The sequence below is a fragment of the Micromonospora sp. NPDC003944 genome (assembly GCF_053605225.1).
The window spans coordinates 1-55,045 of record NZ_JBSGIV010000043.1 but is presented as its reverse complement, the minus strand read 5'-3'; the positions used below and the strand labels follow the sequence as shown (position 1 = coordinate 55,045).

Annotated in this window: 58 protein-coding genes and 2 riboswitches (1 of these 60 cut by a window edge); of the genes, 26 read left to right on the top strand and 32 right to left on the bottom strand. The window is 71.6% G+C overall.

Features of this window, described 5'->3' with window-relative positions; translation table 11 throughout:
- The 6 genes from ACWER9_RS21250 to ACWER9_RS21225 all read right to left on the bottom strand — a co-directional run.
- Positions 1–182, bottom strand: the 5' portion of a protein-coding gene (locus ACWER9_RS21250) for a serine/threonine-protein kinase (RefSeq protein ID WP_452303471.1). The gene continues 1,252 nt to the left of window position 1, outside the view; 182 of the gene's 1,434 nt are visible here — the first part of the coding sequence; it begins with the start codon at positions 180–182; its stop codon lies off the left edge, out of view.
- A gap of 110 nt (positions 183–292) precedes the next feature.
- The gene (locus ACWER9_RS21245) at positions 293–496 is read right to left on the bottom strand and encodes a hypothetical protein (RefSeq protein WP_452303470.1); all 204 of its coding nucleotides are present in this window, start codon (positions 494–496) and stop codon (positions 293–295) included.
- Between the two features lie 2 nt (positions 497–498).
- The gene (locus ACWER9_RS21240; RefSeq protein WP_452303469.1) at positions 499–1,542 is read right to left on the bottom strand and encodes a LacI family DNA-binding transcriptional regulator; all 1,044 of its coding nucleotides are present in this window, start codon (positions 1,540–1,542) and stop codon (positions 499–501) included.
- A gap of 124 nt (positions 1,543–1,666) precedes the next feature.
- On the bottom strand, positions 1,667–2,509 hold the full coding sequence (locus ACWER9_RS21235; protein WP_452303468.1) for an SAM-dependent methyltransferase: 843 nt from the start codon (positions 2,507–2,509) through the stop codon (positions 1,667–1,669).
- 89 nt (positions 2,510–2,598) lie between these two features.
- Positions 2,599–3,480 carry a helix-turn-helix domain-containing protein gene (locus ACWER9_RS21230; RefSeq protein ID WP_452303481.1) on the bottom strand — a complete coding sequence of 294 codons (882 nt, stop codon included), beginning with the start codon at positions 3,478–3,480 and terminating at the stop codon, positions 2,599–2,601.
- A gap of 148 nt (positions 3,481–3,628) precedes the next feature.
- Entirely contained in the window at positions 3,629–3,865 is a 237-nt protein-coding gene (locus ACWER9_RS21225; RefSeq protein ID WP_354973666.1) for a DUF397 domain-containing protein, read from the bottom strand.
- 267 nt (positions 3,866–4,132) lie between these two features.
- Here ACWER9_RS21225 and ACWER9_RS21220 point away from each other — a divergent pair, with 267 nt between their 5' ends.
- Entirely contained in the window at positions 4,133–4,783 is a 651-nt protein-coding gene (locus ACWER9_RS21220) for a GGDEF domain-containing protein (RefSeq protein WP_452303467.1), read from the top strand.
- Here the strand turns inward: ACWER9_RS21220 and ACWER9_RS21215 are convergent.
- Positions 4,739–5,845, bottom strand: a complete 1,107-nt coding sequence (locus ACWER9_RS21215; protein WP_452303466.1) for a phosphotransferase enzyme family protein — start codon at positions 5,843–5,845, stop codon at positions 4,739–4,741. The genes ACWER9_RS21220 and ACWER9_RS21215 overlap by 45 nt on opposite strands.
- A gap of 166 nt (positions 5,846–6,011) precedes the next feature.
- Here ACWER9_RS21215 and ACWER9_RS21210 point away from each other — a divergent pair, with 166 nt between their 5' ends.
- Positions 6,012–6,656, top strand: a complete 645-nt coding sequence (locus ACWER9_RS21210) for a flavodoxin family protein (protein ID WP_452303465.1) — start codon at positions 6,012–6,014, stop codon at positions 6,654–6,656.
- Positions 6,657–6,713: 57 nt separating this feature from the next.
- Here the strand turns inward: ACWER9_RS21210 and ACWER9_RS21205 are convergent, their stop codons facing one another.
- Positions 6,714–7,205: a type II toxin-antitoxin system PemK/MazF family toxin gene (locus ACWER9_RS21205; RefSeq protein ID WP_030336385.1), complete on the bottom strand. Its 492-nt coding sequence runs from the start codon at positions 7,203–7,205 to the stop codon at positions 6,714–6,716.
- Between the two features lie 50 nt (positions 7,206–7,255).
- Here ACWER9_RS21205 and ACWER9_RS21200 point away from each other — a divergent pair, with 50 nt between their 5' ends.
- Entirely contained in the window at positions 7,256–7,771 is a 516-nt protein-coding gene (locus tag ACWER9_RS21200; protein WP_452303464.1) for an NUDIX hydrolase, read from the top strand.
- Between the two features lie 26 nt (positions 7,772–7,797).
- Entirely contained in the window at positions 7,798–9,024 is a 1,227-nt protein-coding gene (locus tag ACWER9_RS21195) for a hypothetical protein (RefSeq protein ID WP_452303463.1), read from the top strand.
- A gap of 1 nt (position 9,025) precedes the next feature.
- Here ACWER9_RS21195 and ACWER9_RS21190 read toward each other — a convergent pair whose 3' ends face one another.
- From ACWER9_RS21190 to ACWER9_RS21170, 5 genes are all read right to left on the bottom strand, one after another.
- On the bottom strand, positions 9,026–10,186 hold the full coding sequence (locus ACWER9_RS21190; RefSeq protein ID WP_452303462.1) for an FUSC family protein: 1,161 nt from the start codon (positions 10,184–10,186) through the stop codon (positions 9,026–9,028).
- Between the two features lie 250 nt (positions 10,187–10,436).
- The gene (locus ACWER9_RS21185) at positions 10,437–10,952 is read right to left on the bottom strand and encodes a DUF2267 domain-containing protein (RefSeq protein ID WP_452303461.1); all 516 of its coding nucleotides are present in this window, start codon (positions 10,950–10,952) and stop codon (positions 10,437–10,439) included.
- 194 nt (positions 10,953–11,146) lie between these two features.
- On the bottom strand, positions 11,147–12,502 hold the full coding sequence (locus ACWER9_RS21180) for an MGH1-like glycoside hydrolase domain-containing protein (RefSeq protein ID WP_452303460.1): 1,356 nt from the start codon (positions 12,500–12,502) through the stop codon (positions 11,147–11,149).
- The gene (locus ACWER9_RS21175) at positions 12,499–13,320 is read right to left on the bottom strand and encodes a TIM barrel protein (protein ID WP_452303459.1); all 822 of its coding nucleotides are present in this window, start codon (positions 13,318–13,320) and stop codon (positions 12,499–12,501) included. The genes ACWER9_RS21180 and ACWER9_RS21175 overlap by 4 nt, the downstream gene beginning before the upstream one ends.
- Complete coding sequence (locus ACWER9_RS21170) at positions 13,317–14,366, bottom strand: zinc-dependent alcohol dehydrogenase (RefSeq protein WP_452303458.1); 1,050 nt, start codon at positions 14,364–14,366, stop codon at positions 13,317–13,319. The genes ACWER9_RS21175 and ACWER9_RS21170 overlap by 4 nt, the downstream gene beginning before the upstream one ends.
- Before the next feature lie 115 nt (positions 14,367–14,481).
- Here ACWER9_RS21170 and ACWER9_RS21165 point away from each other — a divergent pair, with 115 nt between their 5' ends.
- Genes ACWER9_RS21165 through ACWER9_RS21150 form a run of 4 tightly spaced genes read left to right on the top strand, consistent with a single transcriptional unit; the run spans position 14,482 to position 18,355 of the window.
- The gene (locus ACWER9_RS21165) at positions 14,482–15,876 is read left to right on the top strand and encodes an ABC transporter substrate-binding protein (RefSeq protein ID WP_452303457.1); all 1,395 of its coding nucleotides are present in this window, start codon (positions 14,482–14,484) and stop codon (positions 15,874–15,876) included.
- Positions 15,873–16,829, top strand: a complete 957-nt coding sequence (locus tag ACWER9_RS21160; protein ID WP_452303456.1) for a carbohydrate ABC transporter permease — start codon at positions 15,873–15,875, stop codon at positions 16,827–16,829. The genes ACWER9_RS21165 and ACWER9_RS21160 overlap by 4 nt, the downstream gene beginning before the upstream one ends.
- Positions 16,829–17,695 (top strand): carbohydrate ABC transporter permease, encoded by an 867-nt coding sequence (locus ACWER9_RS21155; RefSeq protein ID WP_452303455.1) that lies wholly within the window; start codon positions 16,829–16,831, stop codon positions 17,693–17,695. The genes ACWER9_RS21160 and ACWER9_RS21155 overlap by 1 nt, the downstream gene beginning before the upstream one ends.
- A 54-nt stretch (positions 17,696–17,749) precedes the next feature.
- On the top strand, positions 17,750–18,355 hold the full coding sequence (locus ACWER9_RS21150; protein WP_452303454.1) for a class I SAM-dependent methyltransferase: 606 nt from the start codon (positions 17,750–17,752) through the stop codon (positions 18,353–18,355).
- A gap of 118 nt (positions 18,356–18,473) precedes the next feature.
- On the opposite strand, the gene eccB is transcribed toward ACWER9_RS21150, so the two are convergent.
- Positions 18,474–19,850, bottom strand: a complete 1,377-nt coding sequence (gene eccB, locus ACWER9_RS21145; protein ID WP_452303453.1) for a type VII secretion protein EccB — start codon at positions 19,848–19,850, stop codon at positions 18,474–18,476.
- Between the two features lie 129 nt (positions 19,851–19,979).
- On the opposite strand from eccB, the gene ACWER9_RS21140 reads away from it, so the two are divergent.
- Together ACWER9_RS21140 and ACWER9_RS21135 are read left to right on the top strand one after the other, a co-directional pair.
- A complete protein-coding gene (locus tag ACWER9_RS21140) occupies positions 19,980–20,699 on the top strand; it encodes a spermidine synthase (protein WP_452303452.1) in 720 nt (239 codons plus the stop codon).
- A 97-nt stretch (positions 20,700–20,796) separates the two neighbouring features.
- Positions 20,797–20,973, top strand: coding sequence for a hypothetical protein (locus ACWER9_RS21135; RefSeq protein WP_355010015.1), 177 nt, complete (start codon positions 20,797–20,799; stop codon positions 20,971–20,973).
- Between the two features lie 4 nt (positions 20,974–20,977).
- On the opposite strand, the gene ACWER9_RS21130 is transcribed toward ACWER9_RS21135, so the two are convergent.
- On the bottom strand, positions 20,978–22,780 hold the full coding sequence (locus ACWER9_RS21130) for an acyl-CoA dehydrogenase (protein ID WP_452303451.1): 1,803 nt from the start codon (positions 22,778–22,780) through the stop codon (positions 20,978–20,980).
- Positions 22,781–22,924: 144 nt separating this feature from the next.
- Between ACWER9_RS21130 and ACWER9_RS21125 the strand changes: the two genes are divergently transcribed.
- Genes ACWER9_RS21125 through ACWER9_RS21115 form a run of 3 tightly spaced genes read left to right on the top strand, consistent with a single transcriptional unit; the run spans position 22,925 to position 25,176 of the window.
- The gene (locus ACWER9_RS21125; RefSeq protein ID WP_452303450.1) at positions 22,925–23,347 is read left to right on the top strand and encodes an MmcQ/YjbR family DNA-binding protein; all 423 of its coding nucleotides are present in this window, start codon (positions 22,925–22,927) and stop codon (positions 23,345–23,347) included.
- A 56-nt stretch (positions 23,348–23,403) separates the two neighbouring features.
- Positions 23,404–24,441 carry an L-dopachrome tautomerase-related protein gene (locus ACWER9_RS21120; RefSeq protein WP_452303449.1) on the top strand — a complete coding sequence of 346 codons (1,038 nt, stop codon included), beginning with the start codon at positions 23,404–23,406 and terminating at the stop codon, positions 24,439–24,441.
- Positions 24,442–24,480: 39 nt separating this feature from the next.
- Positions 24,481–25,176, top strand: a complete 696-nt coding sequence (locus ACWER9_RS21115; RefSeq protein WP_452303448.1) for an alpha/beta fold hydrolase — start codon at positions 24,481–24,483, stop codon at positions 25,174–25,176.
- Between the two features lie 72 nt (positions 25,177–25,248).
- Here ACWER9_RS21115 and ACWER9_RS21110 read toward each other — a convergent pair whose 3' ends face one another.
- From ACWER9_RS21110 to ACWER9_RS21100, 3 genes are all read right to left on the bottom strand, one after another.
- Positions 25,249–26,505, bottom strand: coding sequence for an MFS transporter (locus ACWER9_RS21110; protein ID WP_452303447.1), 1,257 nt, complete (start codon positions 26,503–26,505; stop codon positions 25,249–25,251).
- A complete protein-coding gene (locus tag ACWER9_RS21105) occupies positions 26,502–27,098 on the bottom strand; it encodes an ArsR/SmtB family transcription factor (protein ID WP_452303446.1) in 597 nt (198 codons plus the stop codon). The genes ACWER9_RS21110 and ACWER9_RS21105 overlap by 4 nt, the downstream gene beginning before the upstream one ends.
- Before the next feature lie 63 nt (positions 27,099–27,161).
- On the bottom strand, positions 27,162–28,727 hold the full coding sequence (locus tag ACWER9_RS21100; protein WP_452303445.1) for an LLM class flavin-dependent oxidoreductase: 1,566 nt from the start codon (positions 28,725–28,727) through the stop codon (positions 27,162–27,164).
- Between the two features lie 114 nt (positions 28,728–28,841).
- Between ACWER9_RS21100 and ACWER9_RS21095 the strand changes: the two genes are divergently transcribed.
- Positions 28,842–29,435 carry a MarR family winged helix-turn-helix transcriptional regulator gene (locus tag ACWER9_RS21095; RefSeq protein ID WP_452303444.1) on the top strand — a complete coding sequence of 198 codons (594 nt, stop codon included), beginning with the start codon at positions 28,842–28,844 and terminating at the stop codon, positions 29,433–29,435.
- An 86-nt stretch (positions 29,436–29,521) separates the two neighbouring features.
- Here the strand turns inward: ACWER9_RS21095 and ACWER9_RS21090 are convergent, their stop codons facing one another.
- Both ACWER9_RS21090 and ACWER9_RS21085 read right to left on the bottom strand, forming a co-directional pair.
- A complete protein-coding gene (locus ACWER9_RS21090; protein ID WP_452303443.1) occupies positions 29,522–31,033 on the bottom strand; it encodes a phosphoesterase in 1,512 nt (503 codons plus the stop codon).
- 106 nt (positions 31,034–31,139) lie between these two features.
- Complete coding sequence (locus ACWER9_RS21085) at positions 31,140–31,802, bottom strand: hypothetical protein (RefSeq protein WP_452303442.1); 663 nt, start codon at positions 31,800–31,802, stop codon at positions 31,140–31,142.
- Between the two features lie 403 nt (positions 31,803–32,205).
- Between ACWER9_RS21085 and ACWER9_RS21080 the strand changes: the two genes are divergently transcribed.
- Together ACWER9_RS21080 and ACWER9_RS21075 are read left to right on the top strand one after the other, a co-directional pair.
- Complete coding sequence (locus ACWER9_RS21080) at positions 32,206–33,168, top strand: helix-turn-helix transcriptional regulator (RefSeq protein ID WP_452303441.1); 963 nt, start codon at positions 32,206–32,208, stop codon at positions 33,166–33,168.
- Positions 33,169–33,225: 57 nt separating this feature from the next.
- Positions 33,226–33,867, top strand: coding sequence for a DUF6624 domain-containing protein (locus tag ACWER9_RS21075; protein WP_452303440.1), 642 nt, complete (start codon positions 33,226–33,228; stop codon positions 33,865–33,867).
- 68 nt (positions 33,868–33,935) lie between these two features.
- Here ACWER9_RS21075 and ACWER9_RS21070 read toward each other — a convergent pair whose 3' ends face one another.
- Positions 33,936–34,331: a winged helix-turn-helix transcriptional regulator gene (locus ACWER9_RS21070; protein WP_452303480.1), complete on the bottom strand. Its 396-nt coding sequence runs from the start codon at positions 34,329–34,331 to the stop codon at positions 33,936–33,938.
- Between the two features lie 96 nt (positions 34,332–34,427).
- On the opposite strand from ACWER9_RS21070, the gene ACWER9_RS21065 reads away from it, so the two are divergent.
- The gene (locus ACWER9_RS21065) at positions 34,428–35,285 is read left to right on the top strand and encodes an SDR family oxidoreductase (protein ID WP_452303439.1); all 858 of its coding nucleotides are present in this window, start codon (positions 34,428–34,430) and stop codon (positions 35,283–35,285) included.
- A 76-nt stretch (positions 35,286–35,361) separates the two neighbouring features.
- Complete coding sequence (locus tag ACWER9_RS21060) at positions 35,362–35,832, top strand: N-acetyltransferase family protein (protein WP_452303438.1); 471 nt, start codon at positions 35,362–35,364, stop codon at positions 35,830–35,832.
- A 19-nt stretch (positions 35,833–35,851) separates the two neighbouring features.
- Here the strand turns inward: ACWER9_RS21060 and ACWER9_RS21055 are convergent, their stop codons facing one another.
- On the bottom strand, positions 35,852–36,214 hold the full coding sequence (locus ACWER9_RS21055; RefSeq protein ID WP_452303437.1) for a hypothetical protein: 363 nt from the start codon (positions 36,212–36,214) through the stop codon (positions 35,852–35,854).
- A 275-nt stretch (positions 36,215–36,489) separates the two neighbouring features.
- On the opposite strand from ACWER9_RS21055, the gene ACWER9_RS21050 reads away from it, so the two are divergent.
- Together ACWER9_RS21050 and ACWER9_RS21045 are read left to right on the top strand one after the other, a co-directional pair.
- A complete protein-coding gene (locus ACWER9_RS21050; protein WP_452303436.1) occupies positions 36,490–37,437 on the top strand; it encodes an ion transporter in 948 nt (315 codons plus the stop codon).
- Positions 37,438–37,538: 101 nt separating this feature from the next.
- The gene (locus tag ACWER9_RS21045; protein ID WP_452303435.1) at positions 37,539–37,883 is read left to right on the top strand and encodes a TraR/DksA family transcriptional regulator; all 345 of its coding nucleotides are present in this window, start codon (positions 37,539–37,541) and stop codon (positions 37,881–37,883) included.
- A gap of 99 nt (positions 37,884–37,982) precedes the next feature.
- Here the strand turns inward: ACWER9_RS21045 and ACWER9_RS21040 are convergent, their stop codons facing one another.
- The 4 genes from ACWER9_RS21040 to ACWER9_RS21025 all read right to left on the bottom strand — a co-directional run bounded on the left by ACWER9_RS21040 (position 37,983) and on the right by ACWER9_RS21025 (position 42,393).
- Positions 37,983–38,474, bottom strand: a complete 492-nt coding sequence (locus tag ACWER9_RS21040; protein ID WP_452303434.1) for an N-acetyltransferase family protein — start codon at positions 38,472–38,474, stop codon at positions 37,983–37,985.
- A 55-nt stretch (positions 38,475–38,529) separates the two neighbouring features.
- A complete protein-coding gene (locus ACWER9_RS21035) occupies positions 38,530–38,835 on the bottom strand; it encodes a hypothetical protein (protein WP_452303433.1) in 306 nt (101 codons plus the stop codon).
- A 160-nt stretch (positions 38,836–38,995) separates the two neighbouring features.
- Complete coding sequence (locus ACWER9_RS21030) at positions 38,996–39,991, bottom strand: ribonucleotide-diphosphate reductase subunit beta (RefSeq protein ID WP_452303479.1); 996 nt, start codon at positions 39,989–39,991, stop codon at positions 38,996–38,998.
- A 59-nt stretch (positions 39,992–40,050) separates the two neighbouring features.
- Positions 40,051–42,393: a ribonucleoside-diphosphate reductase subunit alpha gene (locus tag ACWER9_RS21025; RefSeq protein ID WP_452303478.1), complete on the bottom strand. Its 2,343-nt coding sequence runs from the start codon at positions 42,391–42,393 to the stop codon at positions 40,051–40,053.
- A 191-nt stretch (positions 42,394–42,584) separates the two neighbouring features.
- Positions 42,585–42,801, bottom strand: a riboswitch (cobalamin riboswitch).
- A gap of 431 nt (positions 42,802–43,232) precedes the next feature.
- Here ACWER9_RS21025 and ACWER9_RS21020 point away from each other — a divergent pair.
- Together ACWER9_RS21020 and ACWER9_RS21015 are read left to right on the top strand one after the other, a co-directional pair.
- Positions 43,233–44,627, top strand: a complete 1,395-nt coding sequence (locus ACWER9_RS21020; RefSeq protein WP_452303432.1) for an enolase C-terminal domain-like protein — start codon at positions 43,233–43,235, stop codon at positions 44,625–44,627.
- Between the two features lie 7 nt (positions 44,628–44,634).
- The gene (locus ACWER9_RS21015) at positions 44,635–45,357 is read left to right on the top strand and encodes a FadR/GntR family transcriptional regulator (protein ID WP_452303431.1); all 723 of its coding nucleotides are present in this window, start codon (positions 44,635–44,637) and stop codon (positions 45,355–45,357) included.
- 10 nt (positions 45,358–45,367) lie between these two features.
- Here the strand turns inward: ACWER9_RS21015 and ACWER9_RS21010 are convergent, their stop codons facing one another.
- The 5 genes from ACWER9_RS21010 to ACWER9_RS20990 all read right to left on the bottom strand — a co-directional run bounded on the left by ACWER9_RS21010 (position 45,368) and on the right by ACWER9_RS20990 (position 50,501).
- Complete coding sequence (locus ACWER9_RS21010; protein ID WP_452303430.1) at positions 45,368–46,387, bottom strand: aldo/keto reductase; 1,020 nt, start codon at positions 46,385–46,387, stop codon at positions 45,368–45,370.
- A complete protein-coding gene (locus ACWER9_RS21005; protein ID WP_452303429.1) occupies positions 46,384–47,202 on the bottom strand; it encodes an ATP-binding cassette domain-containing protein in 819 nt (272 codons plus the stop codon). Before ACWER9_RS21005 ends, ACWER9_RS21010 begins: the two co-directional genes overlap by 4 nt.
- On the bottom strand, positions 47,202–48,254 hold the full coding sequence (locus ACWER9_RS21000; protein ID WP_452303428.1) for a substrate-binding domain-containing protein: 1,053 nt from the start codon (positions 48,252–48,254) through the stop codon (positions 47,202–47,204). The genes ACWER9_RS21005 and ACWER9_RS21000 overlap by 1 nt, the downstream gene beginning before the upstream one ends.
- Before the next feature lie 40 nt (positions 48,255–48,294).
- Positions 48,295–49,302 carry an ABC transporter permease gene (locus ACWER9_RS20995; RefSeq protein ID WP_091406814.1) on the bottom strand — a complete coding sequence of 336 codons (1,008 nt, stop codon included), beginning with the start codon at positions 49,300–49,302 and terminating at the stop codon, positions 48,295–48,297.
- 320 nt (positions 49,303–49,622) lie between these two features.
- On the bottom strand, positions 49,623–50,501 hold the full coding sequence (locus ACWER9_RS20990) for an amidohydrolase family protein (protein WP_452303427.1): 879 nt from the start codon (positions 50,499–50,501) through the stop codon (positions 49,623–49,625).
- A 254-nt stretch (positions 50,502–50,755) separates the two neighbouring features.
- A riboswitch (cobalamin riboswitch) is annotated at positions 50,756–50,910 on the top strand.
- A 34-nt stretch (positions 50,911–50,944) separates the two neighbouring features.
- On the opposite strand from ACWER9_RS20990, the gene ACWER9_RS20985 reads away from it, so the two are divergent.
- From ACWER9_RS20985 to ACWER9_RS20975, 3 genes are read left to right on the top strand one after another with little or no spacing between them, the layout of a single operon-like run.
- The gene (locus ACWER9_RS20985) at positions 50,945–51,148 is read left to right on the top strand and encodes a CbtB domain-containing protein (RefSeq protein WP_452303426.1); all 204 of its coding nucleotides are present in this window, start codon (positions 50,945–50,947) and stop codon (positions 51,146–51,148) included.
- Positions 51,139–51,912 carry a CbtA family protein gene (locus ACWER9_RS20980; RefSeq protein ID WP_452303425.1) on the top strand — a complete coding sequence of 258 codons (774 nt, stop codon included), beginning with the start codon at positions 51,139–51,141 and terminating at the stop codon, positions 51,910–51,912. The genes ACWER9_RS20985 and ACWER9_RS20980 overlap by 10 nt, the downstream gene beginning before the upstream one ends.
- Positions 51,909–52,493, top strand: coding sequence for a histidine phosphatase family protein (locus ACWER9_RS20975; protein ID WP_452303424.1), 585 nt, complete (start codon positions 51,909–51,911; stop codon positions 52,491–52,493). Before ACWER9_RS20980 ends, ACWER9_RS20975 begins: the two co-directional genes overlap by 4 nt.
- 80 nt (positions 52,494–52,573) lie before the next feature.
- On the opposite strand, the gene ACWER9_RS20970 is transcribed toward ACWER9_RS20975, so the two are convergent.
- Positions 52,574–54,076: an MFS transporter gene (locus tag ACWER9_RS20970; protein ID WP_452303423.1), complete on the bottom strand. Its 1,503-nt coding sequence runs from the start codon at positions 54,074–54,076 to the stop codon at positions 52,574–52,576.
- Positions 54,077–54,308: 232 nt separating this feature from the next.
- Here ACWER9_RS20970 and ACWER9_RS20965 point away from each other — a divergent pair, with 232 nt between their 5' ends.
- Entirely contained in the window at positions 54,309–54,944 is a 636-nt protein-coding gene (locus tag ACWER9_RS20965; RefSeq protein ID WP_452303422.1) for a TetR/AcrR family transcriptional regulator, read from the top strand.
- The last annotated feature ends 101 nt before the right edge of the window (positions 54,945–55,045 follow it).

Here is a 55,045-nt window from a genome sequence, read left to right as displayed (position 1 = left end):
GCGCGGGCCTCGCGTTGGATGGTGGCCCGCAACTGCGGGTCGGTGGCGAACTGCCCGGCGAGCACCTTGATCGCGACCGGCCGCCCCAGCACCTCGTCGTCGCCCCGCCACACCTCGGACATGCCACCGAGACCGATCCGCTCGTGCAGTACGTAGCGGTCGTGGAGGCGGAGAGTGGGCATGAACGGCGACATGGCTTCACCAGTCTGCCTGGCAACTCGCCCCTCGACCACTCTGCGTGCCCGGACCCACACCGTTCGTCCCGTGCATGCCGGAATGGGATTGCTGCGGATCAGGAGCAGCGCGGGGTGCCGGGCAACGGTCGCGGCTGGATGCGGTCGGCGAGCCGGCGCAGAGCGAGGGCGGTGGCCTGTCGGGTCGGAGCGAGCAGGGCCCGACGGGGGTGGTCGGCCTGGACCGGGGCGTCCGGGCGGGCGGAGTTGACGTGCCGGTTCATGGCGTCGAGCGCGGTGATGTAGCCGGTGGGAAGTTCCATGGTCAACTCCTCTGGACGGGTCCGGTGGAGCCCCGGACGACGAGTGCGGTGGGCAGCAGCACGTGACCGGCTGCGGCGGTCGCGGGTGGGTCGAGCAGCAGTTCGGCGGCGATCCGGCCCTTCTCCTCGGCCGGTTGCCGAACGGTGGTGAGGCCCGCCGCGGCGGCCTCGGGGACGTCGTCGAACCCGGTCACCGAGACGGTGGGGCGATCGTGCGCCGGCCGTGCGGCGAGGGCGTCGAGCACGCCAAGTGCGAGGACGTCGGAGCCGGCCAGCACGGCGGTCGGCGGTGCGGGTTGGTCGAAGAGCTCGGCGATGGTGGCGGCTGCCGCCGGCCGGCTGTTGCCAGGGACGTTGACCACCGTCAGCTCGGCCCAGCCGACGCCGACCTCGGCGAAGGCGTCGGCGAAGCCGGTGAGCCGACCTCGGGTGGTCGGATGCGGCACCTTATCGACCCCGGCCAGGGTGAGCGGGCCGGCCGGCGCGTCGGGAAGCACGGAGTCGGCGAGCAGCGCCACCCGGCGGTGCCCGAGGCCGGCGACGTGCGCGGCGGCACTGCGCGCGGCGACCCGTTCGTCGATGCCGACGAACCGCTCGTCGGCGCCGGCGTCGTCGCGGGATGCCGTGCTGACGAAGGGCAGCCCGCGTTGGCGGATCACGTCCAACGCCCACTCCTCGTCGGCGACGCAGTAGACGCAGAACCCGTCGACCGCGGCGTTCTCCACCGCCCGCCGGGCGTCGGTCACCGCCGGCGGCAGCGGCACCAGCAACATGCTCGTGCCGTGCCGCTCGGCCGCCGACCCGACCCCGGCGAGGAACCGGACCGCGAACGGGTCGGTGAAGGCGTAAGACAGTTGTGAGGTGAACAGCACTCCGATCGACCCGACGAAGCCCCGACGCAGGGAGCGCGCGGTGGGGTTGGGACCGGGGTACCCGAGTTGCCGGGCAGCGTCCAGGATGCGCTCACGCAGGGTGGCGGAGAGCTGGTCGGGGCGGCTGTAGGCGTTGGACACGGTGCTGCGCGAGACGCCGACGGCATCGGCCACGGCTTGGAGTGTTGGCTTCACCGGCACCTCTCTGTATCGATCCAGTCTGTATCGATACAGAGGCTAGCCGGACGAGACGGCGTCGGTCAATACGTGGGTCGAGAGCTCTGCTGGGCCCGCTCGCTCAGGGCAGGCGGGCGACGCCGCCGTACATGCTCACCTCGACCGCCGAGGGCCGCGGCTGCGGCTCGCTCGCGGCTCGCCACTCGGCGAGCGAGGTGATGCCCGGCTCGACCACGTCGAGACCGGCGAAGAAGCCGGCGAACTCCTCGTGAGTGCGCAGGTGGATGGGCCCGTTCGGGCCACCGCTGCGGCCCGCCGCCCTGGCCTGCGCGGCGATCGCCGGAGGGAAGTACTCGTGGGTGGCATGCGAGGCGGCCAGGTAGCTGCCCGCCGGCAGTGCGGCGAGCAGACGCCGCACCAGCGCACCGGGGTCGTCCTCGTCGGACACGAAGTGCAGCACCGCCACCAGCATGAGGGCGACCGGCTGCGACAGGTCGAGGGTGCGCCCCAACTCCGGGTGGGCGAGGATCCGCTCCGGGCTGCGCAGGTCAGCGTCGATGTAAGCGGTGGCGCCCGCCGGCGAACTGGTCAACAGCGCGCGGGCGTGGGCCAGCACGATCGGGTCGTTGTCCACGTAGACGACCCGGGACTCCGGCGTGATGCTCTGGGCGACCTCGTGGGTGTTGTTAGCGGTCGGGATGCCGGTGCCGACGTCGAGGAACTGCCGGATGCCGGCCTCCCGGGCCAGGTGACGCACCGCCCGCTGAAGGAAGCGGCGGTTCTCCAGAGCGGCGGTGCGGATGGTCGGGAAGGCGGCCGCCATGGCGTCACCGGAGTCGCGGTCGGCCTGGAAGTTGTCCTTGCCGCCCAGCCAGTAGTTGTAACGGCGGGCCGGGTGGGCCACCGAGGTGTCGATGCGGTCGCTCGGCGAACCAGCCGCCTGGCCCGAAGTATCGGTGGTCACGACTGCCTCCGCACTGACGTCCGTCCACTGTCCACGGTCGACGACCATGCTACGGCCGTCCGGCGCGAAGTCGTTGCCCCGACGGCCTATCAGGCGGGATAGAGGTCGTCCAGCAGACGGCCGAGGATGTCCGCCGTCCGCTCCGGCGGCTCGGCCTCGACGCAGAGCCGCTCCATGGCCACGGCGTAGTAGTCCAGGTCGTCGCGCTTGTCGAGGTAGATGGCGCTGGTGAGCTGTTCGATGTAGACGATGTCGGGCAGTTCCTGGTCGCCGAAGCGGAGGATGGTGAAGGCTCCCCCGGCGGCGGCGTGACCGCCGGCGGCGAACGGGATGACCTGGAGCCGGATGTGGGGCGACTTGGTCGCCTCGATGAGCGCGGTGAGCTGGCCGCGCATGACCTCGGGGCCGCCGATGGGCCGGCGCAGTGCGGCCTCGTCCACCACGGCCCAGAGCTGCGGAGGATTCTCCCGCTGCAGCAACTGCTGACGCTGCATCCGCAGCGCGACGCGCCTGTCGATCTCGCCCGGACCGGCCGTGCCGTGCCCGAGCAGCACGACCGCGCGGGCGTACTCCCGGGTCTGCAGCAGGCCGGGCACGAACTGCACCTCGTAGCTGCGGATCAGCGCGGCGGCGGCCTCCAGGCCCAGGTACGACTGGAACCAGGACGGCAGCACGTCGCCGTAGCGGTGCCACCAGCCGGGGCTGTTCGCGTCCCGGGCGAGCTTGAGCAGCGCGTCCCGCTCGTGCTCCTCGGTGACGCCGTAGAGGGTCAACAGGTCGGCGACGTCGCGCTCCTTGAAGCCGACCCGACCCAACTCCATCCGACTGATCTTGGATTCGGAGGAGCGGATCTCCCAGCCGGCGCCCTCCCGGGACACCCCACTGGACTCCCGCAGGCGGCGCAGTTGGGCGCCGAGCAGCATGCGCAGCACGGTCGGCCCGGTTGTCGGGCCACCCTCGGCGGGAACCATCGTCACGTGCGGACCTCCGGACACCGACCCACGGCGGCCGGGCGCCCCGGCCCGGCCGACGTGTAAGCATGCCATGAACCGACAGTGAGGTGAACTCCTCCGCGCCGGTGAATAAGTCCCGTCGCCGGGACGACCCGCCCCCGGACGGTCAGTTGATCAGATGGTCGAAATCACCGTCCCGCGCACCGAGAACGAAGGCGGCGATCTCGTCCACTGTGTAGATCAGCGCCGGCCCCTCCGGGTGTCGTGAGTTGCGAACCGCGATGCCCGCTCCCCCGGGCAGTTCGGCGAGTTCGACGCAGTTGCCGCTGGGGTTGCTGCGACGGCTCTTCTGCCAGCTCAGCGGAGGCAACTGGTGGATCGGTACGCCATTGGGTGGCTGCAGCATCGACGCGTCTTTCTGTTACGAGCCCGCCGGTGGCCGTGGGAGGAGCGGTAACGGCGAGGGGGTGCGGTATCGACATTGGACGGTTCTGCACGTGCATCTGCTATTGCATCTGCACCCGACGGCGAGCATGATAACGCACATGATCGGTGCCCATCCGTTCACTTTGAGTTACCCCCGCACGGGCAACGATCAGGCAAAACTTGGCCCGACGCGGCATACCGCGTCAACCGAAGGCTGGAGGCGGTCGCGGCGATGGGAGGGTTCGTGCCGGATCCGATGAGCGTCGCCTCCGGCGTCTGCGCGGCCGGCGCGTTGCTCTCCTCCTGGCAACTACGCCGACGGGCGGTGCGCGCCGAGGCCGAGATCGACCACCTCCAGGCCGAGCTGGCCGCCGAACGGCACGCCGCGAGTCACGACCCGCTCACCGGGCTGCCCAACCGCCGCGCCTTCTACCGGCTCGCCGCCGCCCTGCTCACCGACGCCGCCGGCCAGCCGCTGATCGCCGTGGTGCTCGACCTGGACGACTTCAAGCAGATCAACGACCGGTACGGGCACGCCGCCGGCGACCAGGTGCTGATCAGCGTGGCCGAGCGGCTTGCCGGCTTCGCCGGGGACAACCTCGTCGCCCGCCTCGGCGGCGACGAGTTCGCCGGGTTGCTGTCCAGCCCCACCGTCGACAGGCGCTGGATCGAGCACTCCACCCGGCGGCTCAGCGAAACCGTCGCCGCGCCGATCCGGCTGAGCGGGTGCAGCGTCCGGGTCACCGCCTCCGTCGGGCTCGCCCCGGTGACCGGTCCGGCCCAGCTCACCGACGCGCTCAGCCGCGCCGACGCGGCCATGTACCAGGCGAAGAGCCTCGGCGGCGCCCGCTCACCCCGCCAACTGGTCGACAGCGCGTTCCTCGCGGAGCGCTGACCGGTCAGGTGACCGGCGCGCCGAACCACCGGGGCCCGCTGCGCGAGGCCGGTCGAGGTCGCGCAACGCCGCGTCGGCGAGGGTGACCAGACCAACTGGTGACACCAACCCCCGCACGATCCGCGCCGCCCGGTCCCGGTCGGCCGCCTGCGCGTCGGCGTCCAGCGCCTGCCGGGTCCAGTCGCTCAGGTCGTCGAGCGCGCGGACCGCGAGGAACCACGCCAGACGCACCGGGTCGACGTCGGCAGTGCCGTACCCGGCGAGCACGGCCTCCTCCTGCTCGGGAGTGATCGGCGCGAAGGCGAGCACCCCACCGAGGACGAACATGAGGTCGCACTCGGGCGGGGCGAGCACCGCGTCGTCCCAGTCGATCAGCCAGACCTGCCCACCGTCGCCGAGCAGCAGGTTGCCCAGGTGTGGGTCGCCGTGGCAGACGACGCCCGTGCCGGCTCCCGCGGCCGGGCCGACGGCGAGGCTCTCGACCGCGCCTGTCAACGCGCTCACCCGGTCGGCCACCCCGGACCACACCGCCGCCAGCTCCGCGAGCACGGGATTGGCGCGGTCGGCCGGGTCCGGGTCGCGCAGCCGCGCGGCCACCGCGTGGGTCGCGGCCACGATCGAGGGGTACGCGGCACCGCCCGCCGGCAGCAGTCGGCTCAGCTCGTCGGTCACCGGCACCGCGTGCACGGCGGCCAGCACCTCGCCGTACGCGCGCCAGTGCGCGGCGGTCATCGGGCCGTCGAGAGCCCGTTGGTCGGAGAGCCACGGCACCACCGACAGGCGGTGGCCGTCGTGGTCGACGGACAGCCGGCCGTCGACGGCCCGCAGCGGCGCGGCGATGCCCGGCACCCCCTGGTCGGCCAGGTACGCCGTCACGACCAGGCCGGCCGGGGTGCCACCACCGCTCAGCTTCACCGCGTACCGGTCGCCGTCGACGGTGTGCGCCAGCCACAGTCGGGCGTGCTGGTCCGCGCCGTGGGCGACGTTCTCCATCGCGGCCACCCGCAGACCGAAACCCGTCCGCAGCTGGTCGACCACCTGCCGTACGACGTCCTGCGCCATGCCGACACCATGCCAGCGCTGCGGGCACCGACCCAGCGATTTTGCCGGCCGACCCACCGGTCGCCGACCGGGCAGCGCACCGACCCGCACGGTGGGCGAGGTGTTCCGGGACGTTGGCCGGGTATGGGAAGTCAGCACCCCCCATACGACGGCGAAAGGAACCGACGTGGCGAGCATCCGCGCCCTCGTACTCAACTGCACCCTGAAGCCGTCACCAGGCCCGTCGAGCGCCGAGCAGCTCGGTCGGGAGGTGCTCGCCGAGTTGGCCGCGCAGGGCGTGGAGGGCGAGATGCTCCGGGTCGTGGATCACGGCGTGCGCTTCGGGGTGTCGACGGACGAGGGCGACGGCGACGGTTGGCCGGCGATCCGTGCCAAGCTGATGGCCGCCCAGGTGCTCATCATCGCCACGCCGATCTGGCTCGGTCAGCCCTCGAGCGTCTGCAAGATGGTCCTCGAACGCCTCGACGCCGAACTCTCCGAGACCGACGCCGAGGGCAGACTCCGCACCTACGGCAAGGTGGCAGGTGTCGCCGTGGTCGGCAACGAGGACGGCGCCCACCACACCATCGGCGAGGTGCAGCAGGCGCTCAACGAGGTCGGGTTCACGATTGCCGCCGCGGCCGCGACCTACTGGGTCGGCGAGGCGCTGCACACCGTGGACTACCGCGATGCCGGGCCCAAGCCCGACACCACCGGCCGCACCACGAAGGCGCTGGCGCTCAACAGCGCGCACCTGGCCCGGCTCCTCGCCGACCAGCCGTACCCGCCACCGGACGCGCAGGGTGCCGCTGTCGGCCCGAGCAGCGAGTAGACCGGACGAGCGGGGGCACCTCACCGTCGAGCTGCCCCAGGGGCAGCTCGGCGCGGTTCAGCGCCAGCCGTAGCCGGCGCGTAACGCCTGCCCGACCCGGTCGAACCGGGGCCGGTCCAGCACCGCACCCTCCCGGCGGATGCTGTCCTCGCGCATGGTGAGCACCCGGTCCAGCCGGACCCAGCTCGGCCGGTTGTCGCGGTCCCACTCACCCGGCCCGAGCGCGAACCAGTGCCGCTGCCCGTCCCGCTCGCTCTGGCTGGACAGCATCAGCCCGAACAGGGTCCGGCTGTGCCGACCGACCACCAGTACCGGTCGGTCCTTGCCCTGCCGGGGGTCGTCCTCGTACGGCACCCAGGTCCAGACGATCTCGCCCGGGTCGGCCTGGCCGTCCCGCTCCGGGGCGTAGGTCAACTCCCGGCGCTGCAACGCGCTCACCTGACGGCGGCGGGCCACCTGCGCGGGCGCCGGCCCGGTACGCCGGGGCGACGGGATCACCGCGCCGACCCGAGAGATACGCGCCGCGACATTCCTCAACAGACCAGCCACGGCGGGCAGCCTACCCGCCGCCGAAACGGGCGGTACGACAGACTGGCCCGATGGACGAGCTACCTCGCGACCTACCGATCCTGGAGCGACGCGCGGTGCGGGTGGTGGTCACCGACGACACCGACCGGGTGCTGCTGTTCCACACCCGCGATTCGGACCACCCCCGGCTGGGCATTTGGTGGGAGCTGCCCGGCGGCGGCATGGACCCCGGTGAGACCTATCGCGACACGGCGGTGCGGGAACTGCGCGAGGAGACCGGAATCGCGATCACCGCCGACCAGGTGGGCGCGCCGACCTGGCGGCGTCGGGCCAGCTTCCTGCACCGGCAGGTGCGGCACGTCCAAGACGAGGTTGTCGTCGCCGTACGGCTGGCACGGCCCGGCCCGGACGTGGACGAGGCGCACCGGCTCGACTACGAGCTGGAGGACTACTTCGACTTCCGCTGGTGGCCGTTGCCGGAGGTGGTGGCCAGTCGCGAACGCTTCTATCCCGGTCAGCTCCCCCGGCTGATCACCCCCTTCCTCGGCGGGACGGAGATCGACGAGCCGTTCGAGCTGTGGTCGTGAGCCGGGCCGGCGGGCAGAGTGGGGGCATGACGACCGATCTGCACGGGCCGCTCTCCGCGTACGCCGCACGGTTGCACGCCACGGCCGGCGACACGCACCACGTCGCCTCCCCGCTCGGCGCCTGGCTGCTGCTCGCGGTCTGTGCCACCACGGCGGCCGACGGGCAGGGAGCCGTCGACGAGTTGGCGCACGCCCTGGGCACCGACCTGTCGAGCGCGGCCGAGGTCGCCCGAGCGCTGTTGGAGGTTCCGCACCCGCTGATCGGCGCCGCCACCGCGCTCTGGCACCCGCCGGGGCAGGGCGACGGCGGGTCGGCGGCGTGGCGGGCCGCGCTGCCCACCACGACCGACGTCGGCGTACTGCCCGACCAGGCCGGTCTGGACGCCTGGGCGCGTGACCACACCCTCGGCCTGATCGAGACGTTTCCCCTGCGCATCGGACCGGACGTGGTGCTGGCCCTGGCCAGCGCGTTGGCCACCCGGGTGTCCTGGGCGAGCCCGTTCGACGTCGCCGACGCGCGCGCTCTCGGCGCTGACAGCCCGTGGGCCGGCAACCTGCGGCGGGCGCTGCGCAGCCCGAGCCATGGCCACCGGTGCGCCATCGTGTCCACCGCGCGGTCCGGTGACGTGATCGTGCACGCCGCACCGGCCCAGACGACCGGCGGCGCGGGACTCGTGGTCCTCTCGGTGGCCGCCGCACCGCAGGTGCCGCCGGCCGATGTGCTGGCCGTCGCGTACGACATCAGCGCCGGCGCGGCCGACGGCGTGCCACCGGCCGGCAGCCGTTCGCTGTTCGACCTGCCGCTCGGTGCGACGTCGCTGTGGACGGTGACCGAGGAGCGGGTGCGCACCCAGGCCCGCGACGGCCGCGAGGAGCGACACCACGCGGTCCTCCCCTGCTGGTCGGCGCGGAGCGACCATGACCTCGCCGACCCGGCGCTCGGCTTCGGGGCTGCCACGGCGACGGTGGCGACGGCGATGGCACTGCCCGTGGAGAGCTTCCTGGCACGGCAGTCGGCGGTGGCGCGGTTCGACAGGTACGGCTTCGAGGCGGCGGCGGTGACCGGCATGTTCGGGCGGACCAGCCTGCCGCCGGAGGGCGTGGCCCGCACCGCCGAGTTGCGCTTCGGCCACCCGTACGCGGTGGTGGCGGTCGCCACCGATCGTCGGCCCGACGGTTCCACAGGTCCCTGGCACGGACTGCCGGTCTTCTCGGCCTGGGTCGTCGAGCCCGAGGACGTGCCCGACGCGTGAGTCACCCGGCTGGTTCGCCGCCGGAGCCCAGAGATTCCTCGCCGTGCCGCTCTGCCTCCCGGACCACCTCGTTGGCGGTTGTCGGGTCGCATCCGGTGGCCCGCAGGAGGTCGCTGGCGGCGGTGCGCAGTTGGGTCACCACCGCGTCGCCGAACTCGTCGACGCCCCGAGCCCGCGCGCGGCCGGCCCGGTAGACGGCGTCACGAGCCGCCTGTTGGGTGCGCTCGGTCGGCCGGCCGGCGCGGTGTTCCCGGCGCAGCAGCTCGACCGCGTCGGCAAGTCGTCCGACACTCGCCGGCAGGTCGGCGGGGATCGGCTCGTGGTACTGCAACGCCATCGCGGACCGGCGGGCCACTCCCCGGCCGTGTTCGATGACGCGTTCCACGTGCTGGCTGGCACGAGCAAACCGCTCCACGTCCCGGCGGCGCAACCACCGGGCGGGCGCGAGGCTCACCACCTCCTCGGCACCGCTCAGTGCCTGGTGCATCCGTTCGAGGTCGGGGCCCATCGCGCGCAGCGCGTCCAACGCGCGGACGGCCCTTTGTTGGTCCCCGGTATGCAGCGCGGCGGAGACCTCCCGTAGTTGCCGGGCGAGGCACGTGTAGATCGGCGCGGCGTCCCGGTCGAGGATCCGCATCGGGTTCAGCGGTACCAGCAACGCGACCACCACGAGGCCGACGACGCCACCGACCATCGCCTCGACGATCCGGGGCCACTCAAGATCCTGCTGAGCCGGGGTGAGGGCGGCGAGGAGGACCGCTGTGCCGCCGGCCTGACCGACGGCGGCGCCGCTGCGCCCGAACAGGACGAGCGTGGCGAAGATCGCGAACGCGACGACGAACCCGGTCTGCCAGAACCCGGTGCCCAGAAAGGACAGCAGGGCGTCGGTGGTGGCGATTCCGAGGCCCACCCCGACCAGCAGTTCGACCGTGCGGTGGGCCCGTTGACCGAGCGCGGCGACGATCGTGCCCACGGCCGCCGAGGGCGCGAAGATCGGCGCGGGGTTGCCCAGCACATTGTGCCCGATCGCCCAGGCCAGCGCCGCCGCGAGACCCGCCTGCACCGAGATCACCAGTGCGACTTCCAGCTGACTCAGGCGCAGCCGCCCCGCCCGGCCACCGCGACCGCGCAGCCGGGCAGCGGCGGTCCTGACCCGTCCCACCACACGTTCACTCCGTGAGCGGGCGGCGTCAGGTCGGCGGCGGCCATCGGGATCCACCGAGCACTCGTACCATGCGGCAACCCGGCCAGTACGGACAATTCCGACACGAGCGTCGAGGCTCTGGCTGGCTGATCGACTCGGGTTCACGAAACTCGGGGTGTCGCAGACACCAGGACACCGCGACATCAAGGAACGCGAGTGGATCTAGCTGGCTGGGCCGGGCGGGCGGGGCGGGGCGGGCGGGTCGGGGTCAGAACCCGCCGTCGCCCGGCAGGCGCGCCACCATCTCCCGGAACTCCCGTACGGTCATCGCCGCCCGCAGGGTGGCGAAGACAGCGCCGGTTCCGGCTCGGGCGGTGGCCGGGTCCACCCCGGCGCGCTGTTCCACCCGGCGAAGGAACTCCACCGGACCGGCGTCGGTCGGAGGCGGGGTCGCGCCGGCACCGCCGACCTCCAGGCCCACCCCGCTGGTCAACCCGTCGGCGTCGGCACCGAAGGCCCCGGAAGGGTCCGGACCAGCAAGGGAAGCGCCGGTCGGGTCCGAAGCAGGAAGGGAAGCCCCGGCCGAGTCCGGGGCGGGGCCGGTCAGGTAGCCGCCGACCTCGTTCGGAAGGTGCGCGACAAGGTCGTCGGGCGGCCCGTCGGTCACCCGCTCGGCCAACGTCTGGAGCACGGCGCGGGCGAGCTCGGCGGCCTGTTCGGCGGGCAGGCCGGACCGTTGGGACACCGCGTCGATGAAGTACGGGAACCCGTCGCCGTCGGTCACGCTCGGGCGGTTACCCCTGGCCGGCCACGACAAACTGCCGCCAGGTCACGCGACACACGGCCGCTAGGTCAGCAGACCCTCGGCCAGCAGGTGGTCGAAGATGATCTGGTCGACCCGCGAGGTACGGTGCCGGTCGGCGTACCCGGACCAGGCTCCGGCCGCCGGGACCGGGGACGCTACCACCCGTCCCGCGCTCAGTCCGCCAGGAGGTCGAGCAGCAGCGCGGCCGTCCAACTGAAGGCCGGCGAGCCCAACCCGACGCCGGTGTCCGGGTGGAAGTACTCGTGGCAGCCGGCCCCGGCCACCAGACCGATCATCGAATGGCGCAGCCCGGCGGCCAGCTCCGGGTGCCCGTGCGTGAGCAGACCCCGCCGGACCAGCCAGCCGATGTTGAGCCAGCTCGGCCCACGCCAGTACCGCAGCGGCTCGACGTCGGGTGCGGTGCGGTCGTAGGTGGGTAGCGGTCGGTCCATCCGCCTGGCCACCCCGAACCGCGCCGACCGGGCCTCGACGACGAGCGCGTCGGCCTGTCGGGTCGGCAGGTCGGGCAGGATCAGGGGGGTCAGCCCGAGCACGGTACGCGCGCCCACCAGGCGGTCGGTGCGCAGGTCACGAGGCTGGAACGTGCCGGTGGCCGGGTCGTACAGCCGTCGTACCAATGCCTCGGTGACACGGGCCGCGCGGGCCCGGTGCGGCCCGGGGTCGGCGCCGACGAGCGCGGCGATCTCGGCGAGGGCGTGTTCGGCGGCCCCGAACGCCGCGTTGAACAGCGGGCACTCCAGCAGGAAGGGGTGACCGGCGGCCAGGTCGCGGTCGGCGTAGCCGTGGTCGCGGTAGGCGGCGACGATCGCCAGGTAGCGCGCGTAGTCCAGGTCCGTGGGGCGGTGCGCGGCGTCGGCGTGCGCGGTGTCGTGTCGACGGTACGCGGACATGACGGCTGCCTCGGCCGGGACGCCGGCCATCGGCTCGTCCCAGGCGGGGCTGTTGTCCAACCCGGACTCCCACGGGTGCACGATGCTGACCAGCCCGTCACCGGCCACGTCCCGGCGGTCGGCCAGGTAGTCCTGTTGGGCGACGAGCGCGGGATAGAGCCGGCGCAGCGCGGCCAGGCCGGTGGGGTCGGGCGTCCGTCGGTACGCCAGCAGCGCGGCGAGCGCGTGCACCGGCGGCTGGACCAGGCCGGAGGTGGCCACCGTCGGGGCGCCCGGCACGTCGGCCGAGCCCCACATCTCCGGCCCCGGAAAGTACGCCCCGACCCGCAGCGCCGGGTTGAACACGATGTGCGGCACCCGTCCGTCGGCCCACTGCGCCCGGAACAGGCTCGCCAGCTCCCGCCAGGCGCGTTCGGGGCGGACCTGGGCCAACCCGATCGCGATGAACGCGGAGTCCCAACTCCACTGGTGCGGGTAGAGCGTGCGCGAGGGCACCGTGTGGTCGTGCTCCCAGTTGGCGTCGAGCGTGTCGAGAGCGAGTCGGCGCAGCTCGGCGAGGTCGGCCGAGCCGCCCGTGCGGGTCGCGGCGGCGTTGCCGCCGACGGCCTCGGCGGTCACGCGGCGGCCCGCCGGGGCAGCGCGTGCCGCAGCACCGTGGCGGCCTGTTGCAGGGCCCGGACCGGGTCGCCGCGGAGTCTGCACTCCAGGGCGAGCCAGCCCCGGTAGTCCAGCTCGAGCAGGGTCCGCACCAGCGCCGTCCAGTCCAGATGCCCGGCGCCGGGCTGGTAGCGGTTGGAGTCGCTGACCTGCACGTGCCCGAGGTACGGCGCGGCGGCGCGCAGCGCACGGTGCACGTCGTCCTCCTCGATGTTCATGTGGAAGGTGTCGGCGACCACCCGGACCGACGGCAGCCCGAGCGTGGCGCAGAGCGCCACCGCCTCGTCGAGGCGGTTGACCATGTGGTCCTCGTACCGGTTGAGGGGTTCCAGGAAGAGGGTGACCCCCTCGGCCCGGGCGTGTTCGCCAAGCTCGCCGAGGGCGTCGAGGAGCACCTGCCGGTCGCCGTCCGGCGGGCGGGGAGGCTCGAACGGCGGCAGCCGCCGGGAGAACATTCCCCAGGCGGCCGGGGTCATCGCTCCGACGCCGCCCAGTTCGGCGATCACCGAGAGCTGGGAGCGCAGATTGCGGACGGCGTCGGCGGACCGGACGGGGTCGAAGTCGCCGATGAAGTGGTCCATCTCGACGCAGACGGTGGGCATCACCACTCCGGCGGCGCGGGCCCGGCGCAGCTCGGGCAGGCGGCGGGCGAACCCGAGGTCGCCGCGGCCACGTAGTTCGATGCCCTGGTAGCCGAGGGCGGCCGCGAGGGCGTACTTCTGGATCAGGTTGGTGCCCGGCAGGAGTTGTTCCTGGCAGGCCAGCGCGATGGTGGTCATGGGAACCTCAGCACCACTTGGAGGACGTCACCGGCGCCGCGGTCGAGCAGCGCGAGGGCGTCGGCGACCGCGCTGGCGTCGACGATGTGGCTGACCAGCGGCAGCGGGTCGACGCTGCGGTCGGCCACCAGGTCCATGAAGGTCTGCGCGACCCGGTCCCCGGTCCACCGGCCGGCCATGCTCGGCGCGGGGGTGGGCCCGGAGACCTGGGCTGCCACCAACTGGATGCGGTTGTGGTGGAACTCCTCGCCGAGGCCGAGCGCATCGGCCTGGCCCTGGTAGAAGCCGGCGGCCACGACCCGGCCGGCGTGGGTGGTGGAACGGATGGCCTCGTGCAGCGCCGGGTACGCGCCGGACAGCTCCAGGCAGACGTCGGCCCCCCGGCCTCCGGTGGCCTGGCGCAGCACGGCGGCGGCGGAGGTGGCAGTCGCGTCCACCGTGGAGTGTGCGCCGTAGCGGGTCGCGTGCTCCAGCCGGTCGGGCACCGGGTCGACGGCCACCACCCGGGCTCCGGAGAGCACCGCCAGGCGGGTGGCGAGCAGACCGATGACGCCCTGGCCGAAGACGCCCACCCAGTCGCCGAGGTGCAGGTCGCCGGCGAGCACGGCGGTCAGCGCGATGGCGCCGGGGCGGGCGAAGACCGCGGCGAGTGGGTCCAGCCCGGCGGGGAGCGCCCGGACCGCGTCGGCGGCGAGCACGGCCTCCGCGCGGTGCCCCCAGATGCCCCAGACGAGCTGGCCGGGATGCCGGTCGGTGACCTCCGGCGCGACCTCGACGACCTCGCCGACCTCGCCGACCTCTTCGTAGCCGAAGCCGATCAGCGGGTAGGGCACCGGGGCCTGTCGGGGGACGAACATCCGGGCGGTGTCGTCCCAGTCCTTGCTGAGCCGGGGATTGCTGCCCCGGTAGAGGGTCAGCTCGGTGCCGGCGGAGATGCCCGAGTAGCAGGTGCGGACTCGGACCTGGCCGGGGCCGAGCGGATCTGGCGGGCAGGGCTCGAGGCTGATGCGTCGAGGCCCGGCGAGAGAGACCACCCAGTTGCCCATGTGTCACATCCCGGTAGCACTGGGCTCAAGGATAGCAAAAAATCGCCATATGTCTTGCTATTGATCAATCGAAGGTGTTGGATCCCTGATGTACCCTTCGAGAGGAGTGCCACCGATGTCAGCACCTCCGAGGCGGATACTCGCCACCACCCTGATCCTGGCACTGACCGCGTCCAACCTGCTGGCCTGCGGCGATGACGGATCAGACAGCAACAGCAAGAAGATCACCGTCTGGAGTCTGGAGGACGTGGCCGATCGGGTCACCGCCACCAAGGCGATCATCGCCGACTTCACCGCGAAGACCGGGATCCAGGTCGACCTCGTGACCGTCAACGAGGACCAGTTCCCCTCCTTGATCGCCGCAAACGCCGCCGCCGGCGACCTGCCCGACGTGGTCGGCTCGGTCTCCCTCGCCGGCATCCGTACGCTCGCCGGCAACGAGCTGCTGCACGCCTCGGCGAACGCGGAGGTCGTCGACAAGCTGGGCAGGCAGACGTTCTCCCCCCGGGCGCTGGAGCTCACCGCCGACGACGGCAAACAGCTCTCCGTGCCCAGCGACGGGTGGGGGCAGCTGCTCGTCTACCGCAAGGACCTGTTCACCGCGGCCAACCTGCCCGCCCCCGACACGTACGAGCGGATCACCGCCGCCGCGACGAGGTTGAACACCGGCGGCGTCGCCGGCATCACCGCGGCGACCGCCCCCAGCGACGTGTTCACCCAGCAGACCTTCGAGCACCTGGCGCTGGCCAACGGCTGCCAGCTCACCGACGACTCGGGGAAGGTGACACTTGACTCGCCCCAGTGCGTCGAGGCGTTCCGCTTCTACGGTGACCTGATCCGCACCAGCTCGGTGCGCGGCGCGCAGGACGTGGACACCACCCGGGCCACCTACTTCGCCGGCAAGGCGGCCATGGTGGTGTGGTCGCCGTTCATCCTCGACGAGCTGGCCGGGCTACGCAACGACGCCAAGCCGACCTGCCCCCAGTGCCAGGCCGACCCGGCTTTTCTGGCGAAGAACAGCGGGTTCGTCACCGCGATCAAGGGCCCGAACGGCACCGAACCGGCCCAGTACGGCGAGATCAGCTCCTGGGCGGTGCTCGACGGCGCGGCGGCCGACCCGGCGAAGTCCTTCGTGGAGTACATGCTCGGCGACGGCTACCCGCGCTGGTTCGGCATGTCCCCCGAGGGCCGCTTCCCGGTCCGCAAGGGCACCCCGGCCGAGCCGGAGGCGTACCTGACCGCCTGGAACACCAGCCAGGCAGGGGTGGACGCGAAGAAGCCCCTCGCCGACGTGTACGGCGACGAGGTGCTGGCCACGCTGCGCCGCAGCCCGGACACGTTCGGGCGGTGGGGCCTCAGTCAGGGGCAGGGCAAGCTGGTCGGCGCCATGCTCGGCGAGTTGCCGGTGCCCAAGGTGCTCGGAGACCTCGTCTCCGGCAAGTCCGACGCGGCGGCCACCGCCGAACGCGCGACAAAGGACGTCGACGCCATCAAGGCGGGCGTCAATTGACCACCACCGCGCCGGGCCCCGGCCGCTCCCCCACCCGGGAGCGGCCGGCGTCACCCCGACGCCGACCACTGACCCTGCGCCGCCGCGAGTCCCGGGCCGGGCTCGCGCTCGTCGCGCCGACCCTGCTCGTCACCATCGCGGTCATCGGCATCCCGATCGTGTGGACCATGGTGCTCGCCTTCCAGCGGGTCCGGCTCGCCACGCTGCGCAAGACCGGCCTGTTCGGCGAGTTCACCATGGACAACATCGACCGGGTGCTGCACACGCCCGGCTTCGCCGAGACGCTCTGGGTCACGCTCGTCTACAGCATCGGCGGCACCGTCGGGTCGATCCTGCTCGGTCTCGTCGCCGCCCTCGTCGTCCGCCGGCCGTTCCGGGGCCGCACCCTGGTCCGGGCGTCCATGCTGCTGCCGTACGTGGCGCCGGTGGTCGCGGTGACGTTCGTCTGGCAGGTGATGCTCGACCCGCAGCTCGGCATCGTCAACGCCTGGGGTCAACGCCTGCTCGGGTGGGACGCTCCGGTGCCGTTCCTCAGCCAGGAGTCGACAGCGCTGGCCACGGTGATCGTCTTCGAGGCCTGGCGGTACTTCCCGTTCGCGTTCCTGTTCCTGCTGGCCCGGCTCCAGGCGGTGCCCGGTGAGTTGGAGGAGGCCGCCCGCGTCGACGGCGCCACCCCCACCCAGCGGTTCCGGCACATCCTGCTGCCGCAGCTGCTGCCGGTGATCGCCCTGCTGGGCGTGCTGCGCTTCATCATGACGTTCAACAAGTTCGACGACGTCTACCTGCTCACCGGGGGTGCCGCCGGCACCGAGGTGGTAAGCGTGCGGGTGTACGAGTTCCTCACCGCCCGTACCGACATCGGGGCGGCGGCCGCGCAGGCGGTCGTGCTGGCCGTGGTGCTCATCGTGTTCGTGCTGATCTATCTGCGCTTCTTCGGACGGAGGGTGGGCTGATGGACCGGGACGTGGTCGAGACGGTGAGCCTGCGTTGGCTGCGCCGCCTGGTGATCGCCGTGTTCCTGGCGGTGACCGTCTTCCCCTTCTACTACATGCTGGTGCTCTCGGTGCGCCCGATCGAGCGGCTGCTGCTCGACCCCGGCGCGCTCGTGGTCGGCTTCGGTGAGCTGACCGTGGCCACGTACGCCGAGGTGCTCAAGGCCACCGACGACGGCGGCCAGGGTTTCCTCACCTTCATCCGCAACAGCGGGCTGGTCGCCGTCGCGGCGACCGTGCTCACCCTGCTGGTCGCCATCCCCGGCGCGTACGCGGTGGCCCGGTTGCGGTTCTTCGGCCGCCGGCAGGTGGACTTCCTGTTCCTGGCGGTCTACCTGTTCCCGTCGATCGTCATCGCGATCCCGCTGTTCGTGGTCTTCACCCGGGCCGGGCTGCGCGGCTCGCTCTTCGGTCTGGTGCTCGTCTACATCTCGCAGACGCTGCCGGTCTCGGTCTACATGCTGAAGAACTACTTCGAGACCATCCCGGTCAGTCTGGAGGAGTCCGCCGCCATCGACGGCGCCGGGCGGCTCGGCATCATCCGGCGCGTCAGTCTGCCCCTGGCGATGCCGTCGATCATGGCGGTCGCCCTCTACGACTTCATGATCGCCTGGAACGAGTTCCTCTTCGCGCTGCTGTTCCTCGTCGACAAACCCGACCGCTGGACGGTGTCACTGGGGTTGTCCCTGCTCGCCGACGGGGTGGAGGTGCCCAAGACGGTGCTGATGGCCGGGTCGGTCGTTCTCACCCTGCCCATCGTGATCCTCTTCTTCGCCAGCGAGCGCCTGCTCACCGAGGGGCTGACCAGCGGCGCGGAGAAGGGATGATCGTCTCCTCCCGGTCGCCCGCCGGGCTCCCACCGGCCCGGTTACGGTGGCCGTATGGCCAACCCGACCCGCTGGGCGACCGACACCGGCCCCGAGCACTCACAGTGGTACATCGACAGGTTCCGCAAGCTCGTGGCCGAGGGCGCGGACCTGGCCGGCGAGGCCCGCCTGGTCGACACTCTGGTGGCGCCCGGCTCCCGGATCCTCGACGCCGGCAGCGGCACCGGCCGGGTCGGTGCCGCACTGGCGCAGCGGGGGCACACGGTCGTCGGGGTGGACGCCGATCCGGCGCTCGTGGACGCCGCCCGCGCCGACTACCCCGGCCCGACGTGGCTGGTCGCCGACCTCGCCGAACTGGACCTGCCCGCGCTTGGTAAGACGGAGCCGTTCGACGCCGCGGTGCTGGCCGGCAACGTCCTCGCCTTCGTCGCCGTCGGCACCGAACCGGAGGTGCTGCGCCGGGTGGCCGCACACCTGCGCCCCGACGGCGTGCTGACAGTGGGCTTCGGCACCGAGCGCGGTTATCCGCTCACCGCGTTCGACGCCGACGCGGTGGCCGCCGGGCTGCGCGTGGAGCACCGCTTCGCGACCTGGGACCTGCGCCCGTGGCGCGACGACGCCCCGTTCGCGGTCACCATCCTGCGCCGCCCACCCAACTGACCACCACCTGCACGACTACTTCCCGGTGATCAAGAGGTTTGCGTCAGGCTCGCGCCACGTTCTGACGCAAACCTCTTGATCACCGCCGCGGGGGCGCAGGGCCGGAGGGGTTCGGGGGTCAGTCTGGGGCTGCGACGGCTCGGGCGGCGGACGGGTCCAGGGTCGCGCCGGCCGGCACCAGGCTGATCAGACCGGCCGGCAACCGCACCGGTCGCACGTCGCGGTAGCCGAGCATCGGCAGCACCTCCCGGTCGGCAAGCACGTACCGGCGACCCAGGTCGGTGACCACGGAGACGGCGCCGCCGGTCGCACCGGGCGCCGCGGCGGCCTCGACCACCGCGCCGCGACCCGGCTCCACCACCACGTGGTCGGCCAGCACCGCGCCGCCGGTCGGCGCGGTCCGTGGAGAAGCCGCCAGATCCCGCAGCGGTACGCCCCACCGCACCTCACCCACCCCGCCGTCGTCGCCGACGCGGGTGCAGAGCGCGCCGCCGTCGCCGGCCGCGAGCCGGGGCGGTATCGGTGGTGGGGCGGTCGGGCCGGTCGGGGCGAGATCGGGCACCGTGGGCAGAGCGGCGAACCGACCCAAGGTCATCGGCACCGGCTCGCCCTGCCCGGTGCGGGCCAGCAACAGCCCCGCCTGCAACTCGGTGATGCCGGCCAGGCCGGCGTCGAGGGCCACCGCGTACTGCCGTCCGCCACCGGAGTTGCTCACCACGTAGACCGTGCCGACCGGCGCACCCGGCACCCGGGTGGCGGGCCGGCCCAGCGCGGGAAGGTCGAGCGGGGCGAGGTCGGCGCCGGCGGGCAGCGAGTTGAGCAGGGCCGGTGCCACCGGAACCGCCTGGGCCCGGGTAGTGGCGAGCGCCGCCAGCACCCGGTTGGGGTCACGGACCAGGTAGCGCCGCTGGTGCCAGACAAGGTGCAGCCCGCCGTCGGGGTGACGCAGCAGCAGCGCCTCGTCGCCAAGCGGCCGGCCGCCGTCGGGCTCGGTGCCGATCAGCAGCGCGGAGCGGGGCGCCTCGGCGGGCGGGACTGTCGAACAGACCGTCCACGCGGTGGTGGACAGCCGGCCGGGCGCGGGCAGCGAGTCGGGGGCGTCGGCGATGCCCAACGGCAGCCCGCGCGGCACTCCGTCGATCGTGCGTCGGGACACCAGCACGGTCTTCGAGCGGTCCGCCCCGACGATGAGCAGCGCCGAGGCGTAGTTGAGCACCGGGTGCAGCTTCTGCTCGCGATAGACGAACCGGGCGCCGGACTCCTTCTCCACGATCACCGCGCTCGGGTCGCGCCAGCCCTTGCCACCCCCGGCGAACAGCCCGTAGAGGGCGAAGCCACCGAGCCCGATCGCCGCGACCAGGACGCTGGCCAGGCCGGCGCCGGCCAGCCGCCGAAACGGTGACTGCGCGGGGTCGGTCTCCCGCATGACCAGGGCGGCGACTGCCCGCTGGACGCTGAACTGGTAGGAGTGCAGCTGGTCCTGCCGCGACGGCATGAGTCCCCTCCGGTGAGTCGACCGGGCACAGGATATGCGCTGCGTCGATGTCGCGCGGACCCTGCGTGGCCGCCCGTCGTGGGGCAACCGGTACCATCCGTGGACGAATCCGGCGGCGAGAGGGCACCCGTGGGCGCGCGTTTCGAAGAGCTGGCCTGGCGGGAGACTCCGATCGGGGCGATCAGCCTGCGTCGACGCCGTGACCCGGCACTGCAGGTCGAGGTGTACGAGGTCAAGCTCGACGACGAGTACCTGATGTCCAGCCTCTTCCCGGTCGCGGAGATCGAGCTGGCCCGGCTCGGTCTCGCCGAGGTGGCTGGTGACTCGCTCGACGTGGTGGTGGGCGGTCTCGGGTTGGGCTACACCGCCTGCGCGGCACTCGGCGACCCCCGGGTGCGATCCCTGCTGGTGGTGGAGGCGATCGAGGACGTGATCGACTGGCACCGGCGCGGCCTGCTGCCGTTCGCGGCGGGGCTCGCCGAGGACCCCCGGACCCGCTTCGTGCAGGCCGACTTCTTCGCGGCGGTCGCCGGTGACACCGGCTTCGACACCGAAGCGCCCGGTCGGCGCTTCGACGCCGTGCTGCTCGACGTCGACCACTCCCCCCGCAACGTCCTGCATCCGAGCCACGCGGCGTTCTACCCGCCGGCCGGGTTGCGCCGGCTGGCCGCTCTGCTACGCCCCGAGGGTGTCTTCGCGCTCTGGTCGGACGACCCGCCGGACGCCGAGTTCACCGAGGCGCTCACCCAGGTGTTCGCGACCGTACGGGCGCACGTCGTGCCGTTCGCCAACCCGCTGACCGGCGGGGAGTCGGCGAACACCGTCTACGTGGCGCGTACCGGCCCCTGATCGACTCGGCTGCGCCGTCCGCGCATGGTGTCGGTCTAGCGGGGAATGTGTACCCGGGGCCCGCCGCACCAGGCGCGGCCGGTTACGGGAGGTCGACATGCGCGCACTGCTCTGGGTCGTCGGCGTGGTCGCCGGCGTGCTGATCCTGCTCGGGTTGATCCTCGAGGCGGTTCGCTGGCTGATCATCATCGGTCTGATCGCGCTGGTGATCGTGATCGTCTGGGGCGTCGTCAAGGGACGGCAGGCGGTGCAGCACCAGGGTCGACGACGCTGACCGGTCAGAACCAGTCCGGACGCATGTCGAGGGTCGTCCGGTCCCGGCTGTCCAGCAGGTCGAACTGCGGGCCGGTCCGGGGCAGCTCGACGGTGAAGAAGTAGCGTGCGGCCTGCCGCTTGCCGGCGTGGAACGCGTCGCCGGTCCCCTCCGGCGGCAGTGCCAGCACCTGCTCCAACCACATCCACGCGATCACCACGTGCCCGACGGCCTCCAGGTAGGCGCTGGCATTGGCCAGCGCGAGCACCGGGTCACCGTCGGCCCAGAGTCGACGGGTGACCGCGACGACCCGGTCCACAGCGTCGGCCAGCCGGTCCGCCAGCTCGGTCGCCTCTCCCCCGGCCTTGCGGGCCCGCTCGACCGTGTCGCCGATCGTCGCCGTCAGCAGGGCGAGACCGGCGCCGCCCTGCATGGTCACCTTGCGCCCCAGCAGATCCAACGCCTGGATGCCGTGGGTGCCCTCGTGGATCGGGTTGAGCCGGTTGTCCCGGTAGTGCTGCTCCACGTCGTGGTCGCGCGTGTAGCCGGCACCGCCGAGCACCTGGATCGCCAGGTCGTTGGCGGCGAGGCACCACTGCGACGGCCAGCTCTTGGTGATCGGGGTGAGCACGTCAAGCAGCAGGTGCGCGCGCTCGCGGTCAGCCTCGGCCGGTGCGGTCTTCTGCTCGTCGAGCAGCCGAGCGCAGTAGAGCACCAGCGCCAGCGCACCCTCCACGTAGCTCTTCTGCGCCAGCAGCATCCGTCGTACGTCGGGGTGGTCGATGATCGGCACCTGGGCGGCGGCCGGGTCCTTCGCGCCGACCGGCCGGCCCTGCGGCCGCTCCTTCGCGTACGCCAGGCTCTTGAGATAGCCGGTGTAGCCAAGCGCGGTGGCGCCCGCCCCGACCCCGATCCGGGCCTCGTTCATCATGTGGAACATCTGCGCCAGCCCCTGGTGCGGCGCACCGACCAGATGGCCGACCGCTCCGGGCTCGCCGGCCGGGGTGTGCGCGCCGTCACCGAAGTTGAGCAGGGTGTTCGTGGTCCCCCGGAACCCCATCTTGTGGTTGAGCCCGGCCAGCGCCACGTCGTTGCGCTCACCGAGCGACCCGTCCGGGCCGACCAGCACCTTGGGCACGATGAACAGCGAGATGCCCTTGACCCCGGGCGGCGCGCCGGGGATGCGCGCCAGCACCAGATGGACGATGTTCTCGGCCAACTCGTGGTCGCCACCGGAGATCCACATCTTGGTGCCGAAGAGCCGGTACGTGCCGTCCGCCTGCGGCTCGGCGCGGGTGGTGATGTCGGCCAGTGAGCTGCCTGCGTGCGGCTCGGACAGGCACATGGTGCCGAAGAACCGGCCGTCGAGCATGGGCCGGACGTAGGTGTCCACCTGCTCGGGGCTGCCGTGCGCCAGCAGGAGGTTGGCGTTGCCCAGGGTGAGGAACGGGTACGCCGAGGTGGCCACGTTTGCCGCCTGGAACCAGGTGAAGCAGGCCGCCGCGACCGCGTGCGGCAGTTGCAGGCCACCGACCGTGGCGTCCAGCCCGGCGGTGAGCAGACCCGTCTCGGCGAAGCTGTCCAACGCGGCACGGATCTGCGGAATCAGCCGCACCCGCTGCCCGTCGACTGTGGGTTCGGCCAGGTCGGCGGCCCGGTTGTGCGGGGCGAACTGTTCGGTGGCCACCCGCTCGGCGAGGTCCAGCGCGTCGTCGAACGTCTCCCGGGAGTGCTCGGCGTAGCGGGGACGCTCGACGAGGTCGGACACCCGCAGCCACTCGTGCAGCAGGAAGTCGAGGTCACGACGGGAGAGCAGGGTGGACGGCACGGCACTCCTCAGCGGGCACGGGTACGTCGGGACGGCGCAGATTCGCCCCGGCTTATCCTGGCCGATCGACCGGGCGCGCACCACCGGGCGGGGTGGGGTTCGACGAGCGGGACTTGTCACACCGTTCGGCTAGCGTTCTTGTCCGTGACCGCACCCGGAGACGTCCCGCCCGAGGTCCTCGACCGGCTGCGGCCGATCTGTCTCGGGCTGCCGGAGACCTACGAGGAGCCGGCCTGGGTGGGCACCCGCTGGCGGATCCGCAGGCGGACCTTCGCCCACGTGCTCACCGTCGACCCCGATCGCCAGCCGGTCCACGCACGCGCCGCCGCCCTCGGGCAGCCCGCCTGCCTGCTGACCTTCCGATCGCCGCTCGACGAGATCGCCGGGCTCCTCGCCACGGGGCACCCCTTCTACAAACCGGACTGGAGCCCGAACGTGATGGGCATGGTTCTCACCGAGGACGTCGACTGGGAGGAGGTGAACGAGTTGCTCACCGAGAGCTTCTGCGTCATGGCCCCGAAGCGGCTCGCCGCAAGGGTCGGCCCGCCGGCACCGTCGGCCGGCTGAGCACGGCGGGCCTTCGACCGCCGGTTTCGGCCGACACGCTCCGGGGATACCGCGCGATGTCGTCGCTGCCCACCGAGGAGGATCCCCGGTTGACGCCGGTGTTCCAGGAGGACCGGGTGTGCACGGGCGTCACCACCGTGCGCGGGCGGGTGTTCCTGAGTTACCCGTCGGCGGACAGGCCCGGCGTGCAGGTGGTGGAGGTGCTGCCGGACGGGCGGCGTGAGCCGTACCCCGATGCCGCCTGGAACCGCGCGAACCAGCCGCCGGACGGGGCGTTCGTGCACGTCAACGGTCTGCGGGCTGGCCCGGACGGCCGGCTGTGGATCGTCGACTCGGGTGCGCCGCAGGTCGGGGGCGCGCAGGTGCCGGGCGGTGCTCGGCTGATCGCTGTCGACCCGGACGGCGACCACGTGCAGCGGGTGCACCACCTCGACGAGGCGGTGCACCCGGGCAGTTACGTCGACGACGTCCGGTTCAACGGCCGGATGGCGTATCTCAGCGACGCCGGAGCGCCCGGCCTCATCGTGCTCGACCTGGTCTCGGGTCGGTCGCGACGGGTGCTGGACGGGCATCCGAGCACGGTGGGCGGCCCGGTGGTCGCCGACGGTCGCGCGCTGCGTGACCCGGACGGCGCCGAGGTACGCCTGCACGTCGACCAGCTGGAGGTGTCGCCGGATGGCAGGTGGCTCTACTACCAGCCGGCCTCCGGTGGGATGTCCCGCGTGGCGACCCGCTGGTTGGACGACCCGTCGGTGTCCGCGGACGAGCTGGCCCGCAGGGTGCAACGGTGGTGTGACACGCCCAGCACCGGCGGCACGGCCATCGACGCCACCGGCGCCATCTACCTCAGCGACCTGGAACGGCGGCGCGTCCTCGTCCTCGCACCGGACCGCAGCGTGCGTACGCTCGTCGCCGACCCCCGGCTGGCCTGGGTGGACGCGATGTGGCTGGACGCCGATGCCCGGCTCTGGATGCCGGCGGCCCAGCTACACCTGACCGCCGGGCTCAACGGCGGCGTCGCGGCTGTCGACTACCCGGTCCACATCTACCGGATGCCGGTGGAGACCGGGCCGCCCGCCGTGGACCACGACTGAGGGGCCGACCTGTCGCAGGTCGGCGTTAGGCTCCCGGCCATGGCTGATTTCGTGCTGGTGGCGGGGGCGTGGCTGGGGTCGTGGGCATGGGGCGAGGTGGTGCCGCCGCTGCGGGCGGCCGGCCATGGCGCTCACCCGCTGACCCTCTCCGGCCTCGCCGAGCGGCGGGGTGTGCCCGCCGGGCAGCAGACCCACGTGCAGGACATCGTCGACGAGGTCGAGCGCCGCGACCTGCGCGACGTGGTGTTGGTCGGCCACAGTTACTCGGGCATCCCGGTGGGTCAGGCCGCCGAGCGGATCGGTGACCGGCTGACGCGGGTGGTCTTCGTCGACTCCGAGGTGCCGGTCGACGGTGGGTCGTTCGCCTCCGGTTGGTGGCAGGGCCAGTCGGCGTTCGAGGCGCAGCTCGCCGGCAACGGCGGCGTCTGGGCTCCGCTCGGCGCGGGCGACTTCGACGGTCAGGGTCTCACCGACGAGCAGGTCGCGCGCCTGGTCGAGGGGTCGACCGCGCACCCGGGCGCCACGCTCACCGAGCCGGCCGCGCTGAGCCGACCGCTTGGTGAGCTGCCGGCAACGTACGTCAAGTGCCTGCTCGACGGGCCCGAGCCCAACGACGCGGTGGCCAAGCTGCTGGCCAGCGACAGGTGGCGACTCGTCACGATGGACACCGGCCACTGGCCGATGTTCTCGCAGCCCGCCGAGCTGGCCCGGCTCCTGCTGGCGGAGGCCGCCTGAGCCGGCACCGGCTGGCACTGTCGGCGCCTCACCCACCGCCGTCACGAGCAGGCCGACCCGCGCGGCGAGCGGTCAGGTCACCGGTTCGTCGAGGGTGTGGATGTGGCGCACCGGCGAGGCGAGCAACCAGAGCACCGCGAGCACGCCACCCAGACCGGCGATGACCAGGGTGGGCCGCAGCCCGATGGTGGTGCCCAACGCCCCGCCGACAAGCGCGCCGAGCGGTCGGATGCCGTAGTTGACGGCGCTGTAGGCACCGGCCCGCCGGCCTCGCGCGTCGTCGGGTGTCACGGCGGTGAGCAGGGCGTTGAGGTTCACGTCCATCAGCATCACCCCGATGCTGGAGACCAGCTCGATGGCCGCCAGCATCGCCACCTTCGTCCACGTCGGTCCGGACACCAGCGCGGTCAACGCCAGCGGCGCGGGGAAGAGCACCGCGCCGATCATGGCGGTCCGGCCCAGGCCGATGGCACGGGAGACGCGCGGCGCGAGCGCCGCTCCCGCGAACCCGCCGAGCGCTCCGACCCCGAAGGCGATGCCGATCGCGCCGGCCGACAGGCCGAGTTCACGGCTGACGTAGAGCACCAGCAGCGCGCTGGCGATGAAGGTGAAGAAGTTGACGGTGCTGGTGCAGCCGAGGGCGGCCCGCAGCACCGGGTGCCGCAGCACCAGTGTGAGTCCTTCGCGGACCAGGCCGAGCGTGGACGTTCGACGCGGCGGCGGAGGCGTCTCGGTCACCGGGATGCGGCCGAGCAGCAGCGCGGAGCCGAGGAACGACACCGCGTCGACGAGGATCGCGACCGGCGCGCTGAGGGCCTGGACCAGCCCACCGCCGACGGCCGGGCCGGCGATGAAGGACAGCGACCGGCTCATGCTCAGCTTGCTTGTGGCGTCCACGTACGCCGATCGGGGCACCAGCGCGACGAAGAACGCCTGACGCGCCATGGCGAACAGGACGGCTCCGAGGCCGGTGAGCAGCGCCACCAGGTAGAGCTGGGTGAGGGTGATCGCGTCGAAGAGGTAGGCCACCGGCAGGCTGATCAGCACCGCTGCGCGGACCAGGTCCGCGATGATCAGGAGTCGCCGCTTGTGGGTGCGCTGGTCGACCCACGCGCCGAGGAAGAGGCCCAGGAGGTTGGGCAACCAGATCAACGCGGTGAGGACGCTCACCTGTGCGGGTGTCACGGTGAGCAGGGTGACGGCTATCAGCGGTAGGGCCAGTTCGCTGATCCGGTCACCGAACTGGGAGATCGTCTCGCTGATCCAGAAGGTGCGGAACCGCCGGTCGCGGTGCAGGGCTGGCGCGGGGGCGGTGTCGGTGGCGGTCATGACGCGGCCAGGTCGTCGCCGGGCTCGGGCAGGAGGTAGCGCAGCATCCGGACGATCCGCGCGTCGGTCGGCGCCGTGGCGTCGTCCTTGCGCCGCACGTACGGGGCGATCAGCTCCTCGATCGCGGCTTCCAGCTGTTGCAGCTCCTCGGGGGTGGCCACGAAGCTGGTGTCGGAGACACCGGACACGCCGCGCCACTGCGTGTCCAGCCGCGGTTCGTCGTGCAGCAGCCACCGCTGCGGCGCCTCGGCGATCCGGGCGAACATCTCGCCGCGTAGTTGACGGCCGGCAGCCTGCCCCTCGGCATCGTCGGGCAGGTTGAAGCGGAAGCCCCGGGCGGCCGCCTGCCACCAGCGCTCACGCTTGCTGGCGGTGCCCTCCGCGTCGACGACCAGGCCGAACGTCGCGAGGTGCCGCAGGTGCCAGCTGACCACTGACGGGGTGGCGCCGACGTGCGGCGAGAGCCCGGTGGCGGTGGCCGGGCCGTGCCGCTGGAGGCGGTCGAGGATGGCCAGCCGCACCGGGTGGGCCAGCGCCCGCAGCGCCTGCGGCTCGGTGATCTCGAAATCCCCGTACGGATTCTTGAGAGACATGTTTCGAGAGTAGTCTCTCAGATCAGATCGGGGCAACCCCGAGCCGTCGCAGCGGCACGCTGATCAGGCGATGCCCAGCCGCGCCAACGGCTCCACCAGCTCCCGCTCCTCGTAGCTGAGGTGCGACAGGAGGGCGTCGGTCAGCAGGTCCACCGCGGCCCGCAACTCGGCGAGGCCGTCCGGAGACCCGACGTAGGCGACAAGCGCCCGGTCGACACCCTCGAGCACGTCGTGGATGACGTGGTGCTCCTGCTCCAACCGGTCGACCACCGGGCCGAGTCGCGGGTCGCTCGCCCGCAGCCGTGGGAAGAACGACTGGTCCTCGATCGTGTGATGGGTGGTGACGATGCGGCAGTACGACTCGCAGTAGACGCCGAGCGTCCAGCGGTTCTGCCGCATGGTCATCGTGTTGATGTGCGACCGGGCCGCCCCGGCGTCGATCTCACCTGCCGCCACCTGCTCGATCAGGTCGTGGATCTGGGCCAGCTCGGCACGCAGACCGTCGTGGATCTGCACCAGGTGCGCGCCGGTGGCCTGCTCCTGCGGGGTGTACGTGCGCTCCGGGTCGGGCGCGGGCCCGGTCGGCCGGGTCGACTCGTCCCACACCCGCTGCTCGCTTCGTCGTACCCCGTCGTCGGGGGTCGGCACCACGGCGAACCCGCCGCCGGCCGCGGTGGCCCGGCTCGCCCGGACCGGCGAGGCCGCGACCGGCGGCGGGGTGCTCGTCGCGACCGCGCCCTGGCCCCGCTCGGCCGCGACCAGCTCGCGGACCGCGGGGGCCACCTCGCCGGCGAACCGGCGCAGGTCGTCGGGGTCGTCGCTGCCGAGGATGAAGGCGCTGACGCCGTCGTCAAGTGCCAGCTCGGCCAGTTCCTCGGCCCACTGCTCGGCGGGCCCGTTCAGCGGGCCGCGGCCGATGGTGGCGAACTCGCCGGAGATGTTGAGCAGTCGACGGACGTCGCGTGGGGACCGGCCGGCCTGCTGCGCGGCGTCGTCGATGATCGCGTTGCCCTTGGCCAGGTCACCGGGCTGGAGGTAGCCCAGCGTGGGCAGCCAGCCGTCGCCCCGGCGACCGGTGAGCTGGAGCATCCGGGGCTTGTACGCACCAAGCCAGATCGGCACCGCGTGAGCCGGCGCGGGCCCACGCTTGGCGCCCACCACCCGGTAGAACTCGCCGTCGACCCGCACTCCACCGCGCGTCTCGACGTCCCAGAGCTGGCGGATGGCGTCGATGGCCTCCTCCAACGCCCGGACGCCCTGGCCGGGGGTCAGCCGCCGGCCGCCCATGGCCTCGATCGCGTCCCAGAACGCCCCCGCCCCGAGACCGAGGCCGACCCGGCCACCGCTGAGCAGGTCCAGGCTGGCCACGCTGCGGGCGAGCACCGCAGGCGGGCGCAGCGGCAGGTTCGTCACGTTCGCGGCCAGGTGCACCCGGCTGGTGCGGGCCGCGACGAAGCTCAGCAGCGTCCAGGTGTCGAGGAACGCCGGCTGGTAGGGGTGGTCCTGGAAGGTGACCAGGTCGAGCCCGACCTGCTCGGCCAGGACGGCGATGGCGACCGTGCGGTCCGGAGCGCCGGCGCTGGGGGTGACGAAGGATCCGAAGACCAGGTCGTGGCCGTAGTCGCTCATCTGCGCGCCTCCCGATTCACCCGACGCCTCGGGCGACGCGTCGTGACCTTAACCTTATGCCACACAGAACATCTGCTGCCAACAAGGTCTGGCTCACTGCGCTATTGTCGGGGCATGACGGGTGTCACTCGCCGGCCGGACCGGCCCGATCCGCTCGACGACGACCTGGGGTGGATGCTCGGGATCGTCTTCCGCGGCTACGTCCGGGCAGCCGAACACGCGTTCACCGACTTCCCCGGCGGCCCCCGCGGCTACCAGTTGCTCACGGCGGCGCTCACCGGGCCGGCCCGCAACCAGGGCGCGATCGCCGAGGAGATCGGCATCGACCGGACCGTCCTGACGTACCTGATCGACGACCTGGAGCGGCCCGGTTTCGTCACCCGTCGGGCCGACCCCGCCGACCGGCGCAACCGGTTGGTCGAGGTCACCGACGCCGGCCGTGCCGCGTGGGAGCAGCGGCGGTCGGCGCTGCGGCAGGTCGAGTCGCACCTGTTGGGGGCGCTGACGCCGACCGAGTCGACGACGTTGCGCTCACTACTGCAGAAGGTCGCCTGCTCGGCCCAGGCGGTCGACCCGCTGCGCGACCTCTGCGAGGTGGTGACGCGGGCGCAGGCCGACCCGGCACCCGCTGCCCCCCGGGACGGTGCCGCGGCGGCGCCGAGCGGGCCGACCACCACCCCCCGAGCCCGCCGCCGCAGAGCCGACTGACCTGCGGGCGGGTCCGGTCCGGCACCACCCGACGTCGTCCGTCGAGCGGTGCCGGACCGGCCCGCTGTGTCGCTACCGCGCCTTGGTCAGCGCACGTGCACGAACACCGGGTTCGAGTAGAACCACAGGTCGTCCCACGGGCTCTCCAGCCCGTCGGCGAGCGGCTCGGCCTCGTCGGTGCTGGTACCACGCACCCGCGCGTAGGTGTCCGCCTCGACATTGCGCAGGGTGTGCCGGATGACGTAGCTGTCGCCGTGCCGACGCCAGTCCCGCGGGCCGAACCGGGCCGCCACAGTGGTGGTGGGGTTGGTGTCGGCGTCCAGGTTGGCGCTCGGGCCGGTGATCTGGCCGACGATCAGGTCGACGCGGCGGACCTCGGGCCGGTCGCCGTTCGCGTTCACCCCACCCAGCGGGCGGAACGTGATCTCGATCTCGACGTCGGTACGACTCCGCCGGCTCACCGTGATCGTCTCGCCCACCTCGGCGGTCCTGCCCTGGGACGTCGCGGTGACGTCGAGGCTGCGGATCAGGTCACCGGTGGTGACCCAGATCCGGCCGTTGCGCAGACCGTCCATGATGTCGCCGTAGTCCTGACGGGCGTGCACGTACGTCTTGCTGTACTCGCCGGGCCAGAAGTCGGAGCCGCCGCGGGTCCAGTGCACGTGCGAGTCCGAGGTCGCGGTGATCCACCAGCGCCGACCCTCGCCGAGCAGGGAGTCCCACAGGCCGCCGACCCGGGCGGTCATCTGGTCGAAGCCACCGTAGGTGGGGTGGTTGCCGTACCCGCCCCGCTTGCCGCCGTTGAGCGGGCCGGCCTGGTGGCCGGGCGCGCCCTCGAAGCCGATGTAGACGTCCGGTGCGGCGTTGTTGCCGTTGCGGAACTCGCGCGGAGTGTCCTGGCCGTAGACGCCGAGACCGGGCGCCGAGCGGGACGCGTGGTGGGCGATCACCAGCGGCTTGTGCGGCATGCCCCGGGCGACCTTGAGGAACTCCACCATCTTGGCCTCGGTGTCGCGGGCCGGGTCGGTGGGGAACGCGTCGTACTTGGCGAACCGGCTCTCCAGCTCGAAGAGCTGCTTCGCCTCGTCGTCGTGGCGCGGGATCATCAGCGTGTGGTGGTCCAGCGAGGGCGCGTCGAACTCCATGCCCCAGAACTGGAGCACCTCGGGGACCAGCTTGCGGGAGCGCAGCAGGTCGGGGTACGCCTGCTCGATGTTCACCTTGGAGTGGGTCGGCCCACCGTGGTCGGTGCACATGGCCCAGGTCAGACCGAAGTTCTTCGCCATGATGGCGTTGGTGACGATCGGGTAGACCGCGTCCGCGCCCTTGTGGAAGACGATCGGCGACTTCGTGGTGTCGAACTCGCCGCTGTACTCGGAGTGGATGTGGTGGTCGCCCGCGCGCCACGCCCGGTTCTTGGAGGTGCCCCGGTCGCTCTTGTCGTCGTCACCCGGTCGGCGGTCCTCGTCGGCCCACGCCGCGCCGGCACCGACCAGAGGGCTGGCGGCGGCCAGCGTCGCGCCGACGCCCGCGTACTTGACCAGCTTGCGCCGGGACAGCTGCGCGTGCTCGGTCTCTTCGGGATGCTTGTCTCTCACGTGAGAGCCTCTTTTCGATCAAGCGATTGCTCTTTCGATCAAGGAGCCTCGGAGAGGGTGGTGAACACCCGCCGTACGCAGCGGGTGCGCGTGATGAATACCCGGGTCAGATGCGTGCGCGGGGCAGCCAACCCAGGAATCGGAGCCGGACCCGGGGCAGTGGCAGCGTGGGCAGGTCCTGGGCGGCGGCGACGAGGCAGGAGCCGAGATAGACCGCGAGGGAGGCGCGCGCTCCGCCGAACTCGGCGAGCAGTTGGCTCTGCTTGGTGGCGCAGGGCCACTCGCGCCCGCATCCGGTGCACGTCCAGCTCGGCGGGTTCGGGAGGTGCTCCGGCAGCTTGGCGCGGCGGTAGCGACCGACGACGCTGTTGTCCGGCCGTACGTCGCGACGCCGCGCAACGGGGCCCTCGTTGCGGTGCGTCACCGGACGCCTTGCGGGCAGGTAGCGCCCGACGGTGCCGAAGAGCACCCCGACGCGGATCAGGGCGTCCGGTCCGACGTGCTGGGTCAGCAACGCGGTCATCAGGTAGTGCCCCAGCAGGTCGAAGGCGTCACGGTGCAAACCCAGGTCGCGGCAGAGGTCGACGAATTCCGGTGTGGTCAGCGGCACCCGGTCGTCGAGGGCGCGGCGCAGCACCTCACGCAGCCCGCCCCCGAGCATCTCCAGCGCGTCCCCCTCGCCCAGACCCAGGCTGTCCTCGTCCGCCACCCGGGCCAGCGCCTCGGCCACGGCCAGCCGAACGACGCGGTCAGGATCAGTACCGTCCAACGCTTCCCCCTTGGTGGGCCGGTCTCCCGGCAGCGACCCGATCACCCTCCGACGAATCATGAACAAGATTTCGCCGTCGGCTGCGGGGGTGGCTAGGACAGCAGGCGCAGAATCATTCGGCGCGCTAGTCGGAAAACGAAGTCGAGAGACCGACACATCGCGGTGATTCGCAGGACACCACGCAAGCGATTGTCGTATGGTGACATTCCCATCTACAGATATTGCGTCTCAGAGCTACTGAATGATCAGGCTCAACCGGTCGCTGCCGTCCCGCTCGCGACGTTCCACCGCACCGCCGGCCACCGACGTGCCAGGTCACCCGCCGAGCACCCGGTACGTCCCGATCCTGCCATCGGCACCCGTTCCACCAACCGGCGGCACCTCCACCGGACGGAGACAGCGGATGACGCCATCGCCAGTGCAGACCCACAATTTCGACAGCCGTGACCCGGCGGCGATCCAGGAATTCCTGTCCGCGACCTACGACCCGAAGCTGCGCATCCAGAGCAGAAACGGATACCGGCTCACCCACCACCGCGTCGACACCGGCCCCTTCGCCATGGCGACGACCCGCCAGACCGGGCACCTCGAGATCGGTGCCAGCACCCTCGACGGACTGGTCGTCGGTCGCGCCCGCACCGCCCGCGTCGACCGCTCCTGCGCCGGGTCGGCCCACCGGTTCGGCCCCGGCGAGGTCTTCCTCGTCACCAGGCCGGAGGAGCCGTGCGCCGTCCGCTGGCACCCCGGCGACGTGGAGCTGTGCGTACTGGACCTGTCGGTGCTGGCGCAGGTGGCCACCACCGCGCCGGCCCGCCGACCCGGTCGGATCCAGTTCACCGAACTGGGTCCCGCCAGTACCGCCCTGGCCCGGCAGTGGCGCAACACCACGAGCTTCGTCCGCGACGTCGTGTTGACCAGCCCGGCCGCCGGGGCACAGTCGCTGGTGATCGGCAACGCCGCCCGGATGCTGGCCGCGGCGGCGCTCACGGTCTTCCCCAACACCGCGTTCACCGAGCCGACCGCCGCGGACCGGAACGACGCCACCACCGCCACGCTGCGCCGGGCGATCGCGTTCCTGGAGGAGCACGCCGACCGGGACATCAGCGCGGCGGACATCGCCGGCGCCGCCGGCGTCTCCCTCCGGGCGGTGCAACTCGCCTTCCGTCGTCACCTCGGCACCACCCCCATGGCCTACCTGCGTCGGACTCGGCTCGTCCGGGCACACCACGACCTGATCCGCGCCGACCCGCACCAGGAGACGGTCTCGGCGATCGCCAGTCGGTGGGGGTTCGCCAGCCACAGCAGGTTCACCGCCCGATACCACGCCAGCTACGGCGTGCCGCCACGCGAGACGCTGAACGCCTGAGGCACGGCGCCGGCCGCGCCTTGTGAGGGTGACCACGACCCGACGACAATCGGTGCCGTGAAGCTCCCGTCGCCGCTCGCGGTGCCGCTGGTGGCGCTGCTGACCCTCGGCGGCTGCGGCACCTCGCCCAGATCGGGCGACGACCCGCCGAGCAGCGCGCCGCCGGCATCCGCGAACGCCCCCTCCCCCGTCGTCCGGTCCCCGGTCGCCTTCGACAAGGCGCTGCACGACGAGCTGGTGGCGATGCTGGAGCGCGACCAGGCCGACCGCGAGGGCACGCCGCAGAGCGAGTCCGACCAGGCCCGCACCGCCCGGTTGAAGGACATCGTCCGGGTCCACGGCTGGCCGTCCTTCGCGCTCGTGGGCGAGGACGGCGGCAACGCCGCCTGGGCGATCGCCCAGCACTCCGACCAGGATCCAACGTTCCAACAGGAGGCATTGGAACTGCTGCGGGCGGCGGTGGCCGCCCGCCAGGCATCGCCGGGCAACCTGGCCTACCTGGAGGACCGGGTCGCGACGGGCAAGGGCGAGCCCCAGGTGTACGGCACACAGATCCGCTGCGGACCGGACGGCCCCGTCCCGGCGACCCCGATCAGGGACGAGCCGGGTGTCGAGCGACGCCGGGCGGAGGCCGGCCTGCCGACGCTCGCCAGCTACCTGGCCGAGATGACCACGATCTGCGCCCAGGACGCCAACTAGCCCCACGTCACCAGCCGGCCTCCACCGTGCGCCCGGCTGGCCCGCCGGGTAGGTGTCGCCGGGAGGAGCTAGCCCCGGTCGCGCTCGTGGCTGTCTCGGGCGGTCTGCACCTCGGGCACCGAGGCTTCCAGCAGATCGGCGAGGCCACGTAGGTGATCGGCGACCCGGACACCGAGTGGGGTCAGCGAGTATTCGACCCGCGGCGGGATCGCGGTGAGCACCTCACGGGTGAGCATCCCGTCGCGTTCGAGGGTCTGCAGGGTCTGGGAGAGCATCCGCTCGCTGACCCCGTCGATGCGGCGGCGCAGCGCGTTGAACCGGTAGCGGCCCTCGCCGAGCGCCAACAGGGCCAGCGAGGCCCACTTCGAGGTGACGTCCTCGAAGGCCGCACGGGAGGTGCAACCCCGGGCGAAGACATCGCTCACGAATTCCTGGGTAGGCCCCGCCGGGTCCTGGACCGGCATGTCGCTCACCTCACCAGCCTATCCCATGCCAATCCTTGGTTAGCGCTGTAGATTCGTAAGTGCCTGCACATCTGTAACTACTGTCCGGAGGTTCCCATGCCCACCTACGCCGTCACCGGCGCCACCGGCCGACTGGGCCGACTGGTGATCGAGCGCCTGCTCGACAGCGGCGTACCCGCCGCCGATGTCGCCGCCATCGTCCGCAGCCCGGAGAAGGCCGCCGACCTCGCCGCACGAGGGGTCGAGATCCGCAAGGCCGACTACGACGACCCGTCGACGCTGCCCGGCGCCGTGGCCGGCGTACGCCGCCTGCTGCTCATCTCCGGCGACACTCCCGGTCAACGCGTCCCCCAGCACACCGCGGTCATCGACGCCGCCAAGCTCGCCGGGGTGCAGCGGCTCGTCTACACGAGCATCCTGAAGGCCGACACCACCGCGAACCCGCTCGCTCCGGAACACAAGGCCACCGAGGAGGTCCTTGCCGCGTCCGGCCTGGCCTACACCGTGCTGCGCAACGGTTGGTACACCGAGAACTACACCGACCAACTGCCGCAGTACCTGGGGTCCGGCACCATCCTCGGCGCCACCGGCGGCAGCAAGATCTCCGCCGCGACCCGGGCCGACTACGCGGGTGCCGCCGTGGCGGCGCTGACCCGCGAGGAGGACGGCAACGCCGTCTACGAACTGGGCGGCACCGCCTTCAGCTTCGACGAGCTGGCCGAGGCCGTGACGGAGGTGACCGGCACCACGGTCGTGCACCAGGACATGTCCGCCGCCGAGCTGGCCTCCGCCCTGCAGAACGTCGGCCTGGACGCGGGCACCGCAGGGTTCGTCGCCGCACTCGACACGTCAATCGCCGACGGCGAGCTGGCGACCGACAGCGACGACCCGAGCCGGCTGCTCGGTCGGCCGAGCACCCCACTGCGCGACGCCGTCCGGGCCGCGCGAGCCTGACCGGGCCCATCGCTCACGCGGGCGGCGGCGAGAGGTGGCCGTCGCCCCGCCAGCCGGGGACCGTATGCTCGGCGGCATGGTGAGCCGTGACTTCGTCGTCCGCGCCGCCGTGCCGGAAGACGACCCCGAACGGGTCTTCGACGTGCTGCGGCAGCTCGCCCCCGACGACGCACGACCGGATCCCGCCCGGCTGACCACCGCCTGGCGTGACCTGCACGCCCAGGCCGGCCGCCGCCTCCTGCTGGCCGTCGCCGGGGAGACCATCGTGGGCACCCTGGACACCCTCGTCGCCCCCAACCTCACCCACGGCGCGCGGCCGTACATGGTGGTGGAGAACGTGGTGGTCGCGGCCGGCTGGCGCCGTCGTGGCGTCGCTCGGTCCCTCATGCTGGCGGCGTTCGACGATGCGGCGGCGGCCGGCTGCTACAAGGTCCAACTCGTGTCGAACGCCGCGCGCACCGACGCCCACCGCTTCTACGCGTCCCTCGGGTTCGGGCAGTCCGCCCTCGGCTACCGCCGGTACCTCACCACCCCGACCGACACCTGACGCTTCCGCGTCCGGCCGACTACTCCGCTTCGTCCTGCTGCTCCTCGGTGAGCTCGGCCAGGACGTCGGCCGCGTCCCGGTTCCCGCCGTCGGCGAGCCGGCGAAGTTCACCGACGTCCGCCCGCTCCGCAGCCAACTCGACGAGTTGGTCGGCGGCGTCCTTGTCGCCCCGGTCGGCGAGACGCCGCAGCTCGTTCATGTCGCCGAGTTCGCTGGCGAGTTCGACAAGTTGGGCCGCCGCGTCGGCGTTGCCGTCCTCGGCCAACTGACGCAGCTCGGTGAGGTCACCCCGCTCCCCCGCAAGCTCGACGAGCTGGTCGACCGCGTCCCGGTCACCGTCCTCGGCCCGTCGGCGCAGATCGGCAAGATCAGGGTCGGACATCGCGCACCTCTTCGCAGTCGGCGCGGGCCGGCCTGGTCCCGCTCACCACGAGAACCTAGACCAGCGGGTGTCGTGGTGACGGAGGAACGACGGACACCGCCTGTTGGCCGATCCGCTCAGCCCGCCTCGGACGACTCCGCGGAGTTGCTGCCGACGACGGTGGACGAGGCCGCGCTGATCCTGGCGCACGATCGCCCACCGTCATTGATCTTGGCTAGGCTGGTGGGCATGCCCGCACACCGTCCACACCGTCACATGATCGAGTCGGCCGACTGGTGAGCGACGCATCCGTGCCCGTCCCGCGTGGTGGGCCGTCCACGCCACCACGGCGCCGCTCGGGTTGGACCGACCGCTGCGACCGGCTCGCGACGTCACGTCCCTTCGAGATCGCGATCGTGGTGGTGATCCTCGCCAACGGCATCGTTCTCGGCCTGGAGACGTACGACGACCTGAGCCCGGCGGGCACCGCGCTGCACGGGCTGGAGCTGTTCTTCCGGGCCGTCTTCGTCGTCGAGATCGCCATCCGGCTGGCGGCGTACGGCAGACGCCCGCAGGACTTCTTCCGGCACGGCTGGAACGTCTTCGACTTCGTGGTGATCGCGGCGATCTTCATCCCGGGCCTGCACGGCGACCCGGCGCTGCTGCGGGTCGTGCGGGTTGCCCGCATGGTCCGCCTGGTGCGGTTCTCGCCGGGTCTGCGGACCATCGTCTCCGCGCTGTGGCGCAGCCTGCCGGGCGTCACCGGGTTCCTCGCCCTGGCCGTGGTGACACTCTACGTGTACGGCATGGCCGGTTGGCTGATCTTCGGCAACCGGTACCCGGAGGAGTACGGCGACATCGGGCGTTCGCTGTTGACGTTGTTCGTGCTGTTGTCGCTGGAGACGCTGCCGGACCTCATCGAGCAGGGCATGGCGATCTCGCCGTGGACGCTGCTCTACTACGTCAGCTACGTGGTCATCACCGTCAACCTGCTGCTCAACATCCTCATCGCGGTCATCGTGAACTCCATGGAGGAGGCTCGCCGGTTGGAGATGACCGAGCGGCTGGCTCCCGGGTACGACGAGGACGGCGACGGCATCCCGGACGAGGTGGACCGCATCGCGCTCACCCAACGGCTGGACGACCTGCGGGCGGTCATCACCGAGTTGGAACGGGAGTTGCGCATCGACCGGGAGGACGGGCACGGCCGACCCCACCGGGACAACGCCCGTACCAGACGGTGATCCGACGCTCGCGCTGCGTTCTCACGTTCAGCTAGGGCGGCGCGGCGGCGCTCTCCGCCCTGCACACCCGCAACTTCATGTAGCGCTACGGTGGATCGACGATGAACAGCGACCCCCGCGAGGAACTGCGACGGCTGCGCGCGCAGACCGTAGCGCAGACTGCCGCTCTGGAGAGCGACCTGCGGAGCCTCTTCGAGGCGTCCCGGTCGTCGAACGCCGACGACGAACACGACCCCGAGGGCAGCACCATCGCCTTCGAGCGCGCGCAGCTCACCGCCGTCCTGGACGCCACCCGCCGACGCCTGGCCGAGTTGGACGTCGCGCTGCAACGGGTGGACGACGGCAGCTACGGCGTGTGCGAGGGCTGTGGGCGCCCGATCCCCGCCGAGCGCCTCGCGGCCCGCCCGGCTGCGCGCACGTGCGTGGCCTGCGCCAGCCGCCGGTGACGGCACCAGCTGACCGCCCCGCCCGACCGCCGCGAGGAACGTCCGACTGAGCGCCCGGCAGCACTGTCGCGCCCGCGTCGGACACGACCTCACCAGCGCTCAGACAGCGCTGCGCCGTTCCAGCAGGATTACGTCACGCCAGCGTCCGTGGTGGCAACCAACCCGTTCGCGTACGCCGATGACCCGGAACCCGGCCCGCTGGTGCAGCGCCAGGCTGGCGGTGTTCTCCGGGAAGACCCCGGACTGGATCGTCCAGATGCCGGCGGCCTCGGTGGAGGTGATCAGCGCGTCCAGCAGCAGTCGGGCGACGCCACGGCCCTGGGCGGCCGAGTCGACGTACACGGAGTGCTCCACCACTCCGGCGTACACCGCGCGGGTCGAGGTCGGCGAGACGGCGACCCAGCCGAGGACCGTTCCGCGCGGGTCGACAGCCACGAACCGGTGCTCGCTCAGCCGAGCGGCGCTGAACGCCGCCCAGCTCGGCGCGGTGACCTCGAAACTGGCGTCACCGGTGTCCAGTCCGGCCTGGTAGATCGCCAGGACCCGGTCGGCGTCGGCGGCGGCCATGGGTCGCACGGTGATGTCGACCATCAGCACGTTCCTTTCCGAGCAGGCGATCACCCAAGCGTGTGGCTCGACCATGTCACTACTGCAACATGATCGATGCGGCCTCCGCCACGACACCCAACGACCAATCGAGCTGACGGCATGTGCCATTACTCGCGCACTCCAGGCAGCCGCCTGAGCGCCACGGCCGGTCCAGCGCGCGAGTCCAGTGCGCATCAAGGATCCTCGTCGCGGCGAACAGCTCGCCTGCCTGACACACAGGTTCGTCGATCGGCACGGCGGCACCTCCCGCGATCACGACAGTCGAAGACCAACACCGCACCGCCTCGTCGATCATGGAGTTGTGGTGGGTGACAAAGTGCCTGCACAGCACCAAATCAGGCACCCCAACTCCATGATCGACGAAGCCAGGCCCGCCCCTCCCCGCGATCTTGCACTTCCTGTCGCGGCACACAGCGGCAACGCGCACATATCGGCGACCGAAACTGCAAGATCGACGCAGACGGGGCGTTCCTCAGGGGTAGCGCGCGGGGCTCGGCCGCCGCCTAGAAGTCGTCGTCGAAGGCGACGGTGCCGCTCACCCCGACCTGGTACGCCGACACCCGCCGCTCGAAGAAGTTCGACAGCTCCTGCACGTCCTGCAACTCCATGAAGCCGAACGGGTTGTTCGACCCGTAGTGCGGGGCGATGCCGAGTTGGGCGAGACGGCGGTCGGCGACGTGCTGGAGGTACTCCCGCATGTCGGCCAACGTGAGACCGGGCACGCCGTGGCCCAACAGGTCCTCGGCGAACTGCACCTCACACTCGACGGCCTCGGTGAGCATCCGGCGTACCTGGTCGGCGAGGTCGTCGTCGAACAGGTCCGGTTCCTCGGCGCGGACGGTGTCGACGACGTCGAACGCGAACGCCATGTGCATGGACTCGTCGCGGAACACCCAGTTGGTGCCGGAGGCGAGGCCGTGCAGGAGGCCGCGGGAGCGCAGGAAGTAGACGTACGCGAACGCGCCGTAGAAGAACAGACCCTCGATGCAGGCGGCGAAGCAGATCAGGTTGAGCAGGAACGTCCGTCGGTCCTCGCGCGAGCGCAGCTCCCGCAGGTCGCCCAGAGAGTCGATCCAGCGGAAGCAGAACTCGGCCTTGCGACGGATCGAGGGGATGTTCTCGATTGCCGCGAAGGCCTCGAAGCGCTCGGTCTCGTCGGGCACGTACGTGTCGAGCAGGTTGAGGTAGAACTGGACGTGCACGGCCTCCTCGAACAGCTGCCGGGACAGGTAGAGGCGACCCTCGGGGCTGTTGACGTGCTGGTACAGGTTGAGCACCAGGTTGTTGGCGACGATGGTGTCGCCGGTGGCGAAGAACGCCACCAGGCGGCTGACCAGGTGCCGTTCGGCCGGCGACAGCTTGGCCAGGTCGGTGAGGTCGGCGTGCAGGTCGACCTCCTCGACGGTCCAGGTGTTGCGGATCGCGTCGCGGAACCTGTCGAAGAAGTGCGGGTAGCGCATCGGGCGGAGGGTGAGGTCCATCCCGGGGTCGAGCAGCATGTGCGTGGTCCTCGTGTCGGTGGTGCGGGCGTCGGTAGCGTCGGTGGTGGTGGCGGGGGTCACTGGCAGGCCTCGCACGACTCGGGGTTCTCCAGCGAGCAGGCCAGCGCCTCCGCGTCGAGGGCCACGGACCCGAGGGCGACTGGCGCGGCGGGTGCGACGGCGCTGACGGTGGCCTGCTGGATCCGCGTGGCCGGGCGCGAGCGCAGGTAGTAGGTGGTCTTCAGCCCGGCCTTCCAGGCGTACAGGTACATCGAGGAGAGCTTGCCGATCGTCGGCGCGGCCAGGAACAGGTTCAGCGACTGGGACTGGTCGATGAACGGGGCACGGGCGGCGGCGAGGTCGATGAGCGCCCGCTGCGGCAGCTCCCACGCGGTGCGGAACAGCTCCCGTACGCCGGCCGGCAGCTCGGCGATGTCCTGCACCGATCCCTCGGCCCGCTTGATCGCCGAGCGGATCCGGTCGGTCCACAGCCCGCGGGCCTTCAGCTCGCGTACCAGAGCGGTGTTGACCTGGAGGAACTCCCCGGACAGCGTCTCGCGCTTGAACAGGTTCGACACCTGCGGCTCGATGCACTCGTAGCACCCGGCGATCGAGGCGATGGTCGCGGTCGGCGCGACCGCCACCAGCAGCGAGTTGCGCAACCCGTGCGCCGCGACCTTCTCCCGCAGGGCCGTCCAGCGTGCCGTCTGCGTACCCTCGACACCCCACAGGTCGGGCTGGAGTTGGCCCCGCGCGGCCCGGGTCTGCGGGTACGTCGGGTGCGCGCCGACGTCGCGCGCCAGGTCGGCGGAGGTCTCCAGCGCGGTCAGGTACAGCTCCTCGCTGATCCGGGTGGACAGCTCCCGCGCTGCCGGCGAGTCGAACGGCAGCCGCAGGGCGAAGAAGACGTCCTGCAACCCCATCAGCCCGAGCCCGACCGGCCGCCAGCGGGGGTTGCTCGCGGCCGCCTGCGCGGTCGGGTAGTAGTTGATGTCGATGACCCGGTCCAGGAAGGTCACCGCGGTCCGGACCGTGGCGCGGAGCCGGTTCCAGTCGATGCCGCCGTCGACGAGGTGGGCGGCGAGGTTCACCGAGCCGAGGTTGCACACGGCGGTCTCGGCGTCGCTCGACACTTCGACGATCTCGGTGCAGAGGTTGGACAGGTGCACCACGTTGCCCGGTTCGGCGGTCTGGTTGCACAGCCGGTTCGACGCGTCCTTGAAGGTCATCCACCCGTTGCCGGTCTGGGCGAGGGTCCGCATCATCTTCCCGTACAGCTCCCGCGCCGGGACCTGTCGCACGTAGCGGCCCTGCGCCTCGGCCTGCCGGTACGCGGCGTCGAACCGCTCCCCCCACAGGTCGGGCAGCTCGGGCACCTCGTTCGGGTCGAACAGCGACCACAGCTCGTCGGCCTCGACCCGGCGCATGAACTCGTCCGGGACCCAGTTGGCCAGGTTGAGGTTGTGGGTGCGCCGGGCGTCCTCGCCGGTGTTGTCGCGCAGCTGCAGGAACTCTTCGATGTCCGGGTGCCACGGCTCCAGGTAGACGCAGGCCGCGCCCTTGCGCCGGCCGCCCTGGTTGACGGCGGCGACGCTCGCGTCAAGCGTGCGCAGCCACGGCACGATCCCGTTGGACTGCCCGTTCGTGCCCCGGATCAGCGCTCCCCGGGAGCGGACGCGGGAGTACGCGATGCCGATGCCGCCGGCGAACTTGGACAGGTTGGCGACCTGGGCGTACCGGGCGTAGATCGAGTCCAACTCGTCGAGCGGGGAGTCGACCAGATAGCAGGAGGACATCTGGGTGTGTCGGGTGCCGGAGTTGAACAGGGTCGGTGAGCTGGGCAGGTAGGCCAGGCTGGACATCAGCCGGTAGAAGCTGACCGCCTCGTCCGCCGTCCGGGACAGGCCACAGGCCACCCGCAGCAGCCAGTACTGCGGGGTCTCCAGCACCAGTCGGCTGGTGGGGTGGCGCAGCAGGTAGCGGTCGTACACCGTGCGCAGGCCGAAGTACTCGAACCGGCGGTCACCGTCCGGGTCGACGGCGTGGTCCAGGGTCGTGGCGTGGGCGGCGACGAACGCGGCGGTGTCGTCGCCGATCAGGCCCTCGGCGTGGCCGACCCGGATCGCCGCGCTGAACGAGGTGATGCCCTGTCGACGCACCTCCTTGTCGACGTAGCCGGCGAGCAGTCGCGCGGCGAGGCGCGAGTACTGCGGCTCCTCACCGATCATCTCGGCCGCGGTCTGGATGGACAGCCGGTCCAGTTCCGCAGTGGTCGCGCCGTCGTAGAGGCCGCTGATGGTACGGGTGGCCACCCGCATCGGGTCGACGTCGGTCAGGTCGTCGGCCCACCGCTCGACCGCTCGGACGATCTTGTTCACGTCCACGGGTTCGGTGCCGCCGTCGCGCTTGCGGACCTGCATCGGCGTTCGCCGCAGGGTCGCGTCGCCGCTGGCCGGGACTACCTCGGTGACTGTCACCACTCGCTCCTCGGAGTTCGAGACCTGGTGGCCCGGACGCGAGGGGACAGACACCGACGGACGCCACGCGCTTCGGCGTGGATCAGGTGGCGTCAGCCGTCCCACGCGGCCTCGGACCGCCGCCCACCCGGGTGCGGGTACGCGGCGCGCTGGCAGGTCTTCGGACTCGCGGGCACGACCGGGCTCGCCGGTCTCCTACTGGCCGTCGCTTCCCAGGCCGATCGGTGGCCCAGTGCTGATGACGGCTGTCGTTCCCACTCACCGCTGCGGGACAGTCCCGGATTTCCACCGGGTTCCCTGTTGCCTCGACCGCACTGGATGAGCGGCCGAACCAGCTGCGCTCGACACCATATATAGGGATGCAGACGTTGTCACACCCCACATGTCGGTCCCGGGCGTGTCGGCGGCGGCGCGGTGACCACCGTCACCAACCGCGGGGGCACACGCCATGGCCGACCGACGCCGGGCACCGGGGACGAGGCTCGCGCACGAGTGTCGACAATCGACAAAGATGTGACGTATCGAAGCGACAGTCACGCTGGCCACACTCATGGGTCGCCGTCGATTCCTCAGATCGAGGCGGAACATCCAATCTCCAGGGCCCGGCGTCTGCGGCACCATCTCTCGCCAACCGGCATGATGGGCGTCAAGACGGAACGACGAGGCAGCAAAACATCATATGTCTAGGCCTCTCGGGTGATCGACAACGTTGACGTGCTGGAGCAGCCCTCCGTATACTCCCAGTGATCATCTGATCTTTAGCCTAGCCGGGCGAGGAGCGCATGCCGCAGATCACTGCCGTCACCGTCGAAGACGTCCGCTTCCCCACCTCCCTGACCGCTGACGGGTCAGACGCCATGAACAAGGACGGCGACTACTCTGCGGCCTACGTCATCCTGCACACCGACGGCGTCGACGGCGTGGGCGCGCCACTCGCGGGGCACGGCCTGACCTTCACCATCGGTCGGGGCAACGACATCGTCGCGGCGGCAGCCGTCCACCAGGCCCAACTCCTCGTGGGCCTGGACGTGGCCACGATGGCGGCGGACATGGGCGCGGTCTACCGCCTGCTCACCTCCGACTCGCAACTGCGCTGGCTCGGCCCGGAGAAGGGCGTCGTCCACCTGTCCCTCGCCGCCGTGTTGAACGCGTCGTGGGACCTGGTCGCCCGGGTCGCCGACAAACCGCTGTGGCGACTGCTCGTCGACATGTCCCCCGAGCAACTCGTCGACATCGCGGACCTGCGCTACCTGTCCGACGCGCTGACCCGGGACGAGGCACTGGCCATCCTCCGGGCCAAGGAGGGCACGAAGGCCGACCGCCTCGCCGAGCTGGACCGGACCGGCTACCCCGCCTACACCACCTCGGCGGGTTGGCTCGGCTACGGCGACGACAAGCTGCGCCGGCTGTGCCAGGAGGCGGTGGACAGCGGCTACGGCTACGTCAAGCTCAAGGTGGGCGCCAACCTCGACGACGACATCCGCCGATGCGCGATCGCGCGGGAGATCCTCGGGCCGGACCGCAACCTGATGATCGACGCCAACCAGGTGTGGGACGTCGGTCAGGCCATCGAGTGGGTCACCGCCCTCGCCCAGTTCAAGCCCCTGTGGATCGAGGAGCCGACCAGCCCCGACGACATCCTGGGCCACGCCGCCGTCCGCCGAGCCGTCGCTCCCATCGGCGTCGCCACCGGCGAGCACTGCCACAACCGGGTGATGTTCAAGCAACTGTTCCAAGCCGAGGCCATCGACTTCTGCCAACTGGACACCGGCAGGTTGGCCAGCATCAACGAGATCGTCGCCGTGTTGCTGCTCGCCGCGAAGTTCAACGTGCCGGTCTGCCCACACGCGGGTGGGGTCGGGCTGTGCGAGATGGTCCAACACGTGTCGGTCCTCGACTACGTCGCGATCTCGGGGGACCTCACCAACCGGGTCACCGAGTTCGTCGACCACCTGCACGAGCACTTCACCGACCCCTGCATCATCCGCGACACCGGCTCGGGCAGCGGATACGTCCTGCCCAGCGAGCCCGGCTACTCCACCCGGATGCGCCAGGAGTCGGTCGCGCTCTACCGGTTTCCCGACGGCCACTACTGGGCGGCCACGGAGCCGACTACCGTGTCATCTCCGGAGCCGTACGTGATCGCGGGTGGAGAGGCCACCCTCGCCGGCCGCTAGGGGAGTCATGTCTCGCACTGACGAAGTGGTCAACGGCATCAAGCGGATGATCCTCGAAGGGCAGTTCCGGCCCGGAGACCGGCTGCCCATCGAGAAGGACCTCGCCGAGTCGCTCGGCGTCTCGCGGGGCTCGCTGCGCGAGGGGATGTCGGCCCTGTCGATCCTCGGCATCGTCAACATCCGTCAGGGCGACGGCACCTACGTCACCAACCTCGACGCGCCACAACTGCTGGCCCCGATGGGCTTCGTGGTGGACTTCCAGGGTCAGGGCGACCCCCGGCACATCCACACCGTTCGGCGGTTGCTGGAGTGCGAGGCCGCCTGCCTGGCGGCGACCAGGATCACCGACGAGGCCCTGGCCCAGGCGGGTGACCTGCTCGACGAGGCGGCCCGGTTGATCGGCCAGTCACCGCCGGACCACGAGCGGATCATGGAGATCGACATCGCCTTTCACCGGATCATCGCGGTGCACGCCGAGAATCCGGTGCTCGTCGGCCTGATCGAGGCCTTCGCCGGGCGCACCATCCGCGGGCGGCTCTGGCGGAGCCTGCACGAGGAGGGCGCGGACCTGCGTACCCATGACGAACACGTGGCGATCCTGAAGGCTCTCGTCGCGCGCGACCCGGAGCGGGCCCGCACCCGGATGGCCAACCACCTGATCGGGGTGGAGGAGTCGTTGCAGGGGTTGCCCGACGATGGTGACACGAGCATCGAGGCGCCTCGCTCCTGACCGCCGGTCCTCACGACTGCACGTCGAGCAGCCCTTCGTCGTACAACGCCGCCCAGAGCTGGTCCGGGACGTCGACGTCGGACCTGTTGAGGGTCTCCGTCACCTGGGCGTCGTCGCGCATGCCGACAACTGTCGAGACGACGGCCGGGTGCCGACGGACGAAGGCCAACGCGGCCTGGGGCAGCGTGACGCCGTACGTCTCACACACCCGTGCGATCCGACGAGCCTGGTCGATCACCTCGGCCGGCGCCTGCCGGTAGTCGTAGACGGCGTCGGTCGGCGGCATGTCCCGGGCCAGCAGGCCGGAGTTGTAGACCCCGGCGACCACCACACCGACGCGACGGGCCTGCGCGAGGGGCAGCAGGTCGGTCAGCGCGCCCTGCTCCAGCAGGGTGTACCGGCCGGCGCACATCACCATGTCCACGTCGGTCTCCGCCACGAAGCGGGCCAGCATGGCGGACTGGTTCATCCCCGCTCCGACGGCGCGGATCACGCCCTGCTCCCGCAGCTCCACCAACGCCGGGACCGCCTCGTTGGCGGCCTGCCCCCAGTGCTCGTCCGGGTCATGCAGGTACACCACGTCGATCCGGTCCAGGCCGGTACGCCGAAGGCTGGCCTCCAACGAGCGGCGCACGCCGTCGCGGCTGAAGTCCCAGACCCGGCGGTGGTCGGCGGGTACGTCGAACCCCTCCGGGTCGCGCCGGTGTGCCGTCTCCGGCGACGGCACGAGCAGCCGGCCGACCTTCGTCGACACCACGTACTCGTCGCGTGGGCGGGAGCGCAGGGCCGCTCCCAGCCGCCGTTCGGACAGGCCCAGGCCGTAGTGCGGTGCCGTGTCGAAGTATCGGATGCCGCCTGCCCACGCGGTGTCGACGGCGGCGGCGAACTGTTCGTCGGATGTCGCCCGGTAGAGATTGCCGCCCTGGGAGGCGCCGAAGCCCAGTGGGCTCAGCCGCAGCGGCGGATCGGCGCCGCCGCGGCTTGCCGGCTCTGCGGAACCGTGGGCGCCTCCCTGGACGGCCGCCGTCACCGCTCGTCCCGACCCACGCTGGTGCTGCCGGTCATCGCGGCGACCAGATCGTCGGTGGTGGCTTCGTCGGCGCGGAGTTGGGCCGCGCGCCGGCCGAGGCGAAGCACCTCGACCCGGTCGGCGATCTCGAGGACCTGCGGCATGTTGTGGCTCACCAGCACCACCGACATGCCGGCGTCGCGGGCCCGCCGGACGACGTCGAGCACCCGCCCGGTCTGGACGACGCCGAGCGCCGCGGTGGGCTCGTCGAGGATGACCACGTTCGTCGCCCAGATGATGGCGCGGGCCACCGCCACGCACTGCCGCTGCCCACCGGACAGCATCGCGATGGGGGTGGTGACCCGGGGGATCCGTACGCCCAGTTCGTCGAGGGCGGCGGCGGCACCCTGCCGCATGGCGCGCTTGTCCAACAGCCCGAGCCGACCGAGTGGCCCGGAGCGCAGGATCTCCCGGCCGAGATACAGGTTGGCGGCCACGCTGAGGTCGTCGGCGACGGCGAGGTCCTGGTAGACCGTCTCCACCCCCGCCCGACGGGCGTCGACGGGGGTGGAGAACTGGACCGGACGGCCACCGACCCGGATCTCGCCCTCGTCCGGCGGGTGCACACCGGACAGGGTCTTGATCAGGGTGCTCTTGCCGGCGCCGTTGTCACCGATCAGCGCGACGACCTCGCCGCGGTGGACCGTGAAGTCGGCGCCGCGCAACGCCTCGACGTGCCCGAACCGCTTGACGATGCCGCGGGCTTCGAGGACCGGCGGCTCCGCGTCGGTGGGTTGCTCGTCGCTGGCCGCGGTGGCCGTGTGGTTCACGCCCATCACTGCACCGGTGGGTTGGCGCAGCTGGGCTCGAGCACCGCCTTGATCTCCGCCGAGTCGATGTTCTCCTTGGTGACGAACGTGACGCCGGTGTCGGCCGAGGCCAGCGGCGCCTTGTCCCGGAGGTGCTTGACCATCTTGTCGACGCCGAAGTAGCCCATCTTGAACGGGTTCTGCACGACCAGCGCCGAGATCTGGCCGCTGCGTACCCCGGCGATCTCGTCCGGGGCGGCGTCCCAGCCGATGATGACCACCTTGCCGGACTTGCCGGCGGCCTGGATGGCCTGCGCGGCACCGAGGACGCTCGGCTCGTTGGCCGCGAAGACGCCCTTCAGGTTGGGGTTGGCGGTGAGGATGTTCTCGGTGACCCGTCGGGCCTCGTTGACGTCGCTCTTGCTCGGCTGTTGGCCGACCAGCTTGAGGTTGGGGTACTGGGCGAGGCCGGCCTTGAAGCCGTCGACCCGCTCGGTGTTGGTCTGCGATCCGGGCTGGAACTCGACGAGCGCCACCTCGTGGTTGCCGGGGCCGAGTTCGGTGGCGAGCAGCTTCGCCGCCTCGGTCGCCGACGCGCGGTTGTCGGTGGCGAAGAGAGGCACCTCCGCCGGCTGCGGGCTGGTGCCCGAGTCGATCATGGCGACCGGGATGTTGGCGCCGAGCGCCTTGTCGGTGACCGGTGCCAGTGCGCTGGAGTCGGTCGCCGCGTAGACGATGCCGTCGACCTTCTTGGTGACGAAGTTCTGGATCAGGTTGACCTGGCCCTCGACGTCGGTCTCGGTGGTCACGCCGTCCCACTGGACGGTGACGTCTCCCGCGCGCTGCGCGGCGCACTCGGCGCCCGCCTTGACCGTGTTCCAGTAGTCGGCCCCGACCGCCTTCGGGACGACGGCGAGCTTCAACGGGCCGCTCGCGTCCTTTGTCGCGCCGTCGCCGCCGTCGCGGACCTCGACCCCGCCGCACGCGCTGAGCAGAGCGGTCGCCGCGGCGGCGGCCAGGATCGCCTGCGCGCGCAGGAGTCGTCCTCGCGTCCGCCGGCTGGTGGTGGTGTGTGCCATGGTGTGTGTCCTTCCTCGTTCGGACTCTCGGAATGGCATGTCAACCCCGTGATTCCAACCGCCGGCGGCGGTACTGGTCGAAGTAGACGGCGGCCCAGATGATCACGCCGACGATCACCTGCTGGTAGTGGATGCTGATGTCGAGCAGGACGGCGCCGTTGCGGACCAGGGCGATGAGGAACGCGCCGATGATGGTCCCGACGATTCGGCCCTGACCGCCGAACAGGCTGGCACCGCCGATGACCGCGGCGGCGATGACGTCGAGCTCCAGCGAGATCCCGTAGTTGGGCTGACCGGAGTTGACCCGGGAGGCGGCGATCATGCCGCCCAGCCCGACCAGCACGCCGGCCAGCACGTACACCCCGGTCAGGTGCCGCCCCACCCGGATGCCGGAGCGCCGGGCCGCCTCCAGGTTGGAGCCCATCGCGTAGGTGTACTGACCGAAGCGGGTCTGGGAGAGCAGAAAGGCGACCCCGACGGCGACCAGGACGGTGATCACCACGGCGAACGGGATGCCGAGGATCTGCCCGTTGCCGAGCAGTTGGAAGGATCGGGGCAGGCCGTAGACGCCGACCGCGCCGGTGATGATGAAGACGAGGCCACGGCCCACGGACATCGTCCCCAGTGTCGCGATGAACGGTGGGATCCGGGCCACCGTCACCAGCAGCCCGTTCAGCAGTCCGGCCAGCGCGCCGACGCCGATCGCGACCGCCGTCGCCGCCCAGAGCGAGAAGCCGAGGTCGCGCACGACCATCGCGCCCAGCACGCCGGCGAGCGCGGCGACCGAACCGACGGACAGGTCGATGCCCTTCGTGATGATGACCATCGTCTGGGCCGTGGCGATGATGGCGATCACCGCCGTCTGCGCCCCGATGTTGAAGAGGTTGTCAGCCGTCAGGAAGTACGGGCTCGCGAAGGTCAGGGCAATGAACAGGACGACCAACGCGGTTGCGGCGGTGAACTCGGAGACGGCGTGCGAGATCCGTTCCCGGAACCAGTCGCTGAGTTCGCCGCGCTGCGTGCCGGCGGTTGCCTCGGCGCTACTCATCGTCGGACCTGACCTCCCCAAGCGTGGCGTCGGCACCCGACGGGGACCCGCCGACGAGCCGAACGCCTGTGAGCGACTGACCCGGCTCGGACGGCAGTACGACTGATTGCCCGCACACCCTCGGAGATAGGTCGGATGTTTCCCACGATCAGGCGTTACCATGCCACGCGTTCACGTGTGTTGCCAAGGCCTTGCGGGCATGTTTTGCCATCGTTACCTGCACCACCGAAGGCATACGTCCGACCAAAGGTAGATCGGCTGCCGTCGCTAGCATGTTATCGATAACACGCTATGTGCCCAGCTCCGGAGTGGCTGTCGCCTCAGGACGGGGCCAGCCGGTAGACCCGACCGGCGGTCCGGCGCCAGATCGCGGCACGCTCGTCGTCGGACAGCGGGTCCAGCAGATCACCGAGGACGCTGACCCAACGCGTGTACGAGCTGACGAGCAGGCACACCGGCCAGTCCGAGCCGAACATCAACCGATCCGGCCCGAACACGTCGAGGGCGTGCTCGACCGCGGGCCGCAGGTCCGCCGTCGTCCAGGACCCGCCGTCCACCTCGGTCACCAGGCCGGAGAGCTTCGCCGTCGTGTTGGGCTCGGCCGCCAGCGCCCGCAGGTCGCGGTGCCAGTCACCGAGGTCGTCGCGCCCGAGCGGGGGTTTGCCCAGGTGGTCCAGGACGAACCGCACCTGCGGCAGGTCGCGGACGAGCCGGGTGGCAGCCGGCAGTTGGCGATGGCGCACCAAGAGGTCGAAGGCGAGCCCTGCGGCACCGACCTCGGCGATGCCGCGTCGCACGTCGGGACGGTCGAGATAGGCCGGGTCGGGTTCGGACTGGACCAGGTGACGCACCCCGACCAGCCGTTCGCCGCCGCGCGCCCGGCGCAGTCGCTCGACGCGGCGGCCGACGTCGGCGGAGGTGAGGTCGACCCAGCCGACCACCCCGGCGACGAGAGGATCGTCGGCCGCGATGCCGAGCAGCTCGGGCGTCTCCGACCGGACGGCGACGGACTGTACGACCACGGTCTGGGTGACCCCGGCGGCCCGGGTCGCCGGTGCGAGTTCGACAGGCGTGAAGTCGTCGTCGATCGCGGCCATGGTGTGCGGGTCGATCCAGGGCTGCGGGTGCCGCGCCCGGACCCAGAGGTGATGGTGCGCGTCGACGATCCCCGGTCGTGGCGCGGTCTCGCCGGTCGTCACCGGAACCGCCCTGGCGCGTTCTCCCCCATCGCACACCCCGCCCCGCCGCTGATCGAACCACTCCGGGTTGACCCGAAGCCGCAGAGCCGATCTGGCAGATTGACCATGTTAGCGGTAACAGACTGTTGCCGAGTGGCGGAACGCGCACGACGACCAACTTCCCACAGTGTCGCCTTTTGGTCTGACGAATCCACCGACACCTGCGGCTGGTCCAGATCTTCACGTACCCGACGGGGGCGCGGGGCCCCGGGTTGACCACCTGAGGCGGCACCGATACCGTCGACCCACTATCTGCGGCGACGCGAGGGAAGCCGGTGTGAATCCGGCGCGGTCGCGCCACTGTGAGCGGTTCCCAGCAACAACCGGGGGCCGCGAGCCAGGACGCTCGGTCGTCCGCAGCCTTGCGATGGGGACGCGTCATCCCTGGGGAGGTTCGTGTATTCATGTCTAGCTCCGCTTCCAGCCAGCCGGTGGTGCACCCCGCTGGCAGTGCCCGTCTCTTGTGGACTGCCCTGGCGACCGTTGCCGCGCTCGCGCTGCTGGCGTACCTCGTCGCCTTCGACCAGGGGGCGGTGTCGCGCAGCGGGATGTACCTGCACGAGTTGATGCACGACGGCAGGCACCTGCTGGGCGTCCCGTGCCACTGACCACCACCACCGGCACTCCCCCCTTCCTCGCCGCCCTCGTTCGCGGGCTGCTGGCCGGTCTGATCGCCGGCCTGCTCGCCGGGGCATTCGCGTACGTCGCCGGCGAACCGCACGTCGAGGCGGCCATCGCCATCGAGGAGGCGGCGACGCACGCCGAGCCCGCGGCCGGTGCGCACGACCACGAGGACGCCCTGGTCAGCCGGACGGGTCAGCGCGGCGGCCTGTTCCTGGCCACCGGCCTGTTCGGGGCCGCCATGGGTGGGCTGCTGGCCACGGCGTACGTCCTGCTGTCCCGCCGACGGCGCGGCGACGACGACGGGCGCTCGGGCCTGCTGCTGGCCGGCGCGGCGCTGCTCGGCGCGGTGATCGTGCCGTTCCTCAAGTACCCGGCGAACCCGCCGGCGGTCGGCGACCCGGCCACCATCGACCAGCGGACCGTCACCTACCTGTTGATGGTGGTGCTCGGGCTGGTGGCCGTGTGGGCCGGCTCGCTGGGCTACCGGTCGGTCGGTGCCCAGGCGCCCACCTGGCTGCGCGCCGCCGCAGCCGTAGGTGGGTTCGTCCTGGTCACGGCCGTGTCGTACGTGGTGATGCCGTCCTTCCAGGAGGTCCCGGCGGACTTCCCCGCAGCCCTGTTGTGGGAGTTCCGGCTGGCCTCGCTGGGCACCCAGGTCGTGCTCTGGACCGGCATCGGCCTGCTGTTCGCGGCCCTGATGCACCAGGAGCGGCGTCGCCGGGCCGGCACCGCACTGCCGAGTACGTGACCGGCGCCAGCCTCCGGCTGGTCGCCCACGGTCACACCGCCGCTCTGCGCGGGGCCCGCTTCGGCGGTGCCGACGACGGCCTGGACGAGGGTGGCCTGCGTGCCGCCCTCGCCCGGGCCTCCTCGGGTGCGGAGCGGCGGGGTCGCCTCGGCGTGCACGACACCTGTCTGTCCAGCCCGGCGCCGGCCGCCCGGCAGACCGCCGACGCCCTCGGTCTGCTGCCGACGATCGAGAGCGCGTTGGCCGACTGCGACTACGGGACCTGGGCCGGACTGTCGCTCGAGGAGATCGCCCACACGCAGCCGCAGGCGCTGCACGAATGGCTGTCCGCACCGGAGTCCGCGCCACACGGTGGTGAGTCCGTCACGGCGGTGCGGGATCGGCTCGGCGGTTGGCTGGACGAGCAGCACCGAGCGGGTGGACGCATCGTCGCGGTCGCCCACCCGCTGGTGATCCGGGTCGCGGTGGTGCACGCCCTCGGTCTTCCGGTGGCGACGTACCGGCAGGTGGACGTCGAGCCGTTGGCGGTCGTCCGGCTCACCAGCCGGGGTGCGCGCTGGCACCTTCGACTGGGTGGGTAGCGGGCAGGTCTGGGCCACACCGAACGGCACAGGCCGTGCCCACCGGAAGGGGGCACGGCCTGCGTTTGTCAGCCGCTTGCTCAGTGCTGCCGGTGGGGCAGGTGCAGCTCGACCGGCTCGGGCGGGAGGTCGTCGACACCGGCGGCGACGGCCTGTTCGTGGCGGCGACGCGCCGAAGGCAGGGCGAGTGCCGCGAGGACGGCCAGGACTGCGACGCCCGCGCACACCCAGAAGCCGGCGGTGAACGCCGCGTCGGTGGGCAGCCCCTGCGGAGTGCTGTTCGAGGTGATGACGGCCGCCACGACCGCCGCGCCGATGCTGCTGCCGATGGTGCGGGCGATGGTGTTGACGCCGCTCGCCTCACCGGTCTGTCCGGCCGGGACGCTCTCGATGATGGCGTTGGACATCGCCGCGAACGCCAGGCCGATGCCGGCGCCGGTGAGCACGCCGGAGAGCAGCACCTGCCAGGTCGCGCCGTGCGCGAGGGCCGGCAGCGCGAACGCGACCACGACCGCGACGGTGCCGAGGAACATCGGCACCTTGGGACCGAAGCGACGGTCCAGCAGACCCGCGAGGGGACCGAAGACCACCATCATCAGGACGGTGGGCAGCAGGAACAGACCGGCCTGGGACACCGTCTTGCCGAACCCGTAGCCGGTGGCCGCGGGGAGTTGGAGCAGGGTCGGCACGAGCACGAACGTCCCGAACATCGCGAAGCCGAGGATCAGGGCGACGAGGTCGGTGGCCCAGACCCCGCGAATGCGCATCAGCCGCATGTCGATGAGCGGCTCGCGTACCCGCAGCTCGACCAGGACGAAGACGGCCATCGCGACCGCGCCGAGCACGAACAGGCCGATGGTCTTCGGCTCGGTCCAGCCCCAGCCCTGCCCCTTGCTCACGGCGAGCAGCAACGAGACGAGCGACACCGACAGGATGGCCGCGCCGAGCATGTCGAGCCGTCCGGGCGTACGGACCCGCGACTCGGGCATGCCGAAGATGGCCCCGAGCAGCGCGACGACGACGAGGACCAGCGGCAGCCAGAACAGCCAGTGCCACGACAGGTGTTCCACGATCGGGCCCGCCGCCACGATGCCGACACCGGCGCCGACACCGAAGATCGCCGACAGCAGGCCGACGGTGACGCCGACCTTCTCGCGGGGCAGTTGGTCGCGGACGATGCCGATCGACAGCGGCAGGATCGCTCCGGCGGCGCCCTGCAGCGCCCGCGCGACGATCAGCACGGTCAGGTTGGGGGCCAGGGCGGCGAGCAGGGTGCCGGCGGCGAGGGCGGCGAGGACGCCGATGAGGACCCGCCGCTTGCCGACCATGTCACCGAGGCGTCCGAGAATGGGGGTCAGCACCGAGGCGGCCAACAGGTACGCGGTGAGCACCCAGCTGATGTCTCCGGTCGAGACGCCCAGGTCCCTTCCGATTGTCGACAGCGCGGGCGCCACCAGCGACTGCAGCACCGCGAACGCCAGGCCGCCGAGGGAGAGGTACAGCACCAGCAGGGTGCTGTTGGCGCGCGGGGCGGCGCCGGGTGCGGAGTCGAGGTGGGTCGGCTCCTCGATGGTGTGGGTCATGAAATCCCCGAAGGCTAGATGTAAACGTGTGCTGACTTAGCCAGTATCCGTCGCCGGGCACCCATGTCAACAGTCGTTTACGTCACCCTCCGTGCGTACTACCGCTTGCGCCTGGCGGAAAGTCAACATATGTTTACTTTCCGGAGTCGGCAGTGGGCGGCGGACGTGACCCTCCAGGTGTGCCGCTTCAGCGCACCAGCGACGCCGGTCCACCGCGAAGGGAGGACGCGTCGTGACCGCAGCGGAACCGCCTGCCCCCGCGACCGGCAGCACCGCAGACGAGCCGGTCCAGCGTCGGCGTCGGGACGCGGCCGAGACCCGGCAGCTCCTGCTCGACGCCGCCCGCCAGCGCTTCGCCCGGGACGGCTACGCGGCCACCACCGTCCGGGAGATAGCCGACGACGCGGGTGTCAACGTGGCGCTCATCAGCCGCTACTTCACGTCGAAGGAAGGCCTGTTCGAGGCGTGCCTGCGGGCCGCCGGCGACGACCTGCGCCGGACAACCGGGCAGACGCCCGCCGACCGGGTGCCCGAGGCCATCGCCCGGCACATCGCCGACCTCGGCGCGGCGGGCCTGTCGAGCCAGCTCTCGCTGCTGCTGCGGTCGTCCGGGGACGCGGGGGCCGACGAGATCCGGCACGGCGTCCTGGCCCGTTCCAGCGAACAACTGGCGGCGGCTCGTGGGTGGCGTCCCGGCGAACCGGGCAGCGAGCAGCTCCTGCTCCGCGCCCAGATGGCCCTGGCCGCCGGCATCGGTGTCGCGGTGCTGCGGTCGTCGATCCGGCTGGAGCCGCTGAGCTCCGCCACCGAACAGGACCTGGTCGGTCCGCTGCGTGACCTGGTCGACGCGCTGCTGCCGCCGCACTGAGAGTCGATCGCCCGGACGCGGCGCGGGGGGGGGGGGGGGGGGGCCCCCCCCCCCCCCCCCCGGGTGTTTCCCCCTTTTTTATAACCTACAACCCCAATGAA

What these genes read in the sequence shown, in the direction of transcription:
- ACWER9_RS21020 (WP_452303432.1), top strand. Translation starts at nt 43,233, where the DNA reads ATGCCGCAGATCACTGCCGTCACCGTCGAAGACGTCCGCTTCCCCACC.
- ACWER9_RS21165 (WP_452303457.1), top strand. Translation starts at nt 14,482, where the DNA reads ATGTCAGCACCTCCGAGGCGGATACTCGCCACCACCCTGATCCTGGCA.
- ACWER9_RS21150 (WP_452303454.1), top strand. Translation starts at nt 17,750, where the DNA reads ATGGCCAACCCGACCCGCTGGGCGACCGACACCGGCCCCGAGCACTCA.
- ACWER9_RS21030 (WP_452303479.1), bottom strand. Translation starts at nt 39,991, where the DNA reads ATGCTGCTCGACCCCGGGATGGACCTCACCCTCCGCCCGATGCGCTAC.
- ACWER9_RS21000 (WP_452303428.1), bottom strand. Translation starts at nt 48,254, where the DNA reads ATGGCACACACCACCACCAGCCGGCGGACGCGAGGACGACTCCTGCGC.
- ACWER9_RS21025 (WP_452303478.1), bottom strand. Translation starts at nt 42,393, where the DNA reads ATGCAGGTCCGCAAGCGCGACGGCGGCACCGAACCCGTGGACGTGAAC.
- ACWER9_RS21245 (WP_452303470.1), bottom strand. Translation starts at nt 496, where the DNA reads ATGGAACTTCCCACCGGCTACATCACCGCGCTCGACGCCATGAACCGG.
- ACWER9_RS21080 (WP_452303441.1), top strand. Translation starts at nt 32,206, where the DNA reads ATGACGCCATCGCCAGTGCAGACCCACAATTTCGACAGCCGTGACCCG.
- ACWER9_RS21175 (WP_452303459.1), bottom strand. Translation starts at nt 13,320, where the DNA reads ATGACCACCATCGCGCTGGCCTGCCAGGAACAACTCCTGCCGGGCACC.
- ACWER9_RS21135 (WP_355010015.1), top strand. Translation starts at nt 20,797, where the DNA reads ATGCGCGCACTGCTCTGGGTCGTCGGCGTGGTCGCCGGCGTGCTGATC.
- ACWER9_RS21070 (WP_452303480.1), bottom strand. Translation starts at nt 34,331, where the DNA reads ATGCCGGTCCAGGACCCGGCGGGGCCTACCCAGGAATTCGTGAGCGAT.
- ACWER9_RS21115 (WP_452303448.1), top strand. Translation starts at nt 24,481, where the DNA reads ATGGCTGATTTCGTGCTGGTGGCGGGGGCGTGGCTGGGGTCGTGGGCA.
- ACWER9_RS21065 (WP_452303439.1), top strand. Translation starts at nt 34,428, where the DNA reads ATGCCCACCTACGCCGTCACCGGCGCCACCGGCCGACTGGGCCGACTG.
- ACWER9_RS21230 (WP_452303481.1), bottom strand. Translation starts at nt 3,480, where the DNA reads ATGGTTCCCGCCGAGGGTGGCCCGACAACCGGGCCGACCGTGCTGCGC.
- ACWER9_RS21045 (WP_452303435.1), top strand. Translation starts at nt 37,539, where the DNA reads ATGAACAGCGACCCCCGCGAGGAACTGCGACGGCTGCGCGCGCAGACC.
- ACWER9_RS21195 (WP_452303463.1), top strand. Translation starts at nt 7,798, where the DNA reads ATGACGACCGATCTGCACGGGCCGCTCTCCGCGTACGCCGCACGGTTG.
- ACWER9_RS21100 (WP_452303445.1), bottom strand. Translation starts at nt 28,727, where the DNA reads ATGAGCGACTACGGCCACGACCTGGTCTTCGGATCCTTCGTCACCCCC.
- ACWER9_RS21200 (WP_452303464.1), top strand. Translation starts at nt 7,256, where the DNA reads ATGGACGAGCTACCTCGCGACCTACCGATCCTGGAGCGACGCGCGGTG.
- ACWER9_RS21105 (WP_452303446.1), bottom strand. Translation starts at nt 27,098, where the DNA reads ATGTCTCTCAAGAATCCGTACGGGGATTTCGAGATCACCGAGCCGCAG.
- ACWER9_RS21060 (WP_452303438.1), top strand. Translation starts at nt 35,362, where the DNA reads ATGGTGAGCCGTGACTTCGTCGTCCGCGCCGCCGTGCCGGAAGACGAC.
- ACWER9_RS21040 (WP_452303434.1), bottom strand. Translation starts at nt 38,474, where the DNA reads ATGGTCGACATCACCGTGCGACCCATGGCCGCCGCCGACGCCGACCGG.
- eccB (WP_452303453.1), bottom strand. Translation starts at nt 19,850, where the DNA reads ATGCCGTCGCGGCAGGACCAGCTGCACTCCTACCAGTTCAGCGTCCAG.
- ACWER9_RS21005 (WP_452303429.1), bottom strand. Translation starts at nt 47,202, where the DNA reads ATGGGCGTGAACCACACGGCCACCGCGGCCAGCGACGAGCAACCCACC.
- ACWER9_RS21055 (WP_452303437.1), bottom strand. Translation starts at nt 36,214, where the DNA reads ATGTCCGACCCTGATCTTGCCGATCTGCGCCGACGGGCCGAGGACGGT.
- ACWER9_RS21170 (WP_452303458.1), bottom strand. Translation starts at nt 14,366, where the DNA reads ATGGGCAACTGGGTGGTCTCTCTCGCCGGGCCTCGACGCATCAGCCTC.
- ACWER9_RS21095 (WP_452303444.1), top strand. Translation starts at nt 28,842, where the DNA reads ATGACGGGTGTCACTCGCCGGCCGGACCGGCCCGATCCGCTCGACGAC.
- ACWER9_RS21155 (WP_452303455.1), top strand. Translation starts at nt 16,829, where the DNA reads ATGGACCGGGACGTGGTCGAGACGGTGAGCCTGCGTTGGCTGCGCCGC.
- ACWER9_RS21110 (WP_452303447.1), bottom strand. Translation starts at nt 26,505, where the DNA reads ATGACCGCCACCGACACCGCCCCCGCGCCAGCCCTGCACCGCGACCGG.
- ACWER9_RS21120 (WP_452303449.1), top strand. Translation starts at nt 23,404, where the DNA reads ATGTCGTCGCTGCCCACCGAGGAGGATCCCCGGTTGACGCCGGTGTTC.
- ACWER9_RS20985 (WP_452303426.1), top strand. Translation starts at nt 50,945, where the DNA reads ATGTCTAGCTCCGCTTCCAGCCAGCCGGTGGTGCACCCCGCTGGCAGT.
- ACWER9_RS20970 (WP_452303423.1), bottom strand. Translation starts at nt 54,076, where the DNA reads ATGACCCACACCATCGAGGAGCCGACCCACCTCGACTCCGCACCCGGC.
- ACWER9_RS21015 (WP_452303431.1), top strand. Translation starts at nt 44,635, where the DNA reads ATGTCTCGCACTGACGAAGTGGTCAACGGCATCAAGCGGATGATCCTC.
- ACWER9_RS20995 (WP_091406814.1), bottom strand. Translation starts at nt 49,302, where the DNA reads ATGAGTAGCGCCGAGGCAACCGCCGGCACGCAGCGCGGCGAACTCAGC.
- ACWER9_RS21215 (WP_452303466.1), bottom strand. Translation starts at nt 5,845, where the DNA reads ATGGCGCAGGACGTCGTACGGCAGGTGGTCGACCAGCTGCGGACGGGT.